Raw genomic sequence first — 57,671 nt, forward strand, 5'->3', positions numbered from 1 at the left:
AAATGCCAACTTCTCGAATAGCACTAGCAGTGATCCAGTTAATACCCATAATATCCTTACCAGCTCTTCTATGCCAAATGGCTATAGCTTTCTTACCACCCGAGTATAAATATCTCCACAAAGGCAACTGAAATGGATAGGGTGACCAATCCACCGGAAATTTAAGACTTTTAGAAGCAGAGCTAGAAAGCTCTTTGCTGGCTTTAGCTTTACTAATAGTTTTCATCACTTTGGTCTTACTGTCCTTTGGCAAGTGCATATTCTGCTTCATACGATTCTATTTCAAAATTAGTTACATCTATCATCTTTGCTATTTCTCGGGCTTTTGCTGCCTGCTCAGCTTCATCACTATTTTTCCTATGGTAACTAGCATCATGCTTCCTTGTTTGATATTTTTGCGAATTGGCTTTAAGATATTCCAGCAAAGACTTAGAGCAATATTTTTTCTTAGTAGCTATTGCCTGATTATCCTTGTTATAAGTCACTTCCTCATAACCGTTAATTGCCCTATCATATAACACCCCTTCTGCTCTATCTACCGCAATGGCTAAAGCTAAATTGACGCATTTGGTTAAATATTTATCGCTATTAATAACTCGGTGCAACCTAAGTGGTGAAATACAATCAGCCTTCTTAGCTGCAATAACGATGTTACCATGTTCACAAAGATATAATAGGAAATTAGAGATATCATCTATTGAACCAAACTTACTAATGGTACTAGATGATATCTTTGCTAAATATTTTTCAAACAAACCATAATTTTTGATCATGTACATCTCTTTAAAAATTCCTTATAATTCCCTTTATTATACCTGATTTTCAGGTTTTTTGCCAATTAATTAATTGAAAATATCCCCCTTATATTTTGCAGTGTATCACAACTAAAAATTGCTGTCAACATTTTATTTTCTATTTTTTATATTGTTATTAAATTTTTTTTTTAAGATATAAAAAATTGACAAAAGTGGAAATTTTTTATAACAAGTGATTAATTACCTAAAAAAAATTTTTCGCGTGACGCCCCCTATACCCCATTTTGCATAGCTACCACCCCCCGGGTGATTCCGCGAACAATTTTTGCCAAAAAATGTAAAAAAGTGACAAAATTTGCTAAAAATCTTGGCAAAATAGCTATAGATGGTGAATTTAGTGTAACCCCATCTTCTTCATAAGAAGATAGTGATGTATCCACAAGGTGCATTACTCTCATCTTCTCTAAGTTCAAATAACCTTCTGTAGTGTTTTTATAGTGTTTTCAACCCTAATTAAATAATTCTTGATTATTATTAACTTATTTGTAATCATTTTTTTCTCGCTTAATACAATTAGTTTCATCAACTTAACTACCAATTCAAACTTTCGTTTGTTATTGCAATAATACCTTAAAATTTCGCAAATACAGACTCGTACAATAGTGTTATTTGTTTTTAACATACCCACCTTTAGCTAAAAATTAAAATCCTCTTATAAACATATTTAAAATAGCTTTAAGTGCTATTTGCTATAGCTTACAGTCTAGCCATGCTATCAACTTTCATTAACTCAAAAGTATAATTTTGGCTATGGCACGCATCTTCCAAAGCTCTCCTGTAATTACTCCTAATCCAATGCTCAATAAAGGCAGTAGCTGGTTTGAGAATAAGCTTATTGCAGGTCGTATCTTCTTCAACTGCTTCTAACTTGCTAAACCAAGCTTTGTCCAAGTTCTCACCGTATAACTTTAACAAATATTTCCTTACTTTATACCATACTGACTCTGGATTTAGTCCACTTAGCTCTAAATGATAATCCGATACCTCTCTTTTGTTGGTAATACGCAATTGCTGAACATCTTTGCCATATACCTCTTGCACTGTCTTGAGCAATGTGCATTTGTCAGTTTCTGACAAAGAGATATCCGCTAGATCAATCTTGTATTCATCGTCACATACTCCAAAAAAACTGCACCTCTTCAGTAATTGATAAGCAGTACTAGGCTGATGCTCAAAAGCTTCAACAATCTTGCGTTGCAACTGATTCAGTGGTTTAACGCCCTTACTATCTCTTATTTTTTGCAAATAAGCCTTTCTTGTCTTAGTCTTAGTAGCATTGTTCAGATCGAAGTTAAAGTTTGGGTTATTTACCTTAGCTGGTGGACGCATTTCATGAATCAAAGTTTTTTTCATGTAATTCAGTACTGCTTGCTTGCAGGGAAAGAGACGATTAGGAGAGTCCACGCTATGTTTAATCAACAGCTTGTTGACGTAACTCAATTCGTAATTACGACCTGTTTTCCTTTTTAGCCAATCAGCATCTTCTCCGCTCAATGGGTAAAACATCTCTAGCTTCCTAGGTGAATACCAGCCTTTAGCCTGTTTGGTAATATCACTGAGCCACCTAGGCAATTTCCCACTAGCTTCTTGCTCTTCGCTATTTCCTGAAGATTCCCCTGTTGAATCGGAATCTGAATCGCAGTCTGACTCGTCATCAGTTGGAGCTGCCTCAGAGGAATTGCAGGGTGATGCTTCATTTACTGAGCTTACCGTTACCTCCGTAGGTAAATTAACGCTTTGCTCCTCAGTTGACTCAACTTCTGACAGATTTTGTTCACCTGAACTTACCGTTATCTCCGGCAATGAATCAAAGCTTTGCTCCGTAGTTGACTCAACTTCTGACAAACTTTGTTCACCTCTTTTTGCCGTTACCTCAAGCGGAAAATTAATGTTTTGTTCCTCAGTTGATTCAGGCTCTGACACGGTTTGTCCACAGACTTGCCCACAATTTTCTTGATTTTTTCCATATCTAGATATTATAGATATATTATATATAGATGCGTTTTTTTGAAAATTTTTTACAGTTGGGTGGTAATTTTTTTCCGGTTGAATTGAAATTTTTTGCGGGTTAGGCTGAATATTTTGCCATAAGCTGTAATTTATTTCAGGTTGACCTGAAATTTTTTGTTGATTAGGGTCACAATTATTTTTACGAAGATTTATAAATTTTTTAACTAGTTTGACACATAAAATATTAGGACATTTAACATTATGTTTAACTATTGTAGTTGAATAAATATCAATAAAACCACTGTCTTTTAATTCTACTAGACATTGCCTTACCCGTCTTTGACAAACTCCAAGCTCTTGTTGAAAAAAATGATAGCCTTCTTGTAATTCATCCGAATTTCTATAATTACCAGTTTTTATGCAAGAAACTATCAAAGATAGAAGTTGACGAGAAGTTTTACTTAATTGTTTACCACAATTATTGGTAAGATTTCGCCACTCAGGCGGGACAAAATTACCGACTATATTATAGAAAATAGCGTCAGGATTTTCAATTAAGTTGTCGGAAAAAATTAACGATTCTGTCATATTTCCTCCCCGTGAAAAACGGTTAAAAATAGACTATTTTGTATGTCAAATTTGGGGAGTTTTGCTAAAAAAACACTATAAAAACAGTATAGAAATTTTTTGAGAGAATCATAAGATTGCTGAAACGATAATATATATACGGGTTGGAAGGAAATTTTTAAAACACACCCTACGTTCCTGGCTAGAATATCAGAAAAATGCATTCTTAAAGCAGTTTTGCGACTCAACTTCGAGAGAGAAAAGAGCTTGAAAATGAGTCGCATAAGTGGCAAACTGCTGTATTAAATGCAGCATAAATATGTTGAAATCACTAAATATATTACAGTTTTACAAGTTCTGTACTGTCTGCAGTAGTGCCTTTTAAGGGCAAATCAAACTCCATGGCGAAAGTGGATTTTTCATCATTAGTGAAACAGCCTTCTGAGACTAATGTACGTTTCCAAATTTCAAGAAACATTTCAGGTGAGCAAGCTTCTTTAATATCTTGTAAATAAGTACGTTTTTCAAGAAAATTCAAAACCGGGAAGAAGCTCGAGCTATCTAATAAAACATGTTTAGGCAGACCTCTATAACTATCTACGGTAACCTGCTGCAACTCTTTATCAGAATAAAGATGCCATAATTCAGGCATTAATATGGTTTCTTCTTGATAAAAATGCAGAAGATTGTTAGACAAAAACTTATCATATAAGGAGCAGATATGGCAGCCCTGTATAACCCGTTCTTCATCATTCACTGTTTTTATCGCATTTTCAAAAATCCCCTGAAACTCCATCAGCTCATTTTCTTGGTCGTAATGTACTTGTTCAACATGCTTATGCACGGTTGATCCTTTTTCATTAAACAATGGGGTAAAATATTTTTCTTCTTTTTGTGCATGCATTTTTAGATCAAATGCAATATTATTAAAAGAATCTTTAATACCAATTACAGCTGCTATTTTTCGAAAATCTGTTTTACCTAGCTCCTCTCCGAACTGGTACAGCTTCTTACGAATGAACTTATGTACACTTCTATACAAATCATATCTTAGCATTTGATTATATTCCTTAACTAAATTAGAGGATTAGATTGATCATAGGTTTGAAAAATAACGCGATAGCATTTCTGTATTTGCATATTAATAATTTTTATGAATGTTAATTATCTGCATCATAACATATTATTTAAATGTTATCACTACCTATATTACTGTTTCGCCTATTATTAATTTATTACATCGATAGTTGAGGTTATGTTATAATCTTCTGAAATCATCTAATTCTAATTAGGTATAGCTTGTTTAAGAAAATACTAAAAATAAAATTTGTTTTTGTAACTATTACATTGATTTTGCTGATCAGCGGAATCAATTTTTGTATATTTTACTTATTTGTACCTGGTTTACTTGCAGAAAGTAAAACTCTAATAATTAAGCCTAAATTGTCGATTGATCAAATTACCACGATATTAAATGATAACAAAATCATTAAATATCCTTATTTATTTGCATTTCTTACAAAAATATATTCATTAAAACATCCTATAAAAAGTGGGGAATATACTTTTACTCAAAATATTTCTCCAATGCAAACTTTAAAAATATTGTCCAGTGGCAAATCGATTATTCATAAAATGATTATACCTGAGGGTATGCTTGTACATGAAATAATACAAAAGATTAATAATGAAGAACGCTTAATTGGTAAGATTCTAGGAACAATTCCTGAAGGATTTTTAATGCCATCTACTTATTTTTTTTCATATGGTGATCAAAAAGAGCAGATCATTGATAAAATGCGAAAATTAATGTCCCTGCATCTTGACAAAGTCATGGAAAAATTATCACCCAATTCCCCATTAAAAACCCGTCTTGACGTCTTAATTTTAGCGTCCATTGTGGAGAAGGAAGCTAGCTTAGACGCAGAAAAACCTTTGATTGCTGCTGTATTTCTAAATCGCCTTACCAAACATATGAAATTGCAAGCAGATCCAACGACGATTTATGCTATAACACTTGGGCAATATAAACTAGCAAGGCGATTAACTAAAAAAGACTTAGCTATCCAATCACCCTATAATACATATTATGTCTTTAATTTACCACCTGGAGCTATTTCTTGCCCTGGAATAAAATCTTTAGAAGCTGTAGTAAATCCTGCTAAAATTGATTCATTATATTTTGTTGTTAACATTATGGGAGGGCATAATTTTTCCAATAACCTTAACGATCACAATAAGTACGTTGAGATGTATCGCAAAAGTTTAAAGGAGCATTAAGTATGGACAATACTGAATTTGCCAAATTGGCTGAAAAAACAATATCTTTAATTGCCGATACAATTGAGGCAGAAGATAAGAATTGTCTTATCGATATTGATTTTCAAGGTGATATTCTAACCCTAACTACTAACCAAGGAGTATTTGTTATTAACAAACACTCAGCTGCTAAAGAAATTTGGTTATCTTCACCGATTAGTGGTCCTTACCATTTTTATTATGTTGCTGGTAAATGGAAATCAAAATCCTCTGATGATCTAATTGTTATTTTAGAGCAGGAGTTAAAAATTAATATGCTAAATTATATCTATTAGTTGTAGCTATTAGTTGTTATCTTAGATTTAAGGAATAATGTCTAAGATTCATGATGTTATATTATTGTACTCTTTACTTAATTCTCTAACTGTCCAAATCCATATGATACAGATTATACCAAAGACTACCATTAAATAGATAGAGATGGATTGAAAAGTTGCAGAAGGCATAATAATAAATATTAAAGATTGGAGAAATGCACTTGTTGACTTTCCAAGCTTAGTGCCGATTATGTCGGCAGCTGCCTTACCTTTTGTTTTAAGTTCAGTATCTAAAGGAACATATGACATTTCTTTAGTAGAATCAAATAAAGTATACTTACTTGATTTACTTAACACATTATTGATCAGTCCCATTGTAATAGCAATCAAAGAAGGGTCGGTTAACATAAAGCTAACCACAATTAAGGCAGCAAATCCATCAAAGTCGGATACTGCAAAAAATAACATACCAGTTACAAAAACCATTATTGGCGTTATAATTGCTGCTGTAAACCAACCCAACCTTCTTACAATATTAGAACCAAGAATAACAAATAGAATAGTAAATATGCCAGTAATACTTAGATAGTTGCCAACAAAAGCAGCGAATTCAGTTGGCGTTTTATAAATTTTTGCAGCTGATGCCTTCCAAGGTCCTTCAACTAGATTTATAGCTATGCCATAGCAAATAAGTAGTGTAGCAATTAGTCTAATATATCTTGAAGCGATAATCATTTTAAAACTTTCCACAAGAGTTATTGATTGCTTCTTGACCGAAAATTTCAGTTGTTCTACCTGATCTTTAGCTAATATTTTATGGTTTAACATCCAAAAAGTTGCCACTGCTATTATACCAAGAACAAGTACACAGACTAAGATAATTTGTACTGAAAGTTCTGTATTTGTATGTTTTAAGTCAAAATTTCTAATTAAATATTGATTTAAATAAGCTAAATTTTCTAAAAACTTGCCTGATATGTAAATACCTGTTTGTGCCAAGAGTCCAAATAAAGGATAAAATCTTTTCGATTGTTCTACCGAAGTGACATTATTAACAAACTGCCAAAAGAGTAATGCAAACATCACACCTGGCCATAATTCTGCTATAATATAGAATAGGGAAAAACTCCAATTAGATAAAAGTAATATAAACCACTTCAAATTAGGATAAGACTTTATTAAAATGCTTGCATGCTCACTACTCAAATGAAATATTGTATGATTAGGAAAAATATAAAAAGCAAATAAGGCAAAAAATATTAGAAAAATTGACAGTATAAGGTAGAAGATATTTTCACCTTTCATGTTATTTACTAATTTTACATAGATCATCATGACTAGAAATGAAGAAGGAAGAACACCCCAAAATTTGAGAAATGATACAGTTTCAGTACCAATCATAGTATTAACAAGGCTGTCTTTTAAGGCTCTGATAATGTTTTGTATAAACAAAATACAAAACATCAATAATGTTATATATAGAAATTTGGATAATTCATGTCTTTCAACAGGCCAAATATATTCTAATAATTTATTTGTTAATTTTGAGGGTGAGGATGTATTGTGAGTTATAGAAAAATACGAAAGAATTCTAGAAATGACTGCCATATAAGGCCTAACCTACTTATTTATTGGCTAGGGCTACATATTAAAGCTTATTGTCTTTAGTGTCAAGAAGAATAAGCACGAATTTGAGCAGGGTAATTAAAAATTATAATCAATAGTTGATATAAACATAAGTTTTGCCGCTCATGATATCATTCTTATACTAAAAACGGGAATCCATAATATCTAATAGCCTTTGCAGGTTATTTTTTGGATTCCCGCTTTTAGCTAGGAATGATCGTTTTTGCCTAAAACCTTCTAGAATTAGATATACGTGACTACGGCTCATCCATGCTACTTTCAAGAAATAATTCTTGAAAGCAGCGAAGAATTGATACTAATATTAGACCTCTTGCAGAATTCGCTTCTGCTAGGGAATTTGTAGGAGGACCGGAACGCAGAACCGCAGCGTACTCAACGTACGTGAGGATTCGAGTCTAGTCCCGACGCACAAATTACCAGCAGAAGTAGAATTATGCAAGAGGTCTTTATTTTTATTACTATTCTACCTGCGTTGTTGTATTACCTGCTAAAGATATATCTTGAATCTCTTCTAGTGGCATTGTTATTATTGACAAGTTAGTATCTACTGAGTAATCAACATGTTCGTTCTTACTATCAGAACTTTTACATACTTCTGTTGGGTGATTAACGTTTTTTTTCTTACTGCCAAAACTTTTATATGCTTTGCATGCAGCAATCCCAACAAAACCTATAATAACACAACCAGTAGCTGTGCTACCTATGCTTAACATTATTGTCCCACTATAGTCAATTGATGAGAAGTTGGTGACGTCGTCACTCGTCGCTTGCCTATTACATATAGGCGTCGCTCTATCGCTCCTAGCACCAAATCCTCCTGAATTGACTATATCCTGATTGTGAGAAGTTGATTTTTCAGGAGTATTATGTTTAGGAGTAGTAGTATTTTCTAATGTATAACCAGCATTTGTGTAACCCTCACTTATTGCACGTTTTGCAATATAATGTGCTGACAGATTATCTTTATCATCTATCGAGTTAGGACGAATCATAGAAAGAGTTGTCAATAACAGCATATCTTTATCTGTATATAACTTAAGAGGCTCTACTTCTTTAGAAAGAGGTTTATCTTGTTTTGAAAAATTATATTTTCGGAAATGATTAGCCCAGTCTCCCTGATTATGTTTGTTACGTCCCATATTCTTCCTCCTTGTACATTAACAAATTTGTTGCATTCAACTACTTTACATAAAATATCGATTAATATCAAATGAAATTATTATATTTAATAGCTAATATTCTAAATATAATAATATATTAAAAATTATGATATTATTTGCTGTTAAAAAGATTATTTCAGTATCTTTATGATTGACTAAATAGGATTATTATAGTGTATATTAAATTTTGCTAGATTTCACGTTTAGCAAAAAATATATAAAAACATTTTAGGAGCATATGATGATAAAAAAAAATAGATTAATTACTACTATAATAGGATTACTATTACTAATTTCAAATAGCTTAGCAAGTACAACAACTGCAAAATCAAATGCCAATAAAACTAATATTAGTAGTAGTGGCACTAATGATGAATTACAAAAAATTGAGAATGATTTCAAGTCTTATGCTGCGGGAATTTCAGCAGAACTAAGAGAAGAAATAACAAAATATAGAATAGAAGTGGCTAAAATTAATAGCCAAAAACGTGAATTATATAAAAAAATCTCACAAGAAGCTCAAAATTATCTTGCCAAAGAACGAGACTATAAAAAAAGAATACTATCCTTAAGCAAAAATTCAGATAAAAACCAAGAGGATACTAGCTCTATTGAGAAAAAATCTGACAAAAAAGATTTGCCTAAATAATGCTTTATGAACAATTTCAGCAGAATATTGAAAAGCTAGTTGATAGACCTCACCTTAGGTCTATCGCATTGGCTATTTCAGGTGGTTCTGATTCCATAGCCCTTTTAATGTTAACACATAAATGGGCTAGCACTAATAGTATTAAGCTAGTAGTGATGTTAGTTAATCATCATTTACGAGAGCAGGCTAAGTTGGAGCATGAGTATGTACGAGACTTAAGCCATAAATTGGGACATAGATATCACCAGCTTCATTTCGATCACCAAAATAATTTTTCTAATTTACAAGCAAGGGCTAGAGAAGGTCGTTATAAATTAATGACTGATTTATGTAGCAAATTAGATATATTGACAATTTTAACAGCACATCACTTGGATGATTATATTGAAAATTATTGTCTGAGATTAGAAAAAAAAAGTAGTCTATTTGGACTTAGTGCTAGCAATATTAATTGGTATAATAATGTTAAAATAGTGAGACCATTGTTTAACATTCCGAAACAACAGTTAATTGCATATTTAGTTACCAATAATATAAAATGGTTTGAAGATGAATCTAATAAATCTGATAAATATCAACGAAATATCATTAGAAAAAAGCTATCCCTAGAAGGAGAATATATAAAGAATCAAATAACTTCTCAACAATCTAGAATTAACCAAGTAGTAGAAGAGAAATGGCAACCGGAATTGATTGCTTGCATCGCAGAATCAGTAAAAATTTATGATTTTGGTTTTGCTACTGTAAATTTATTAAAGTTTGCAGAATTTTCTAGTGCAATAACACTACAGGTAATCAGTTTTGTACTTATCATTATTAGCGGTAAAAACCGCACTAGTAGATCAGGCTCAATAAGTATGATAACAGAACTATTACAACAAAAAATAGACTTTATTAAGACACTCCATGGTTGCGTGATTAAAAAAATTAGTAATAATCTAATAATTTACCGAGAATTTGGTAGGAATTTACCTATAGATATTAGGCTTAATAATGTAGATGCATGGGATGGTAGATTTCATTTCTATATCAATAGACCTCTTTTAGAATTCGCTCTAGCTCAGGAATTTGCAGGAGATCCGGAACGCAGAACCACATCATACTCAAACGTATGTGAGGATTCGAGTCTAGCCCCGACGTCCAAATTACCAGCAGGAGTAGAATTATACAAGAGGTCTAATAATTCAGGCTATTTGATCAGTAACCTAACGATCAAGGATTATAGTAAAATAAGGCAAGATTTAGATTTTAAAATACTGAAAGACGCAAGTTTTAACAATCATATAGCTATTTTATTCACCCTACCAGTAGTCAAGATACTTGAAAAAGTTATAGCCATACCCCATATATCGTATTATAATGACCAAGGTTTGAGGAGAAGTCTTAGTGTTTCTTTCTCTCCCAATTTTATATCGCGTTTTACGCATTTCTGTTAGGTGAGTCATAGATGAATAATCAAGGTAAGAATGTTCTAATTTGGGTGTCGGTTTTTGTTTTAATGATACTTGTTTTTCATGCATTTCAAAATGATGGTTTTATTGGAGGAAAAAGTAATATCGCTTTTTCAGATTTTTTAAGCAAAATTGATGAGAAAGCAATTAGTGCTGTTAAAATTCAGGGTAGAATGATTGAGGGGACTCTCAGCGATGGATCTTCTTTTTCAACTTATGCTGCTGACTATCCAGATCTAATAAATCGCCTAAACAGCAATTCGGTTCATATTGAAATAATACCACCTGATACAAAAATGAACTTGTTGTTTAACATATTTGTTTCGTGGTTTCCAATGATTCTTTTGATAGGTGGGTGGGTATTTTTCATGCGTCAAATGCAAGGTGGAGGAAAAGCCATGGGTTTTGGTAAATCTAAAGCTAAACTAGTTTCAGATAAAGGTCCGAAAATTACTTTTAAAGATGTTGCTGGAATTAACGAAGCTAAAGAAGAGTTAACTGAAATTGTTGATTTCCTTAGAGACCCAAGCAAATTCCAAAAACTTGGTGGTAAAATTCCAAAGGGATGTTTACTTATAGGATCACCTGGAACAGGTAAAACTCTCCTAGCAAAAGCTATAGCCGGCGAGGCAAATGTCCCATTCTTTAGTATCTCTGGCTCTGATTTTGTTGAAATGTTCGTTGGAGTTGGTGCTAGCCGTGTCCGTGATATGTTCGAACAAGGTAAACGTAATGCTCCTTGCATAATTTTTATTGACGAAATAGATGCAGTAGGTCGCCACAGAGGTATTGGTATGGGTGGTGGCAACGATGAACGTGAACAAACACTAAATCAAATGCTGGTAGAAATGGATGGGTTTGAGGATAATGAAGGGGTAGTTATCATTGCTGCAACTAACAGACCGGATGTATTGGATTCAGCATTGCTAAGACCTGGAAGATTTGATCGCCAAATTACTGTTCCTAATCCAGATATTGATGGTAGAGAACAAATTTTACAAGTACATTTGAAGAAAATAAAATGTGCCTCAAATATAGTCGCTAGAATCATAGCTAGAGGAACTCCTGGATCTTCAGGAGCAGATCTTGCTAATCTTGTCAATGAATCTGCATTAATTGCTGCTCGCAAGGGCAAAAAAGAAGTAAGTATGGCAGATTTAGAAGAGGCAAAAGATAAAGTGTTAATGGGCGTGGAAAGACGTTCTATGGTTATGTCAGATGAGCAGAAAAAACTAACTGCTTATCATGAGGGAGGGCATGCATTGGTTGGGTTGTATTGTCCTGCTTCTGATCCAATTCACAAAGCAACTATTATTCCAAGGGGTAGGTCACTTGGAATGGTTATGCGGCTTCCTGAAAATGATCGTTTTTCTATGCCACGTGATAAAATGGAAGCTGATATAGCGGTAGCAATGGCTGGCAGGGTAGCTGAGGAGCTTATTTTTGGCAGAGATAAAGTTACTTCTGGGGCTTCTTCAGATATTAAAATGGCAACCCAAATGGCTAGAGCTATGGTAACGGACTGGGGATTAAGTGATGCAATAGGACCAGTATATCATGGTTCGAGTAATGAAGATCTATATACTAGTGGTAGGGGAGCAGGTCATACTTCTGTACATACAGCAGAATTAATTGATACAGAAGTAAGAAAAATTATTGAAAAAGGTTATGATTTTGCCAAAAATATATTAACTACACATATTGATCAACTTCATTTGTTAGCTAAATTATTGATTGAACATGAGACATTGTCTGGTCAGCAGATTAAAAACTTGCTGAGTGATAGATCAATGAATTCAGAAGAGGAAAATTTATTTCCAATAAAAAATGATTATGGTGGTACTGTAAAAGTTAAGAAACTAAATCAGAAAAGGACAGCAGGATAATTGAAAAGTCGTGGCTACGGTAGGCAATGTGCTTGATGTCACCCCTGCGAAAGGAAAGTAGGGGTCTAAAAAAGTCTAAATAGCTTAAAAGGACAGTTTCTTATATCCCGCTACCTACGCAGGGACAACATTGTGAGTAACTACAACTGTAGTATTAGATATTAATGAATTCCCGTCTACGCGGGAATGACATCTTTTCACCATTGATTACAACTTTTAAATTGCTCTGAAATATAGTTAGAATTTTAGATAAGGAATAAACATGGCAGAACTTAGATTACCACCTAATTCTAAAGTCCGTAAAGGTACTACATATAAATATTCTGGAGAAGCGGTTAAGTTACGTAATATCAGAATTTATAGATATGACCCAAATTCTGAAGAAAACCCTAGAATTGATATTTATGAGTTAGATCTATGCAAAACAGGTCCAATGGTTCTAGATGCCTTAATTAAAATAAAAAATGAAATAGATTCTACCTTGACTTTTAGGCGTTCTTGTCGTGAAGGAATTTGTGGTAGCTGTGCGATGAATATAGATGGAACTAACACACTTGCCTGCATTAAGTCTATTGAAGAAATTCGTGGTGATGTCAAGATATATCCTCTACCGCACATGAAGGTAGTAAAAGATTTAGTACCTGATATGTCGCATTTCTATGCTCAATATGAATCGATAGAACCTTGGCTAAAAACTGACAGTCCGCCACCTTCCAATACTGAAAGATTGCAGTCTCTTAAGGATAGAGAAAAACTGGATGGTTTATATGAATGCATATTATGTGCGTGTTGTTCCACCTCTTGCCCAAGTTATTGGTGGAATGGTGATAAATATTTAGGACCTGCGATTTTACTACAAGCCTATCGGTGGATTGCTGATTCTAGGGATGAGTATACAGGAGAGCGTTTAGATGCTTTAGAAGATCCATTTAAATTATATCGTTGTCATACGATTATGAACTGTACAAAAACTTGTCCGAAAGGTTTAAATCCAGCTAAAGCTATTGCAGAGATAAAAAGCCAAATAATAGAACGTCACGGAGTGTAAAGCGAATAGACTTACTTAATTCACCTTACGTATAGCATTTAAAAATTGCAGAAAAGTACAAGACGTCTATTAGCGAGACCACGTGAGTGTAGTAGCAATCCACATTCATTAGATTGCTTCGTCGCCACAAAGTGGCTTCTCGCTAATAGACACTAGGCTGTTTTTCCTATGACTTTTAAATTGCCATGGGGGTTATACGTAAAGGTGAGTTACTTAACCTAAGTTCGATATAGCATTAGTGTATACTCTTCTGCTTTGAAGAATTGTTTTTTGAAAATATCATGGATTCGCATGCGTAACTATACTATATGTACGCCTAGCATGCTCACCATTTATTTTCAAATCCAATTCTTTAAAGCATTTATAGATAAAAATCACTCTACATGATAATTTTTAATAAAATCAAACTTATAATTTTTTTTATGCAAAAGATCAACTAACTGACTTAAATTTTCTTTGCCATTAAATTGGTCTTGAAACATTTCATCATGCATAAGTAAAATTAATTTATTAGGTAAGGCAGTATCATTTCTGTTAAATTTATCTTCTATCTCTTGCACTAATTCATCTAAAGATTGAATTGGCTTGCCATGTTGATTATGCACCCATTCTAAATCCCAGCCATATAGATAGAAGCCGTTTTTATATATTCCATCATCATCTATTCTTTCTACTTTATCTTCTTCTTTTGAAATATATGGATCATCTTTACTTAGGTTGGGGAGACGGAATACATCTCTACCTGGTAGTCTAGTATTGATATGTGAACCAGTAAAACCAAAAACAGTATTATTTTTTTTAAGATCCTTAATTACATCCGGAAGCTGATGATAAAAATTCCTATAGTGGTTATTAGCGTGAGTATAGCTGTGATTTCCTATTTCAATAAAAGGGTTTTTTTTAGCTAGATCAACAGCTTTCTTTAGGCTAGGACTCGAATTATCATAATGTAATCCTACCATGAACATGGTAATAGGAGTCTTTTTTTGGGTCATGACATTAATAACATTTTCGGTTCCTCCAAGAGGCCCATCATCTGATGTTATATAAATTGTTTTATTTGTATCTGCACATAATGCATAAGGTAGATTTACTATAGCTACGAAACAATAGATTAGGAAGATTTTGGTTATTCTCATAAAAATATACCTGAGATTATATGGTTAAGTAGGTTGCTTTTACCGTAACATATAATTGTATCATTACATTACCAAGTATACCAAAGTAAAAAATTGACAATTAACAATAAATATTTACTGGTAGTGATATTAATAGCGATGTATACTCGATGAAAATCAAGAATTGCGTCGTCATTATCCAAGATCTGCGGTGCTCACGTACTATATGTACGCTCCGCTCCTCGACTTGGTAATTCCTAGCATTTCATGATTTTGATCTTCGTCTATCAACTCTTCATTTACAAGCAGTATAGTGGTTCATTTGAGTATAATTTTGCTAAAGACAAATAATCTTGTGGTGATAAATTTTCAGATCGAGAAGAATTATCAATCTTTAATCGAGATAACAAATCTTCTATATACGGGGTTAGTTTCTTCAAAGATGATTTAATCATTTTACGACGTTCACTAAAGGCTAGTTTGGTAATTAGTTCAACTTTCCCAATTAGTTCAAGTGTTAATGGATTATCAAAAGGCACGAGTCTAACTATTGCAGAGTGGACTTTTGGTGCAGGGTAAAAAGCTTGCGGATTAACATCAAAACATTTTTCGACTGAACAAAGTAACTGACATATTATTGATAATCTGCCATAAGATTTTGTTCCAACTTTACCACATATTCGCTCTACAACCTCTCTTTGCAGCATTAAAGTCATACTACTTATTAAGTATGATTTTTTTAACCATTTTATAACTAACTCTGTACCTATTTGGTAAGGTAAATTTGAAATAATAGTTATTTTATCATGTGTTTTGTCATGACTTAAGGTTGATAGATCAAATTTAGAAGCATCTGAATGAATAATATGCAGATTAGGGTATAACTCTCTTATTTCCGTCAGTAACGGTATGCATCTAGCGTCAGTTTCAACCACAGTTAAAGATTTAGGGTTGTGGGAAAGGATAGCTCTAGTGAGTCCAGCTGTACCAGGGCCAACTTCTAATACAGAGTCATTTTCTCGGAGACCGCTTACGCGAACTATTTTATCACATAGACTACTATCAAAAATGAAATTCTGACCATATCTCTTAATAGGAACAATACCATGTTGGCTGGCATGCTTGGCGATTGAAGGTAGTGTACTCGGATCATTCGAGTATATCACAAAGGTAGCATTATTTTGATATATGCTTTCTTACGCATATCCTCAAAGTATTTTTGGGCTTTTTGTGACATTTTTTTATTAGTCAGAAGATTTATTACATAATCATTTTCATCTAGAGTAACATTAACTATCTTTTTATTACACATTAAGATTAACTTAAACCCATCTTGCATCTCGAAAACACTACTTTTCTCTCCTGTATTTAAATCCTTGAGAATTGTTTGTAACGTAGAATCTAGAGTGCTTAAATTTTGATTGACTATTTCTAACGTAGAAAAATCTTTATATAAAGATTCTTTGATATCGTGACAATTTGTAAGGCGTTTTTGTAACCCATACATCTTTTGCAAAGTTTTATCCTGTTTATCTTTTGAAGTAAAGATTTGGACCGATATTTCTGCATCTTTTGAATTAGTCGCTAATATTATAGCATCAACTTCTTTTGCACTAATAGCAACTGATCTAGAAATACTAGATAAAATATTCATTTTGATAATTTCAGCACCAATCTGAGATTTAAAACTATTAATATCTACAGATTTACTCTTCAAAAGTTGCATTAATTGTCCTTTTGCCATTTTATTACGTTGCTCAATAGTCTCTATAGACTCATTTAACTCACTATCAGAACTTTTTTTACCGTTTACAGACTGATAAAGCAATAAATCATCAATCACGCTGTTAATTGCCATCTTGTCAAGTTGCTTATCTGTTTGAGAATCAGGATTGTTAATATTGTTAAGTGCCATGATCATGTGTTTTCTGGCTAGAAATTCATGTAATGTAATTGGCTCATTATTAACTAATGCAACTATATTGGATAATTCTGCTTTCGCTATAGCTAGGTTAAAAACGATAGCAACTAAACAAAATAACTTCTTCATAATTTTAGACTCACATATTTAATATTTTTAAACCTATAGAAATAGTAGGTACAGCAGAATTCTTTTTTATTCCCCTACTACCATCTTCCATGTAATTGTCTGAAAGTTTTCCGGCTATTCTAACACAATCATTCAAGTATGTCACCTGGATACTCTTAGAAAGAACATTTAGTTTGCTTTTTGGCCAATCTACTCTCATATCATAGGCAACTGACCAATTTTCGGTTAATTGATAAGTGAAATTATAGTAAAATTGCCTTATTTTGTTATCAGTTAATTTATTTGTAAAATAATATTTCTGTAAATTTGAAATCTGAACCAATCCAGCAGTTAACTGAATTTTCTTAGAGTTAAGGCTTCCACCTAATTCATCTCTAATTGGATCAAAATTTTTACTTTTTCTAAATCTATAGAACAGCTCTATCTTATCAGCAAAACTACTAGCAATTCTACCAACATTTTCGATATTATTAATAGAGTTAGTATTAATAGTAGTGTTATAGGTTTGTCCTAGAAATAAACTTGTATAATTCTCCTCCGATAGTATAGAAGAATTAACCCCATAACTTAATCTATTGCCAAATTCATGATAATCTATACCACTATAACGATTCGAATTGAATATATTATTTTCTGATAGTTCATATTTTGATGGATCAATAAAGGAAAATTTCTTATTATAATTATGTCTACGTCCAATAGTCACGGATATAATTGGTTCTACAAACAAGCTAGTTTTATCAAAAATTGATCCAGATAATGGATAACGCCAAATATTTTGGATTTCAGGTATATTTCTAGTTAGAACATGATTAGTCCTAGAATCATTTAGATATAGGTGATTAATAAAATATACATCTGATCTATTCCGTAAGGTAACATTAAATAAATGACCTGCCTCAGTTAAAAAATTATTATCCACTGCTAGTTGCAATGCAACTCGACCTAGTTCTTTTCCACTTCTTTCCTTATAGATTAATGCATCATTCTCTACAACTAAATTACTAGTTTCTTCGTCATTTAGAGGTATAACATTCTTGGTTCTGACCTTGGGAAAAATTAATGGATTCGTACTACTAGAATCATTTGTTCCCAATCCCTCAAAATATATTCCTTCCGTTAATAAATAATTATAATTATTGACATGTTCTAAATATAACTTAGACATTAAATACGGAGTATAATTGTTATAGTAATTTTTTAAATAAGCCTTATCAGAAGTACGTTGTAACCTAAATCCGTATCTATAATCGTTTTTGGTAAAATTACCATTGCTTAATAGATAATATGAGTTCACCTTACGATTTTTTATCGTTACATCACCATCTTTTATAGAATATGGTACTTTACCATAATTAGCGTCTAAAGATATATAATCAGTTTTATTCGGTTTGTAACGAGCTTCTAGTTCAAAAATTTTATATATAATATTATGCTTTTGCCAAAAAATCCTAGGGGTTAGAGTAAAGTCTAGATTAGGTTTAGCTCTATAATATAGCGGTATTCCCAAAGCATTATCCCGCACTCCAGGTATCAATACTCCCGATTCTGCGGACGCCTTAGGTGTTGGATGAGAAAAATATGGTATATACAAGATTGGTACACCATATACCTCAAAAAATAGGTGATTATAAACCATTTTATTCTTATTAAGATCTATCTCAGTATTTTTTGCAGAAACTTGCCAAATAGGTTTTTGGTTACATAGTATTTTGCATGGAGTAAAGGTACTATTATGCAGACGAAAAATATCTTCATTTACTCTTTCTGCTAATTTTGATACTAATAGTGTATTATCACCAAAATATAAAATAAAATCTGAGATTATCCCTGCCTTTAGTTTGTCTTTTAATATAACAAGATCTCCTAGAATAACTCTATTGTGCTGATCTTTAATTCTAATATCACCTTCAGCCCAAAGTTTATCTTGCCCTATATCATAAATCAAAGAATTAGCTGTTAGGAAGTAATTATCCAATATAACTTGAACATCACCTTTAGCATAAATAAACTGTTCTTTTTGGTTATATTCAATATAATCCGCTGACATAAAGCTAAATTGTTTGCCTATCTTTTGTTTATCAGTCCCTTGCTTGTCAGCTATTGCAAAGCCAAAAACCGATAACAAAGTAATAATAATTAATATATTGCAGAAAATTCGCATTAAAGATAACTTTTGAAGTAAGATGATATATCATGTATACATCAAATTTGATATATTTATACGATAATCCGAGGTTAAAGTAATAGTAAATTTAGAATTAGGTTTTCTATAGCTAATTCGATTAGCTATAGGTAATCAAGTAAGGTTATCGAGGGCAATGTGCTACAAGGATATACTGCTCGTAAATGAAGAGTTGGTAGACGATAGTATAACTTCAAGAAGAGCTAGGCAGTAGCAAAGTCGAGCTGCTAGGCGTATATTAGTACGTGAGCAGCTTCGATCTTTAGACACGCCAATTCTTGAAGTTTACCGAGTATACAGCCTAGGTCTATTTATGCCATTCATTTAAGCTAAATCATCATCACCCAAATTACTAGAACCAGTTGTAGGTACTTGAAAAACATCTGCACCTTGCAAGTGGTGTTCTAGTGCCTTCGCCTCTTCTGTGAAACGGTCAATATTATGACTAGCTTGCAATAAAGCCACTTCTAATCCTAGCTCTTCTTCACTAGCAGCAATAGCAATTTTATCTTCTTCAGTAAGATTTGCAACGGCATCCTTACTTGCAATAATCCTTTCTCGAACCATCAAGGGTTCTTGGAGGGACGTATTATCTAATAATTGTTTTAAACCAACAAAAATATCCTGCATCGTCTCGTCGTTGATCATATTTTCAGGATCTAGCTTTTGCAACTTATTTAAGGAACTTGTTATAGGTGTTGTCCATATATTGAATGGTGTCTTTTGATCGCATTGTTGCAATTGTAAGATATTAGTTTTTAGTGTGTCAAAGACTGTTATGAACTTGCCTATATCAGGTTTAGTGTGTTCCTCTAGATAGATATACGCGTTGTGCTTTAGCCCCTCACTAGTAATGGAGGAATCAGAATAAGTTTGGTTGTATTCTTGATAGTATTTAATGAGCAGATGAACATCACAAAAATACTTAGCCAATTCCAATGTACTTAATTTTTTGATTTCCTCTACTGACTTTCCCTCAAGTTCTGTTCGGGACTTTTCTAAAGAATCTAAAAATTTTTTACGATTGTCTATTGTTTCTTCACTTGTAGAGGTGGCATTATCTTCTTGGTTCTTAGACATAATTACTCTCCATTTTAAAATTTATAATATTAACTCAATTTTAATAGTAGTAATAAATAAAGTTTAGTTAACAATTTTTTTGCTGTCAATGAGTTTTTTTATGATCAAATAATACTTGACTAAATTAGTAGGGTATTATATAGTAATGTTATTATAGTGGAGTTGTTTGTATGCAATTAACTACAAAGGGGCGATATGCTGTAATGGCTATCTTAGAAATCGCATCACAAATGTCGGATATACCTGTTACCTTGGCTGAGATTTCGGCAAAGCAAAATATACCGGTTAACTATTTGGAGCAAATTTTTGCAAAACTTAAGAAAGCTAATATAGTTAGATCAGCGAAAGGTCCAAAAGGTGGTTATATCATTAATGAAAAATTAAATAATATCAAGATTACTGATATTATTGATGCGGTAGATGAGAATATTGAAATGACAAGATGTTTAAGAAAATCTCAGAATAGTTGCGTACCTAATAAAGTAAAATGTAACGCTCATCATTTATGGTTAGGTTTAAGTAAGCATATAAGGAACTATTTTGACACCATCTCTGTAGCTGACATGCTAGCTGATACACTAGATTAGCTCTAAAAGTTTTTGAAAATTATTTTAACTTATGTATTAGTGGACGAATAAATTATGTTATATTTAGACCATAATTCCACTACTAACGTTCATCCTAAGGTTAAGGAACTTATGAAGAATTTGCTCGAAGAAGCATATAATCCGTCTTCTATTCATACCAAAGGGCGTTATGCTAGGAGTTTAGTAGAAACAGCTAGGGAGCAAGTCGCAAGATCTGTGGGCGTTGACATAAATTCTAGAGAATATCAGGTTATTTTTACTTCCTCTGGCACAGAAAGTAATAATTTGTTGATGAATAGTTATTATGACGGAGAAATTTTTGTTTCTAGCATAGAACATTTATCGATCTTTGATCATGCTAAATATAGAAATAATATTAAAATTATTAGGGTAGATAGCGATGGTGTTGTTGATGCTCAGCATTTAGGAGAACTATTATCGGTTAGTCATAGTAGTAAAAAGCTCGTGTCTGTAATGTTAGCTAATAATGAAAGTGGTGTTGTGCAAAATGTACAAGAGCTGGTTAAAATTGCCCAAGAATATGGGGCAGTATTTCATAGTGATTGTGTCCAAGCAGTTGGCAAAATATCGGTCAATATTAAAGAATTAGGAGTTGATTTTGCTACTATATCAAGTCATAAATTAGGAGGAGTACAGGGAAGTAGTGCGTTGATTGCTAAAGCAGAGCATACGCTTAAAGCAATGATGATTGGTGGAGGGCAAGAGAGAAACATCCGCTCAGGTACAGAAAATGTACTAGCGATTGCTTCGTTCGGGCTTGTGTCATCAATAGCGACTACAGAGATAGAAGATAGATACAAAAAAATGAAGAAATTACAGACATATTTGGAGCAAAATTTGTGCAACTATAAAAATGTTAAAATAGTGTCGAAAGATGTTGAAAGATTACCAAATACCACGTTGATAATCGTACCTAACACTGATGCACAAACCAAATTGATAGCTTTCGATTTACGGGGTATAGCAGTTAGTTCCGGTTCTGCTTGTTCATCAGGGAAAGTTGGTAAGTCACATGTTTTATCGAATATGGGGTTTAGTGAGGATGACACTAGGTCTTCGATTAGAGTCAGCTTTGATTATCAACAAACTACCCAAGATGTTGTGACGTTTATTAAAGCATTTGAAGAAGTATACGTTTCTAACTTAAACGTCATTGCGAGGGGTGCGTAAGCATAACTGTTGAAAGTTAGTAAATATAGCTTCCCTATACGTCATGAGCTACGGAGGCTGTAAGACCGACGAAGCAATCCAGTAACATCATTTATCTATAGATTGTTTCCTAGATTGCTTCGCTTACGCTTGCAATGACACTGTGGTATAGGTATTTGTAAACTTTCAACAGTTGTGACTAAAATAGATCCTCGCAATGACGGATAACCCTTCTAGGTACAGGGATGATCTTAAAAATCGCAGGAAAGCTAAAAGAGTAACTAGTATGGATGAATTAGAAAAATTAAGACAAAAAGTAAAATTAAGTGGTAAATCGCTGCCAATTTATATGGATTACCAGTCTACAACTCCTATAGATCCAAGGGTCTTGGAATGTATGCTGCCATATTTTACCACTAAATTTGGTAATCCGCATTCTAGGAGTCATGCCTTTGGTTGGGAAGCTGAAGAAGCTGTGGAGCTATCGAGAAAAAAAGTAGCTAGGCTTATTGGAGCAGATCCTAAAGAGATTATTTTTACTTCTGGTGCTACTGAATCTAATAATTTAGCTATTAAAGGAATTGCTAAATTCTATGGTAATAAAAAAAATCACATAGTAACTGTGGTAAGTGAACATAAATGCGTTTTAGATGCTTGTAGACATTTAGAAGATGAAGGATTTAAGGTAACATATTTGCCAATTCAGCTAAGTGGTTTGATTGATTTAGAAATATTGAAAAATGCCATAACAGATCAAACTATACTGGTATCGGTGATGGCTGTAAATAATGAGATTGGTGTTATCCAACCAATTAAAGAAATTGGCAAAATTTGTCGTGAACGAGGAGTATTCTTTCACTCAGATATTGCTCAAGGATACGGCAAAATTCCAATAGATGTTAATGATTGTAATATTGATCTTGCAAGTATTTCTGGGCATAAAATTTATGCTCCTAAAGGTATTGGTGCTTTATATGTAAGGAAAAAACCTAGGGTACGACTAGTGCCGATTTTAAATGGTGGAGGGCAGGAAAGAGGAATGCGTTCTGGAACTCTACCAACTCCTTTAATTGTTGGGCTTGGCAAGGCTGCTGAAATAGCTCTGCTTGAGATGCAAAAAGATGCTAAGCATGTAGAAGAGCTTTTTGATAGGTTTTATGATAATATTACTAAAGAAATTGCCGACGTTTATCTAAACGGTGCTAGGCATAATAGATATAAGGGCAATCTAAATCTAAGTTTTGCTTATGTGGAAGGTGAGTCTATGATACTGGCTATTAAAGACCTAGCCGTTTCATCCGGCTCTGCTTGTACATCATCTTCGCTTGAACCATCATATGTGCTAAAAGCTATGGGTGTTGATGAAGAAATGGCACATACCTCCATTAGGTTTGGTATTGGTAGATTTACTACTAGAGAAGAAATCGATTATGCTGCAGAGTTAATAGCGTCAAAAATTAATAAATTAAGAGAACTAAGCCCTCTTTGGGAGATGGTGCAAGAGGGAGTTGATTTAAAGCAGATCAAATGGGCAATGCATTGATACCCCAGCATCGGGATAAGAATTTGTCAATTCTGATCCTAAATTCGCTTAGGTTGCTTAGATGCTTATCACTTAATTATTATAATATAGATAGGAAATAAAATGGCATATAGTCTAAAAGTGCTGGATCACTATGAAAATCCTCGTAATGTAGGGTCATTAGATAAAAATGATGCATATGTTGGAACAGGTCTTGTCGGAGCTCCTGCATGCGGTGATGTAATGAAGCTACAAATTAAAGTTAGTGAGGATGGAATTATTACAGATGCCAAATTTAAAACCTTTGGTTGTGGTTCTGCTATTGCTTCAAGTTCTTTAGTAACAGAATGGGTTAAGGGTAAATCTATTGATGAGGCTGGTAGTATAAAAAATACTGAAATAGCCAAAGAACTATCTTTACCACCAGTAAAACTCCATTGCTCTTTATTAGCAGAAGATGCAATAAAAGCTGCAATAGCTGATTATAAAACTAAAAAATTGCAGTAAATTTATGAAAAATATTATGTCATTGACTGATGCAGCAGCTAGGCAAATAAAGCTATTGATAGACAAACGTAATAAACCATCTTTTGGTATTAGGGTTGGGGTAAAATCTGGTGGCTGTTTTGGTCTATCTTATTACGTAGAATATGCGGATAACAAGAATAATTTTGATGAGGTGATAGAAGATAAAGGTGTACGAATATTAATCGACCCAAAAGCTCTGATGTATATCCTAGCAAGTGAAATGGATTATGTAGAAGACAAGTTTAAATCCGGGTTTACTTTTAATAATCCAAACGAAAAAGGTAGTTGTGGGTGTGGAAAATCGTTTAATATATAAAAAAATATTTCTGTTTTTATAAAAAATGCCGTAAAACCCATATGTCTTTAGCGTGTAGAATGTAAGACGTTACTCACCTTGAGTTTCAATATATCCCAAATTTGCGTAATTTAATTCTAAGTGGCAGCAAAACAGCTCATTCTTAACACTGGTTCTTATATGAAACATAAACACTCTACAAAAGCGTCTACAAGTGTTAGCTTATTAGCTAGTAGTTCAGTACATGACTCTAGTATTAAACAACAACAATTTGATGATAAATTGCAAACAATTTTAAATAGCCCTTTAGGTGATAGTAAAATAGGAAATTTTATAGTCAATCGTATTTTATGTTCCCTTGATGCAACTAATATAACTAATGAAGAAAAAATAAAATATATAAAGATTATAGAGCGATTTTTGTCAAAGTTTGTTCAAGAAATGGATAAGGATGCAATAGAAAAATTAAAATTTTGGATACAATTATATAATCTTGTATTAATTCGTGAGCATTTAAAGAAAGGTGAGGAAAGTGTTATCAAATATTTATTGAATAGTAAAGTTTTTGATGAGAATTTATTTAATCCTAATAGATTAAATGATGATAATAACTTAACATTATTAGATTTGCTCGAATCTTTAAACGATGTATTAATAGATAGATCAGAAATCAAGAAAAACCGCGAATTAATTCAATGGTTAAAAGAGAAAAAAGGAGCTAAGAAATCTTCAGAAATACTACAAGGCAAATTTAATCAAGAGGATTACGATAAAAATATAGAAAAATTCAAGGAAGAGTTAAAAAAATGTTCAACACAGGAGAAATCTGTGGGAGAGTTCAAAGTGGTAACTAAATTCGAGAACAATAGGTCAAAAGAGTTTTTGGAATGTCTTGATGTTATCTTAAATAACAAAAGAGGTGAGATTTCTCAACGTATAAAATTACTTCTTGACAAACAAAATACAGATCATTATGAGGATTATGTGTCTGTGTTGGATACGCTTCTATCTGAATATTATAAATATATAGATCATAATGAATATATAAAAATAATACACTCTATTGTAGCAAAGATACAATCCGATTCATTAAGGATGATTCACTATGAAGAGTTAATAGGACTATATTTTGATAAAATAAAGCTAAAGTCATTCTTAACAAAGGAAGAGGAAGGGTTATTAGATGAGTATACTAATCAACTGGTTACATTAATAAGCATTAATAATAATGCAGATAACAGTGCAAAACATTATGCTTATAAGCAGCGCTTTAATTACTATAAGTATAAAGAAAGTAAAGAAAAAACAATTTTGCAAGAAACAATTGAAGTATCACTAGAATTAATAAAATATGCTGATAGTACTCAAATACAGGAAGATTTATATCGTTTATTAATAGCTTTGTATAATATAAAAAATAGTCCATTTAAAACGTTAACCCTTGATAAATTAGTTATTGATTATTTTAATTTATCTGGTGAAGTTAAAGAGAAATTTATAAAATTATTTTCATATCATGTTTTTAATACAGCATTTGTTAAAAAAATAGGGGAAGATATAGAAAAAATTAAACAAGCTCTTTCAGCAAACAATCAGGAAATCCGCACAACTATTATAAAATTTTTACAGGCATTTCTCATGCAAACAGGGGAGTGTAGTATTAATACTATAAAGGAGGTAATTGATGATCTTGATTTTGGTGATTCTGAGTGTATCTTGAGGATTTTAGCTTGTTTGCAATGTTGGTCTAAAAATGATATAGAAAAAGTAAATTATCAAAAAGTTTTAGACGCCCTAAAAGGTGATTCTATAAAGAGAGATCCTATAATTAACATAAAAATGGCGGAATTTTATTTAGCCATAGAAGAGTTAAGTGAAGCTAAATGTTGTTTAGATATAGCAGAAAAGCTGTTAAAAACTCATAAATCCTTTCAATATGAAATAGACCCTAAAATAAACCTTAACGCAGCTAAATTAAACTTAATGTTTAATGCATTTGCAGATAAGAATACAGAATTTCTAAACAAAAATTGGAATTATATTAAACAAATATACGACATGTGTAATGCCAAAAGGAAAGAGTTTTCAGAGGAGTTTCACAGTATAATTGATATATGTCAATATCATATATTGACCAAAGATCCTAATCGTAACACAAGTCCAAACTCACAAGATGCAATTAAAAACATTGTTAATAAAATCACGGAAGATGATGAAGTTACTTTTTCTTTAGGAATTATAGACAAAACTATTAGTGAAAAAACACATCATGAGATTCCCGCAGGTAGTCATGTTGGTGCATCTAGTTGTGGCACAGAAGAATATAGCTCTGAAGAAAGATCCAATACTGAGGTAAGTGATATTGCTACTCAAGAAGACTCCTTAGCCAAAGAAAGTTTTGTGGAAAAATGTTTAAACCACTGGAAAATTATACATCAATATTATCAAAATATTAAAAAAATTGCTTGCTTTTCTCATGATAAAAATTCTGACCATCCTCAAGAAAATCATCAAATTTGGCACATTTCTGACGAAGTATCATATACAACAAAGAATAAAGATGTTGTAGTACGTCTTAGTAAGAAACATAATAATTATGCTAGCATTGACCCTGAACTGTTAGGATCATTAGAGATATCCGAGCAGCAACAATTTACCACTGCTTTAAAGAAAGATATAGTAAAAAATCCTAACCTTAACGGGGTTAAAATATTAGGATCATGTTTTCTAGAACTTAAAATAAATGCAGATGCTCGGTTATACGCAAGCAAAATTTATGAAAATGATAATGGTGCTGTTTTAGTGATTTTTGATAAAAAAACTGATCATGATGGCATAAAAAGGGCATTGCGTGCTGAGAATATTGAGTGTATAAAAGTTTTTGGGGGTGTAGATCATAGTACACAGATAGAAGATTATCCTTTAAAGTGTGATGTTTTTCCGGAAGATTATTCCATGTATGATGTAAGCTGCATGGGAGATATTTAAATGCCTTACTAATTAAATCGATTTGTTGTATGAATTATTTACTAAATTAAATTCGGGAATTGGTATTACATACTATTGAGCTTAAATTGCTTTCCATAATACTTATAAAATGTTATTAAATCATGAACAAAAAAAACAAAAATGTTTATTAAAAGGGAGAACATTTGAAAAGCAAGTGCAATATCTATGATATTTGTGATTAGCTTTGTTGTATTAACAAATATATTGGTACGTCGTTGTATCAATCATGAATATCATCAGCAAAACCTAATAAAATTAGAAGAATATCATAATATAATTAGATCGCTTTTAGTTGATAAATTTAATATTAATTATATATTAAGTAGTAATGATATATCTGATCAAATCTCTATTTTAAAAGAACATATTAGGAATCATGTTTTCATTTCGAAGTATCATATACCAAATAGCGTGTATGGCAAAAACGATCTACCTTATATCACTCTACAAGAACTACTAGATATACTATCAAACCAAGTATTTAAATACAATATTACTATTAATAATCATTCAATTATATCTAATGGTGTGGTAGAATTTCAGGAGAGTTTGAACAAGCAGTATCACATTAATAAAGACCTCACTTATAATATCTCAATACAAATTTCTCCTAATTCTTATTATACACAACAAGCTATCTCTAGGGTTAAGCAGCAAATTTTATTATTAAATATAGGTTCTATATTTACAATTTTAGTACTATTTACAATAATATTGTATCTATCTTATAGAGATAAAAAAATTAAAATTAAACTTAACAAGTTAGAGGCAGATTTAACTAACAGTGTGAAACATAGTAAAAATATTCTATTGTTTCACAAAATAAACGAAGAATTTACTCTAAAATGTTATCACTATTCTAAAAGTAGTAATAATAAAAAATCATTTAATATCTCTAATACTGTTAATATAGAAGAAGAACTAGGATATAATAGTGAATATTTTCCATTACCAATAACAACATTAGAGTCCCACAATGAAATTAATTACCATACAATAAAACTAACTCCGATAATTTTATATCTACAAAGTTATTATACAGGATACACAGCTTGCTATAATTCTAATATTAAACTAGATATAGTCAGTAATATAGAGACACTTGAAGTGCCTTTTGAATCGGAAATATTTAACCAAATTATGGTTAGTGTATTATCTAATATCTTGTACTTTAATAAAAATACAGAAAGATCGAGATGTGTAAAGTTAATATTTCAAAACAACTTGATTACCTTTATCGGTGAAGGGTTTAGTTTAGACCAAAATTTAGCAGTAAGATATTCTGAAAAAATATTTAATGATACAGCTAATTTATACATATTAAATTTGGGACAAATATTTATTTTGTTAAAAAGTTTTAAAATAAATTGTCAAGTAACTAAAAATAAGTACTCTACAACAATAGAAATAAAATTAGATAATGTACCAACAGAGTTAAATACCGACACTACCCAAAAGGCACAGATAATTAAAATGAATAAGTATAGAAAACTTAACGACTTAAAATGAGAAATTTTATACTATTACTATTTATAGTAGTAATTTCTACTTGTGAAGCATATGCAGTACTTCTTTTTAATAAAGAAGAGCCAGTATACTATTTCGTTAATCATGAGGAACAAATTAACAACATAAGGAAGTTATTAATAAGAGACAGAATAGTAGGTATTACAGGTATCAGTGGTATAGGAAAAAGTGAAATAGCTAGAAAATATGCACAAAAATATCAACAAGATTACGATATTATTGCGTTTTTAGATGCAAGTATAGATTTAATCCCACAATTTGTTTTATTGGCCAAAGAAATAAATCAAAAAATATGTTCAAAAACGGGGTGTTTCATTTCAGAAAGTACCGGAAGCGTTAAACAAAACCTTATGACATATCTTAAACCTTAGGGGAGGTGGTTATTAATATTCGATAATTTACATATTAATGAAAATAACAAAATTAAGGATATTATTGATTGGCATCATAATGGACATATTATAATTTGTTCGCAAGATAGTCAATATTTGCTACCAAGAATCTCAGTTCCTTATTTACAAGAAAAAGACATTTTTATGGCAATTAATAAGCTTATAGACGAGCGATCAGAGGAATTTAAAAAAGATTTGGCATGTAATTTAAAAGGTTATCCCACTAATATAATTGGACATAGTGCTATTTTTTTACAAAGCAACAACCACATGACAATCAAAGAGTATATAAATTATATACGAAAACATGATAACAAATTAAATGCACATTTATCAATAGTATTAAATGAAATTACATCAGAAGCCAAAACACTATTATACTATATGGCGTTATTAAATAATCAAAAAATAGGTAATAATTTACTAGAACATCTAGTAGATGATAAGGAGAAATTATCCGATTTAATTGATGAGATAGTAAGATTTGGTTTAATTGAACAAATTAGTAACAATAGAAATAAAAAAGTATTTCGAATGCATAATGCAGTAAAATATGAGATATTAAATATATACGATTTAGCTACTAATAAGAAAACTATTGATAAACTACTTATTAAAATACAACATTTAATGTCAGGGGAGATGGTAAATCAATTTTATTTAATTATGCAGGATAATACCTTTGAAAGTAATGTAGAAGTACTGCTAGCTAATGCGGATAAGTATAATAGTAATATTTATGCAAGCATGGTCTTGCATAATAGCCTACTTGGCTACTACTTACGTTCTAGAGAACCATATAATGCCAAAAAAATGGTAAGTTGGTTTAAAGAACACGAACATAAGTTGATTTGGCAAAATATGACAGAATTAGAGCAAGTAGCGTATAGTAGGTATTTAGGACGTATAGGACGATATGAATACTTTGTTGTTAATCACCATTCAGATATAGCCATGCAATATTTAGTGAAGGCTAAAAACGCCATAAATAGTTTACCAAACAATGAGGTAGCAAAATCATCAATTTATTATGAAATGTTTCAAGTTCAGGTATTCACAGGGCAAATAAAAGAGGCAGAAGATAACTTACATATTATACAAAATATAATGCTTAATAATAAAAACTTTATACATAAAGCAAGCATGATAGATTATGGTATGGCTAGAATATTATTAACTCAAGGAAAGTATCAGCAGGCTTTATTAGCAATTATAGATACGATAAGTAAAGAAAAAACTCAGCTAAATAAATCTAGGACATTGGCACAAATAGGTGATGTAGAATTAAGACAAGAAAATGTATGGCTTGCACCCATTTATATTTTGCAAGCAGAAATACTAAATAATATGCAAAAATTTGAAGAGGCTTACGCTATAACTAACGATGTATATACTAAGATAATGAGTAGTGATCTAAATGAAATTAAAGATATCACATCTACAACAATAGCATATTGTTTAACAGAGTTGTCAAAATCTGAATTAGGGCTAAAGAGGCAGAATGATGCTTGGAAACATATAGTAAAAGTAGTTGATATACTGATACAAGACCAAGATAGAAGCAATAGGGAAAATGAGTTAGAGAATTCCATAGATATATTTTTAGCTAATGCTTTAGTAGTAAAAGCAAATATATTAAGTACTTTAGGGAAAGCAGAAGAGGCTATGATTAATTATAGATTAGCTAAAAATATTTATTGGAACATATACAATATCAAAAACATTGGCAATATGGATAATGTAAGTTATGCCTTCTTTCAGGCAGCAAAAACTGCTACGAAATTAGCTAATAAAAGTGATAGACATATACAATGCACTTATTTTTACTCACTTCTTTTGACATATTTTGGTTCTGATCATCCTAGGAGTAAAGAATTATATGGAGTATGCCCATAAAAGCATATTGTCTGAAGTGAATAATGCTCTAGAACCTAGTGTTAATCTAAATATTAGAGTTATTTTTTATAATGTTTTTGAATAAGCCATTTAGTAAAATTTTCATCAGCTTTATCTAAACTCAACTGTGAAGAGTATTCGTATACTTCTTTAATAAGAGCAAATACGTTACTATACCTTACAGCAATAGGATAGTGAATTAGCTCAAGTTCATTAATGATTTTATCACAAGTATCACGAAGCAAAGAAATATTAAGTATAGAATCTTGGTTATCGTGATCTAATAATAATTCTTGAATTTCAATATTAAAAGCACCTGCTATAGATTGCAATACTTCTATAGTAGGATTTTTGGAAGTACCTCTGAATATATTTGTAACGCTTCTACCTTGTCCAATCTTATTTTCAAAATCAACAACACGCCAATTTTTTTCTTTTAATAGCCTTTCAATATTTTTCTTAATAATTAAGTGTGACATTTTTATAAATAAATGAATTTAGTTAGACATTTTAGTTGACAATATTATGTATTTATATACACTAAAAATAAATGTATATTATTATGCATAATATTATAAGTATTAACTGTATTGATATACTAAAATTTGTACAAGGTAAAGTAGTTTATCAAAGTATTTATTTAAATAAGAATGATTAATATTCATGTAAATGGATTTAAGGATGCATTTTTCCTTATATTAAAGCCAATTCGTGATAAGAATTAACTAATTCTTATTACGAATGGGGGTAGTATGTATGGAACAGCAAGATACAACTCAAGATTAATTCACAAAAAACATGTTGAAGTAGCATTGATATCATAACAAAACAATAAGAAGTTAGAATGTGGCAGCAATACTTAGCAATAATATTAATTATTATTGAAGGTTTATTAATCTTAATATCTTTGAAATATTTGCATCAGATAAATATAACTAGTAAAGATTTCTCCAATATATTTGGCAAAGCTAAGACAGATACATCTCGTTTATTTAAAGAACTACAACAGTTAAGTGCTGTAACCAGTAAAAGAGATGATAACATTTTAAGCGTAGTGTATCACTTAGAGGATATCGAACTGTATATCAAAAGTATTTTGAGCATACTTGAACAACAAGAAAAGTGTAAGACAACTGAAGAGTCAACAAATAAATCCAAAATAAGTAATAGTAAAACCAAAATAAAATTATAGCATAGAAGACAGAATGTGTAGTTGTGATAAGGCAAGCAACTATCGCTGTTATACTCAAATGATTTGAAGAATTGGATTTGAAAATGAATGGTGAGCATGCGAATCCATGATATTTTCAAAAAACAATTCGTAGGAGCAGAAGAGTATACTAATCATGTCAACAATACAAGGTCAATAATAATGATTAGAAACTGTATTATTATAAATAATACGGGCTATCTTTTATTTATAGCATTATCTATTTAATTACGAATTGCTATTGACTAAAATAGTTGCTGGTAATATAATGCCGATTTAATTTGTTTAAATTTTAGTTAGGATATTTTTCATGTTCGCAATCGTCAAATCAGGCGGGAAACAGTATAAAGTCGGCAAAAACAGTGTCATCAAAGTAGAAAAAATTGACGGTGAAAGAGGTGCAAAAATCCAATTTGACCAAATATTGATGATTGGTGAAGATTCAAAGCCATCTTTTATAGGTACGCCAATGGTTAAAGGAGCTCTTGTTACTGCTGAAATTACTAACCAGTTTAAAGATAATAAGGTTATTGTCTTTAAGAAAAAACGTCGTCAGAATTATCGTCGCAAGACTGGTCATAGGCAGGAATTGACCGAATTGAAAATATTAGACATTACTAAACTATAATAGGATTTATTTAAGGATATATAAATGGCAACTAAAAAAGCTGGTGGTAGTTCTAGAAACGGCAGAGATTCGGTCGGTCGTAGGTTGGGTGTTAAAAAATATGATGGACAATATGTGATACCAGGTAACATTATTGTTAGACAACGTGGTACTAAATTTCACCCAGGTAAAAATGTTGGACTTGGTAGAGATCATACGTTATTTGCATTGATTGCAGGCAAAGTAGAATTTTCTAGTAAGAGAGACTATAAAATAGTCAATATTGTGCAGTGATGATGCTATTTCTGCCTGCAGATGTCATCCCTATTAACCACACAATGTTACCCCTGCGTAGACAGGAGTCTAAAAAAGTCTAACAAACCCTCTTGGTCTATTTTTTTAGATTCTGCTACCTACGTAGGAATGACATCGAAAATTACGCTTGCAGATTTATGTCAGTAATAGTTCAAAAATTTGGTGGAACTTCCGTTGCTAACATTGCAAGAATAAAAGAAATTATTCCAATAATTAAGCTTGAAAAGCAGCATGGCAATCAAGTAATAATTGTCGTTTCAGCTATGGCCGGGGTTACCAACCAACTAGTTACTCTATGTAATGAAGTTTCTAGTCTTAAGACCAATTCAGAACTCGCAGAATATGATGCCGCTCTTTGTAGCGGGGAGATGGTAACAGCATCTTTACTAGCCCTTAAACTACAAGAACAAGGCATGAGTGCAAGATCTGTGCTGGCATGGCAATTACCGATCTTAACCAATGATAATTATAGCAAAGCTTTGGTTGAACAACTCTCTACTAGTTTGTTAATAGAATGTATTAAGCAAAACATCATTCCAATAGTTGCTGGATTCCAAGGTGTTACCAATAATAATAGGTTGACAACGCTTGGTCGAGGAGGATCAGATACTACCGCCTCTTTAATTGCAGCTGCTATGAAAGCTGATAGATGTGATATATACACTGATGTGGAAGGAGTGTTTACTGCCGATCCTCGCATTGTCCCGGGAGCAACAAAATTATCACAGATTAGTTTTGAAGAAATGCTGGAATTTACATCTTGTGGAGCTAAAGTGCTGCATCCACGTTCCTTAGAGGTTGCTATTAGATATAATGTACCCATACGCGTTTTATCGTCGTTTTTACTCCCATTATACCACGAAAAAAATGGTACACTAATAACATCTAGAGATAAAATTATGGAAAATAGGCAAATTACTGGTATTACTTCCAACAAGAATTTATTACAATTAGTGGTATCCTCCCAATTGAGTTTTTCTAAGATATGCAAACTCATCGCTGACCATAATATTCACCTAGAATTAATGGAAAATATTAAGACAAATATACAATATAGTTTCATTATCCAACTATCCGATAAAAATAAATTACAACATTTACTAGATGATCTAAAAAATACTAATCAAATAAATAATTTTATCATTGACAGTCAAATTTCTATAGTATCAATTATTGGTTATGGTATTAAAAATGATCAAACCCTACTTGGTACGGTATTAAATGAACTAGAAAAAGAAAATATACCAGTGAAAAAGATACAAATCTCAGAAATTAAAATTTCTATCCTAATAAAAGACCTAGATACTGAAAAAACAATACGTTGCTTGCATCAATTATTTGAATTATCAGAAAATTAAGCAGAATTATGTCTAAAAGAAAAAAATTTGTAGAACTTTTTGTAACTTTTTTCTATATAGGTAGAATAAAATATTGTCCTGGTACATTTGGGTCTTTAGCTGCTTTCCCTTTGTGCTACTTGATCGTATATCTTTCTCTAACTAATCAACTAATTTTTTCATTTACTAATTTCACAACTTTACAAGCACAACTTATTACTCTCTTTATTATTACTCTTTTGATTTGCCTATTGTTATTTATGTTAGGCACATACTTCTCTTCAATATACATACAATATGCTACACAGGACGATCCAAAAGAAGTGGTGATTGATGAGGTAGTTGGTCAAATGCTAACAATAATACTAAGTTGTTTTTCTGTGGTTTTCGTAAACTACTCAGGACTTACAAAATATTTAAGTTCACAACTAATAAATTTTATCTTTTTATTTGCTTTGCCCTTAGTGTTGTTTAGATTTTTTGATATAATAAAACCATGGCCAATAAATTGGCTCGATGCTAATATCAAAGGGGGTGTTGGTATTATGGTAGATGACATTGCAGCAGCAATCTTTGCTTCAGTCATGCATTATGCTATCACTTTTACTTTAATAAATTGGTTTGGCTAAATAATATTTTAATTAGGCTGTTCTAGGTTCAGGGCAGTTTAAAAATCCTAACTTTAAGTTGAGAATAATTTAAATAACCAACCTATGTCTATAATTGTTAAAATTTTCTCTAGTTTCAGTAATTTTGTTTGAAAATAGAGCTATTATCCCCAATAATGACATTATTAACGGATTTTCTCCAGTACTAATAGTTGACTTATCTTCTTCAAAAACCTTATCTTTTATCCAGTTTAAATTATTTTCGCATGACCAATGACTTCTGTTAAATTTTAATAATTCTTTTGGGCTTTGTTGCATAAATAGGATTTGAGATAAATTACCCCTAACCCCAAAATAGAGGGTTAGCAAACGGCAACAGAAATTGGTTTGCCAATCTAAAACATTTTGTTTAGAAGGTGGCATTTAATCGATATTTCATTTGTCATATTCTGATTATCTCTTGATAAAAACTTGCTACCAAAAGAAGTTTTAAAACGAAAAAGCGTATTTTCTACGCTCTCCCTTCGGTCATTTACTCTCCATGCTTGATATCCCCTCTTTCGTTGATATTTTACAGCTTTATCTCTCTCTGTTTTAGGCTTGTGTAATTTAACTGATAATGAATGGTTGGGAGGTCTGATAACTGGCTACTCATCTTCTAGACGAAAAAGTGCTTAAAACACCTAAAGAATAAGGTTTATAAGGATTTTGCTATAAAATTTGTAGTCATGTAAATGATATTTTTTATTTGACAATGCTGGAATTTAGAGATATAATCTCTTTCATGTATATTACAACTGTTCCAAATAGAAATTCTCGTCCTGCAATATTGCTTCGTACCTCTTATCGCGAAGACAGGAAAGTATTAAATAAAACCCTAGCTAACTTAACTAACTGGGATGATTTACGCATTGAGGCTTTTAAGAAGATGCTGAAAGGTGAATTTGATGGTTTAGATGGTGTTCCTGAGGTTGGTGAAAGTTTTGGGACTATTTTTCTACTAAAAAGAATTGCTGATGAAATTGGTATTACTAAGGCTCTTGGTACTAGAAGCAAAGAAGCTTTATTGAGTCTATTTTTGGTTTTAGCACGCTTTGCTCACCAAGGGTCTAGACTTTCCAGCGTGAAATGGGCGAAATCGCATGCGATATCTGATGTATTATCTGTCGATTCATTTGATGAAAACCATTTATATCAGGCTCTAGAATGGTTAGAAGAGAACCAAGAAAAGATCGAATTAAAATTATTTAAAACTTATCAAAAGAAAAATAACAAGCCGCCTGTTATGCTTTTATATGACGTCACTTCCAGCTATTTCGAAGGAACAGAGAATGAACTTGCGGAATATGGGTACAATCGGGATAAAAAGAAGGGTAAAAAGCAAATAGTGATTGGTCTATTAACTGATGATCATGGCGAACCTTTGGCTGTTAGAGTTTTTAAGGGTAATAGTGCTGATCCTTCTACCATTTATGAGCAGATTGAGCTAGTAAAATCTAATTTTGGTATTAAGAATATCGTCTTTGTTGGTGATAAAGGAATGATTAAGAGGACAGGCAAAGAAGCCCTGAGCAAAGAAGGATGGGACTATATTACAACCTTAAGTAAAGTTGAGATTGAAAGCTTAAAGAAAAGCGGAGTTTTGCAATATAGTTTTTTTGAAGAACAGCTATGCGAAGTAACCAATAATGGCAAAAGATATATTTTAAGGAAGAATGGTTCTATAGCCCGAAAAGTTGAGTTTGATAGGAATAACCGAGTTGAAAAATTGGTTGCAAAGATTGAAGAGCGTAATATATATGTATCAACCCATAAGAAAGCAAAGCTAGAACTTGGTTTAAATAATATTCAAAAAATTGCCAAAGAATGGCGGATAGATAAATTTATCAACCTAAAATTAGATGGCAACCAAATAGTGGTTGAAATTGATCAAGATAAGAAAAAAGAGTTGTTTGCTCTTGATGGTTGTTATGCGATTGAAACACAGATTGAAATTAAACTGATGAGTAAAGAATTGGTTGATAAAGCTTACCATAATTTACATGAAGTAGAATCGAATTTTAGCAGTATGAAGACAGGATTACTCGAAGTAAGACCGATCTTTTTAAGGAAAAGCAACAGAACGAAGGGACATGTATTTGTTTGTATGTTGGCATTAAAAATATGGCACTATATGAAAAATAAGTTGAAACAAGGTTGCGGCGTAACCAAGGATGGTAAATATAATGTGACCATTGAGGAAGCATTAAGAGAGCTGGATAAAGTATGTTTTTTATATTACACAATCAAGGGTTGCAAAGTTATAAGATTACCAAAATTAAGCGAGTTTCAACAAAATTTATTCAATTTATTTGATTTAACGATGCCCCAAATGACAAAATCTGCAAAATGATAAAATAATGGTATGGACCTCCTGATATACAGAATGAAAAGCAGTTGCTAATCTTCTAAAGTTAATATTAAATATTAAAATAACAATCAGGAGGCTAAGATGGAAGTTACCACAATTGGTATAGATATTGCAAAAAGAATTTTCCAAATTCATGGTGTAGATAAAAATGGTAAGACGGTATTAAAGAAAAAATTAATGAGAGATCAAGTTTTAACATTTATGGCTAATTTACCAAAATGTTTGGTAGAGATGGAAGCTTGCGGCGGAGCTAGTTACTGGGCAAGAGAAATAACTAAATTGGGGCATATAGTAAAACTAATGGCTCCACAATTTGTCAAACCGTATGTTAAAACTAATAAAAACGATCAAGCTGACGCTGAAGCTATATGTGAAGCAGTAACAAGACCAAATATGAGGTTTGTACCAATTAAAACTGTAGAACAACAAGATATTTTGTCAATTCATCGGGTAAGAGAGAGATTGGTAAAAAACCGTACGGCACTTGCGAATGAAATTAGAGGATTATTACATGAATTTGGTTTTATTATTCCTCAAGGGATCAATAAGGTTGTAACAAAATTAACTGAGATTTTAGATGAAGGAAATTTGAGTCAGCTAGGTTACCAAACATTTAGTGAACTGAAAGAGGAATTTTTGGATAATGACAAAAAAATAAAAGAGATAGAAAAAAGATTAAAAATAATAGCTAGCAACTTAACTCAATATCAACGATTAACAGCTATACCTGGTCTTGGTTTAATTACTGCTACTGCTTTAATAGCATCAATAGGTAATGCTACAAGTTTTGAGAATGGTAGGCAATTATCGGCATGGCTTGGATTAGTGCCAAGGCAGCATTCCAGTGGAGGGAAAGATAAGTTGCTTGGAATTAGCAAGCGAGGTGATGTTTACTTGCGTACTCTATTGATCCAAGGAGCTAGAGCTGTACTAAATGCCAAGATAAGATTTACATCGGAAGAACAAAAATCTAAAAAAGATTTTAGCAAATTTACGCAGTGGATGTTTAATTTATCTGAGCGAAATGGACATAATAAAACAGTAGTTGCTGTAGCTAATAAACTGGCAAGAGTGGTGTTTGCAGTACTAAGGTCAGGGGATGATTATGTAGAGAGTAAAGTTTGTAGCACAGAGCTATTATAATTAACATAAAATAAAATAAATAGTGGTTTATTAATTAATAGGTAAACAAAGAATATGTAAGAGATTCCAACCCGGAATATGCGTGAGATAATAATATTGATGGTAAATAAGACAAACCTTAGCTTACAAAGAAACTGATGACTACAATGGCTCTTTGAAGCCGATAAAATGATAAGTATATAGTAAATTTGTAAGCCAGCGAATTCCATCAGGGCTGTAGGATAAATTACACATAATTTATTAACTATAAGCCGGATACATGTATGCATTTGCATTTTTGCTATTAGATGTTATTTTTTTCTTGCATTTTACAGGAGATCCATACATGTAGTCAGTAACGAGAATTTAATTCTACACTCCACTCGTCGCATAATACTCACGTTCTATAGCATAATTTCTGCTCATATTTATCTCGAAGATGAGTCGCACCACTCGAGAAAAAGTTTAGAAAATCAAACATAGCTTTTTCTTTTTTATTACTTACTAAATCATTCTATCATTAATTATGCTATCACTAAGTTATTTTATCATTACCTAGGTTCTTATATCTTTAAATTATGATATAAGTAATTGTAAGAGGGTGACTTGATAGGTTCTTGATTGAAATAATCGTGCACAGAATAAGTACCCTCTTACAAGGTTTGCTTTGAACAAATTGCAGAAGGTGCTGGAAGCAGCAGCCTTGCACAATAAGATGAAGGAGATTATATCATGAGTAAAATAATAGGTCTAGATGTAAGTAAAAAATGGTTAGATATATGTTTATATGAGTCTAACAATAAACCGATATATAATCGTTTTTCCAATGATAAGTTAGGGCATGAAGAACTGATAAAATTAATAAAAGAGCAAGAAATTAAGATAATAGTATGTGAGCCTACTGGAGGTTATGAAGCAGAGATTTGCCAAGAATTGTATAATAATAAGCAACAGATACATAAGGTCAATACCTATAGTTTTAATTCTATTTAGTAAATCGGTGAATTTGTGTAAAACTGATAAGAAGGACGCATTTAAATTAGCATATTATGGCGATAAGATGCAACTTACAGCTAATTATTTATATCAAGTTGAATCAGAGACTTTGAAGAGATGTCAGCAAAGGCGAGAAGATTTAGTATTAATGCTTAGCAATGAAAAGAAGAGGCTACATCATAGTATTGATGGCATTGATAAAGAGAGTATAGAAAAACTCATTAAATTTTTACAGAATGAAATAGCTGAGCTTGATAAGAAATTAAATGAGGTAATAGATGAATCAGAAGAGTTGAAAGAGAAGGTAAAAATATTAGAGAGTGTGCCTGGTATTGGTAAATGCGTAGCTAAAAAACTAATTAGTTTTTTACCTGAATTAGGAAATAAAAATTATAGTAGTAACGAATTGTCAGCAATTGTGGGGATAGCTCCTTATGCTCGTGATAGTGGTAATAAGCAAGGACGAAGATTTATTAGAGGTGGCAGGAAAATACCACGAGATGCTTTATACATGGCGGTATTGGCGGGGAAAAATGGTGTCAAAAATAGTTTTCAATATTTAAAAGCTTTATATGATAGGCTTGTTAACAATTTTAAACCTAAAAAGGTTGCTATAGTTGCGTGCATGCGTAAACTACTTGAAGTGTGCCATAAACTTATTCAACAAAAACGTTGTTTTGTTATTTAGATAAATATTTTTTATTTTTTTGAAAATTTAGATAAAAGATAATTGCTGTTGACAAAAATTTTAACGTAACCATATTAAAGTTCCAACGAAATTTAGAAAAGCTAAAAAAGTGGCTGGGGCTTTATCAAATCTAGAAAATATACGCCTAAAATGTTTGATTTTACCAAATAAGCACTCAATTAAATGTCGTTCCTTATAAGTATGTTTATCATATTCACGTTGTACTTTACGGTTAGATTTTGGTGGTATAACAATCTCACACCCCTTATTTTCTAAACTTTCTACAAATGCACTACTATCGTATCCTTTATCGGCTATCACTGTCGTATTCTGAACATCTTGAGTAAGATTTCCCGCTTGAGTTATATCATTTCTTTGCCCAGCAGTTAGTATAAACTTTAATGGATTACCAAGGGCATCAACAAGGGCATGAATTTTAGTACTAAAACCACCTCTGCTTCTAACTAAAGCTGCTTCTTCTTGATTACCTTTGATATATCCAAATGAGCAAGCATGTACTCTTATAATAGTTGCATCAATCATAATCAATTCCATATCTGCATCTACTTTAACATAATCCATTAAAGCATCCCATATACCTTTATCAACCCATCTCTTAAATCTGCGATAAATACTGTACCAACAACCATAATCGTCAGGTAGAAGACGCCATTGACAACCTGTTCTAACAATAAACCATATTGCTTCAATAAACTGTCTCATTTTTTCTTCATTCTTGTTGTGTATACCATTTCTTTCCTTAAAAAATGATAAAATTACTTCCCATGCTTGTTCTTCTATGTAATACTTCATATTGATAGTTCCTTTTTTTGATAACTAGAAACTACCATTTCTTCTTACTATGACAACTTTTTATTCCTTTTTCCTAACTACAATTTTTGTCAACAGAACCTAGAACACATGGATTTAAACAGGAGATTATTTTTTATCGACGCTAGACGAGTAGATGAAGTTGCTTGGTCAAAGGAGCAGTTAAATAGTCCGCTATCGAGGCAAGATATCCCACACACCACATATTAATCCCATTCCGGACCATAATTCTTGCCATTTTATATCTCGAAGATAAGAGTAGAGTTCATCTCTAAACAGTCAGAAACATTTGCTACATAAAGGCTATATGTGATTTAACAAATACGTACTAAGACTTGCTCATGAAACTTATTATAAGCTATGTATTCAAAAGATAAATTAGTATGCTGTATAAATTCTATAAATGACTTATGCTCATGTTCTTCCCAGCCATCGTAATTAAAATATTCATCAAATAATAAAAATGTGCCAACTACTATATTTGTAGATAGATATTTAAATATACTTTTAGTTGAGGAATATAAATCACAATCTATATGTATTAAAGATATGGGTGTGTCTTTTATTTCATTTTTAAACTGGGGGATAGTGTCTTCAAACATACCTTTATATATTGATACATTTGCCAATAAAGGTGGGACAATATCATCGCTTAATTTAAATGTACCTTTATTTGCTCCAGTACGCCAGTCTTCTGGAAGACCATCAAATGAATCAAATCCATAAACAACATTTTTAGAATTCAGTGCTGCAATAATGTTAATAGTTTTGCCAGTGCATACTCCAAATTCAATAATAAGACTATTAGTAACTGTTTTAACACTTTCTAGTGTAAATTTTAATATATCCGCATCGCAATCAAAAATTATGCAACCACGCATGTGCTTTTTTATGTAGTTTATAGTAGACAAATGATCTGTTAAAGGTCTATTGGCTGTACAAAAATGAAGTATTTGATTATTGCCATAATTATGCTTTAATTTTACATCCGGGAATATAATTGCATTATTTTGAAAATAATTGTAATTTTTAAAAGGTATTTTATGCATAACAAAAACAATTTTATATGTATATATCAAAATTATCTTATTTGGACATTAGCATCATTGTTTTATATTTACTAATTACTATTGTAGTAGGAGTATACTATAGAGCAGAAAACGTTAATATAATAGATTATGCAATTGCTAAAAAACAACTTAGTTACCCTATATTATTGTTCAGCTCACTTGCCACTATAATTGGTGCAGGTTCTACTGTAGGAACAATATCTGAAATATATAAACTAGGTGTTATATTTATAATACCTAATTTTGGATATGTTTTAGGTAGCTTTTTATTTGCAAAATTCATAGCCATAAAAATTGATAATAGATTTAATAACAATATATCAGCTAGTGATATAATTAAAATCTTTTATGGTAAAAACGCGTCCATTGTAACAGCTATAATTGGATTTTCTTATTGTACAGGAATAGCTGGAGTACAAATTACTGCCTTAGGTCATATATTTAACTCTTTACTTGGTATGCAATATGAAATGGGAGTGATAATAGGTGGATTAATTATAGTAGTCTATTCATGTACTAGGTGGATTTAGATCAGTAGCAATAACAGATGTAATACAATTTACATTGTTAATTGTAGTTATACCAATACTAGCAAGTGTAATGCTGAATAAGGCTGGAGGTATGACAGCTATACTACTACAATCTAAAAGTAATAAACTATCATTTTTCAATCAGGCTGATTACTTAAATTATATTATACTATTTTTTGCCTTATCTATGCCTACGCATCATTTAAATCCCTCATTAATACAAAGATATCTAGCCGCAATTAATCCAAAAGACATACAGTCAATAATGTATACTTATTGTTTTATAAAGTCTGCACTTATATTTACTTTAGCAATTATCGCATTATCTGGGTTAATTATATATCCTAATATTTTACCACATCACCTATTAAATATAGCAATAATAAACTTATTACCTAGTATAGTCAAAGGTTTAACTATTGCTGGTATTTTTGCGGTAATTATGTCAACTGCTGATTCAAATATCAACTCAGCAGCTATCCTACTATCACATAATTGTATATTTAAAATACATTCTAGCTTCAATGAATTAAAGTTAGCTAAAATTGCAACATTTATTAGCGGAATTATAGGCATAAGTATTGGTTTGTTAAACTTAAATATTATTAGAGTTATTATGGACTTAGAATTAATATGGGGCATAATGGTTGGTATACCTATGATCATAGGTATTTTAAGACTAAGTAGACCACTTAATTTTTTTTGGTACTGCTGTGTTATAACATGTATTACAATGTTTTTAAATTATTACCTTAAAGTTGAGATTTGTATAAGTACACTTATAGTATCGTTACTAATATCACTCATGATATTAGTTTATAATTTATGGTGCAATAGTGGATTTAGATTAAGGTTAAATAAAAATATTACAAGCAAAAAGCAACATATTATTAAGTCTCAGTATAATATCACCCAATTTATACACTTTATTAAAAATAAAATGGAAGAAAATTCTATCAATGTAAAAGTATATGGTACATTTTGTTGTATAAATTATATAGTACCATGGTTCATGTAGGACTCTGATAAGGTTGATAACTTTAATGTAATCCTAGCATTACGTTTTATAGCAGGTCTTATTTGTGTAATATTATTAACGCATGATTATTGGCATAAAAAATATATCAAATATTTCCCATTATATTGGTATTTTACTTTAATATACACTTTACCTCTATTCACAACATTTATGGCATTGAATAACCCTACTTCTCAGTTTTGGTTAATTAATATTTCTCTTGCTATATTTCTGCTAGCTATGCTAGTTGATTGGCTTAGCTTTTGTATTATTTCATTTATTGGAATTATACTGGGAATAACATTACATTATGTTATTATACCGCATTCTATTCAAGCAATACACTGTGAAGCAATGTATAATTTTATATATATAGTAATATATAGTACAACCATAGGATTCATTTTTAATAAAAGAAAAGAACTAGTAAGTACAGCAAGATTTAATACTGCAAAAAATATAGCTGGAACGATGATGCATGAAATTAAGTCACCATTACTTACACTTGCCTTAATTAATAATAATATTAAAAGAAAAATAAACAATCAAGACGATATAGGCACATTAAAAAAAATCTTGCCTAGAATAGATCAAGTCATTACAGAAACAGAATATTTAGTAGATAATATTTTAGCAAAATTAAAAAAAGATAGTAGCGATATAAAATTAGAGCTATTATCTATCAAGCATGAAATAAATGTAATAATAGATTCTTATCCATTCATAAAGGACGAGCAAAATAAAGTGATACTATCAATAAACTATAATTTTAGTTTTTTAGGTGACAGTAGTTTATTTAAGCATGTCATACATAATTTACTTAAAAATAGTTTGTATTATACTAGGTCAAATAGTAATGCAAAAATATATATAACGTCAGAACGAATTAATGAATACAATTATCTTTTTTTAAAGATACAGGTGAAGGTATAAAGCAAGAAGATTGAGGGAATATTTTTATACCATTTTATACTAGACGTGCAAATGGTATAGGTTTAGGGTTATCTTTTTGTAAAAAAATAATGCTTTCTTTTGGTGGTGATATATCTTGTATATCTGAAGAGGGGCAATATACAGAGTTTCAATTAAATTTCCCTAATTATAATACATAGCAAACATATGTCATTATTACCATTTTTTTGACCGACTCAAACTTTAATATTAGATGATGATGAATTGTTTATCGTAGAACTAAAAGAGATATACAAAGATAAAAAGAATATTATTTTTTCTACTAGTCCAATTGACTCATTAAACTATTTATCAAATTTACAATTTGATAATCAATGGTATAAACATTTGTTAGATTACGGTTATTACGAAAAAAAACTATACGATATAGACTATAAAAAAATTTGTAATAATATTTATTCGCCCGAGAGATTTAAGCAAGTTACTACTATTATAGTAGATCACAATATGCCAAGTATGTCAGGTATTGAGTTTTGTACAAAGGTTGCCCAATATTCCAATGCGAATAAAATATTATTAACAGCTAATATGGACTACAAACAAGCAGTAAACCATTTAAATCAGTCTATAATTAATGAATTTTATATAAAACAAGATATAATATATAATATAAGTGCATTTTTAGAGAAAATACACCGTTAGTAGCCATGAATTTTTTCACAATATATCCAAAGATCTGAGTGTATTAATAAGATATAAAGCATTTCATTCTAAGGAATATAGAAATTATATCCATCAATTAATACAAGACTTAAATATAGCGGAATACTATTTATTAAATGATTTGGGTTGGTATTTACTATTAGATAATAATGGTCAAAGCTATGGAGTATTTATATTTAGCCAAGAAAGTGCAGATGAAATCATAGAAGAAGCAAAACTACGTTTTGTAGATGCAGAAGCAATACAGTCATTAGCTAATTATCAAAATATTTTATGCTTTTATAGTACTTCAACAACCGATTGGCCAAAATCTCATGTATGGAAAAAGTATATTCATAGAGCAGACAAAATACTTATATCAGGAGATAATTATTACATTGCCTGTGTTAAAGATAGTATAGATATAGACTATAATAATCTATATTTCTATAATCAAATGTTAACTAATGCATCTAGCACTATTTAGCATTTATTAGTCCGAATTTTAAGTGTCCTTCAATCATACCTTTAATGTAAACTTTAGCATACTCAGGCTTTGTATTTGTTTCTAAGTATTGGTATAATGATTCTATATATTCATGCAGAATATTAATACTTATTTCTTGAATTTTTAATGTATCAATAACATCAATAATTATTTGCAAAGCATTTAAATATGTCTTGATATTTACAATAAATTGCTTTTTATTTTTAACTAATGTGTCAATTGGGACATTCAATACATTTGCCACTTTATTATAATATTCAGGTTTCGTAGTTCTGTTGTAAATTATATTTGTAATAGTACTTTCTTTTATTTCTGTTAGCTCAGCAAGTTTGGTTACAGTAATCCCCTTTTCACTCATTAATATTCTTATAATTTCACCTGTAGTCAACATAAAGTAAATTTGATATATCGAATAATTGTAACTATTACAATATTTGCTCAAGTCAATACAATAACCTCTAGCTTATGTGTTTACAAGTAATACCAATTCCCTAATTTAAATTAGTATAAATAGTAGAAAAAAGATGAGATTATGTTATAATATTCCAAGTTTATGAATAAATTAAGGAAAGGAATATAATGGGATGTCATCAAAGATTAATAACAGAAGAGTTATACCAACGTGCTATTGAGCAGCTTGCAAGCATGAACCGAGATAATAGAGTTGCTATTAGACTTATGGCTATAATTGCTGCTAAAGAAAATGGTGTTGGTATAGTATGTAAGGTATTTAATATAACAACCAATACGCTTAGGAACTGGGTAAAAAGCTTTGCTCAAGGTAATGATAAAAGCCTTGAATATAAACAAGGTAGAGGACGAAAAAGTAAATTAACAAAAAATTGTTGTGAAGCAATAAATAAATGGTTACAAGACGATTGTAACATGACAATAAAAAATATCATCATAAAACTTAAAGAAAATTTGGAGATTGATTCTAGTAAATCGGCTGTACATAGAGTATTACAGAAACTTAAATTTGCATACATTACCCCAAGACCAGTGCATTACAAACAGAATAAAGAAACTCATGAAGGGTTTAAAAAAAACTTCAAGAAACAATAACAAATAACCCTAGCAGTTACTTGTATTTCTTTGATGAATCACGTTTTGGGACTCATTCTAAATTAGGTTATGGTTGGTTTCGTAAAGGTAGCAGAACTCAAGTTAAAGCCAAAATGGGCTTTCAAAATTTCTATGTTTATAGTGCGGTTAACCCAATCACAGGTGATGATTTTACTTTAATGATGCCAAATGTCAATACCGTTTGTTTAAATATATTTTTGGCAGAGATGTCTAAACAGATAGGAGAACAAAAAGCGATTATTGTTATGGATTGTGCTGGATGGCACAAAGCTAAAGAGCTAATTATTGCAACAAATATAGAAATTCTTTATTTACCCCCATATTCTCCTGAATTGAATCCGACAGAGAAATTGTGGCAATATTTAAAGTCTAATACTATAAAGAATAAAGTATATGACACAATCGAACAACTAGAAATAGTAGTATGTTCCTGCCTTAAAAATTTAAATGCCTCACTAATTAAATCGATTTGTTGTATGAATTATTTGCTAAATTAAATTAGGGAATTAGTATAAAATTATAACAGTCAAAAATACTAATGTAGAATATTTTACAATTTTTATACAAAATTATACAAATATGTATACATGAATAATATTGTATAATACAATATCTACTTGTAGCACAAACTTATTAGGGTATTGATAATATGTACCTCAGTACAGGACAAAGAGATTAAGGAGAGAATAAAAAATAGTAGATAACGCGTAGACAAAGCTCTATTAGTTAGGTTGTTAAAGACTTAAGAGGCAAGAGAATGATTACAGCGTTATCACAATTAATAGGAGACTACTTTTTTAATAGTTTTGCAAGTATAAAATTAATAGAACAAATAATATTAGGATTACTGCAAGTGAGAGATGTAAATCTTACACAACTTGCCTTAACGATAAAAGGAGACAAGCAAGAATCACGCTATAAGAAATTACAGAGATTTTTTGCCAAATGTGAATTATCTACACATCCTTAGCCAAGTTACTGGTTAGGTTGGCTGGAATTGATGCTGAACAATGGTTATTAGTGCTTGATCGGACAAATTGGAAATTTGGTAAGCTTGACATCAATATTTTAGTATTATCTATTTGCCATAAAGGCATTGCTATACCAATTATGTGGGATATGTTGCCAAAAGCAGGAACTTCTAATAACGTTGAACGTCAGCAATTAATGGAAAGGTTTATTACTGTATTTGGCCTCAGTACAGGACAAAGAGATTAACAAGGTGATAATCGAAGTAAAGATGGTGTTATGGGCTTAATAAATTTTGTTATAACTTCCATCATTTCTTCAATATTCAAAAATATTCTCTGCAAGTAATCTAAGCCATACCTGAATAAGGAGATAGACTTTCTACCGTGTTTTTTAAGCTTTATGGGTCTGATAGAATTTTGCCATTGACCCACAACATAAGCAAAAGTAAATGCTATAGCAAGTAAACCAAGCAATTTACTAATTCTATCTAAATGTATTATATGGGTGTTTTCAAAGTTAAATCCTCGTGTTTTAAGGCAAGCAAAAAGATTTTCTATTTCCCATCTTTTTTTATATATATTTAGTGCTATATTAGGGTTATCATTGGTAGCTATGATTACTAATTCTCCCTTGATCATTACGCAATGCCGCTACAGATACTTCCCAAATATCTTTTTCCTTTAAACAACATATATTCACCATTCTGTAACCTCTTAATTAAATGATTAGCAGTAGCTAATTCATCTTCTGTTCTACCAATGGTAAGATTGGCTGTGATTCTAATATAAAATGGTATCATTTTATCAGCTAAAAACTTTAGCCATAAATCACCAATCAACTCCCGATCCCCAAGCAATGCTGACATCTTCTCTATGCCAAATACAGTAATAAACCTTTCCATTAATTGCTGACGTTCAACGTTATTAGAAGTTCCTGCTTTTGGCAACATATCCCACATAATTGGTATAGCAATGCCTTTATGGCAAATAGATAATACTAAAATATTGATGTCAAGCTTACCAAATTTCCAATTTGTCCGATCAAGCACTAATAACCATTGTTCAGCATCAATTCCAGCCAACCTAACCAGTAACTTGGCTAAGGATGTGTATGATAATTCACATTTGGCAAAAAATCTCTGTAATTTCTTATAGCGTGATTCTTGCTTGTCTCCTTTTATCGTTAAGGCAAGTTGTGTAAGATTTACATCTCTCACTTGCAGTAATCCTAATATTATTTGTTCTATTAATTTTATACTTGCAAAACTATTAAAATAAGTAGTCTCCTATTAATTGGAAAGTCATGCGGCATATATCTCCACTGACACCCAGTACGTAATACATAAAAAATTGCATTCAAAATCTCTCTTTTGCTATGTTTTAAAGGTCTACCTCCCTTTACATACGATACTTGAAACAACCCCTCTATCCTTAACCATTCTTCATCTGTTAAATCTGTTGGATAATTTTTTCTGCTCATTCTTCTATACTTCTTACTAATAATACTTTGTTCACTTCATCATACCTTAATTTTAGTTTGAGGACAAGCTCTTACACCACTACCAATATTAATTAAGTTGCCTATGCTTATTGGCAATATGCAACTCCAACAAATATCAGTAATTGGATTGACAAAATGTCCCTTACATGTAATACTTGCAGATACTGAAAATGGCATAAAAATAGCCACTAACAGTAGGATACTTAACCGTGTCTTTGTGCCTTGAGCTGGGTCGCCAAACTTTTTGCTCAAGACCGTGTTATTGATATTTGTCAACGTTTTTACCTCTTACATTATTCACATTTCTCAAAAGGATTTAGTAATTTTACTGCAAATTTAGTAAAATGTTTGGTATTACGAGTAACTAAAACCATATCATGAACTATTGCTTGGGCAGCAATTAGGCTATCCACCTGATTTGTAGAATCAATAGCAAGTAATTCACCCCAACATTTACATACATTATTATCTATACCAATGGTTCTAGCGGTATATTTTTTAATTAAAATATCTTGCCACCTTTCTAAACTTAATGAGGCTATTAAATCTGTTTGTCTCTTTTTAGCAATCCCTTTTTGAATCTCACCAATTGTTAAGTAACTTATATATAATGATTCTATAGGTACTTGATATAACCAAGATATTACTTGGCTATTTGGACTTTTCTTACGAAACTCTGACAATATATTAGTATCAAGTAAATATCTCATATATCAATATCTTCCCTAGCTTTACTTGGTTTTCTTTCAAATAAATCCTCTTCATCATCATTATCAACTTTTGGTATGGATAATAAAAATTCTTTAAATGACATAGGGGGATTTATTTTATCACCCATATAATCTTCCACTGAGATAATATAGACTGCTTTATGTCTCTTCTTATCATTTACTAATTGAGGTTGCCCGTTTTCAGCAAGTTCAATAATTTCTTCAAAATGTTCCTTTGCCTCTTGTAATTGCCATTTTTGCATAAATTACCTCTAATGTTGTTTATTTGTATATTATAACTGTTTTTTTACGACCACTAATCAATTTCTACTTCTTTTATTCTTAAAACTTTTCCTTCCTGCTGAATTATTGCTAGTACTTGCTTAATTTTATTTGTCAATGTTTTTACCTCTTACATTATTCACATTCCTCAAAAGGATTTAGTAATTTTACTGCAAATTTAGTAAAATGCTTGGTATTACGAGTAACTAAAACCATATCATGAACTATTGCTTGGGCAGCCAATTGGCTATCTATATCATTTGTTCCATCTATTACTAATAACTCAGCCCATTTTTGACAGACAGCTAAATCAACATTTAATATTTTATTGGAATAGGTTATTAGTATTTCTTCTAGCCAATTCTCTAAATTTAACGCTGTTGATTTATCAGTTTTAGCTTTCTTTAGTATCCCCTTTTTTATCTCCCCAACACTAATGCAGCTAATATATAATAACTTCGTAGGAATTTTATCAATCCATGCAAGCACTTTAGGATTTGGTATCTTTCTGTTTAATTCTGAAAGTATATTGGTATCAAGCATATATCTCATAATTCAACATCTCTAGCTTTGCCTTGAGCTCTTTCAAATAAATCTTCTTCGTCATCAACAGTTTTAGGTATTGATAAAAGCATTTCTTTAAAACTTTTCTTTGGAACTCTTGCTTTGTATTTTTCAGCAGAAACTATATATACTACGTCTCTAGATGACTTTACTATCTTTTGCATTTCACCATGCAATGCACTATCAACTAATTCTTCAAAATGTTCCTTTGCTTCTTGTAACTGCCATTTTTGCATAATTCACCTCTAATTTTATTAATTTACTTATAATAGCATTTTATTAGTTATGACTCAAATTTTACCTAAAATAGTCCATTGTGCATTATAACTGTTTTTTTACGACCACTAATCAATTTCTACTTCTTTTATTCTTAAAACTTTTCCTTCCTGCTGAATTATTGCTGGTACTTGCTTAATTTTAAATTTTGTTGTTAAAACTCCTGCTTGATCAAAATATACTTCTCTATCAAGTTCTTTCTGTAAATCAAGTGGTCTACCAGCTACTAATATCAATTTGTCTTCTGCCTTTATTACTGAGCTGCTTTTTTGTTGCTTAAACCACTCAACCTGCTCTTTATCTCTGCTATCAATAAATATCAACTTCTTGTCCAAGTTTATATAATCTAGTGGATTAACTTTTGTACCTATCTTGTGAAGTAGCTTGCCATCTGGCAAAATAATATCCTCTTTTATTATGTAGCTTGGATCATAAGTAAAATCTTGTGCTTTTTGAGTACGTTTGATATTGCTAACTGCTACCGGCTGCTCTATTCGAGTTTTAGCGATTTCTAACATCTTGCTTTTCTCCTGTTCTATATCAACTAATTTTAGTTTTCTTTCGATCATTGCTAAAAATCCTTCTTCTTTAACCTCAAAAATTGTTCCATATATGCCAAAATCCTTAGCAATAGTTATTTGTGGTAGTAGAATTACTAAAATCATTGTAAGAGCTTGTCCTCAAACTAAAATTAAGGTATGATGAAGTGAACAAAGTATTATTAGTAAGAAGTATAGAAGAATGAGCAGAAAAAATTATCCAACAGATTTAACAGATGAAGAATGGTTAAGGATAGAGGGGTTGTTTCAAGTATCGTATGTAAAGGGAGGTAGACCTTTAAAACATAGCAAAAGAGAGATTTTGAATGCAATTTTTTATGTATTACGTACTGGGTGTCAGTGGAGATATATGCCGCATGACTTTCCAATTTGGAAGACAGTATATGAACAATTTAGAAGATGGAAGAAGCAAGGTGTATTTGAACGTATGAACCATGAACTTATCAAGGATGTTAGAAGAAAATTAGGTAGAAATGAGTATCCTAGTGCTTGCATAATAGATAGTCAGTCTGTCAAGACAACAGAAAAAGTGGAGCTAAAGGTTATGATGGAGCTAAGAAAATTAAGGGCAGAAAGAGGCATATTATTACCGATACACAAGGCTTTGTGTTAGGTTGTTATGTCGGTTCTGCGAATGAGAATGATCGATACGGAGCTACAGTGCTACTCAGTAACATACAAAAAGAGTACACTACTATTAAACAAATGTGGGCTGATATGGGGTATCAGTCTAAAGATTTAAAGGGTCTCATTAAGGAAAAGTATAACATAGATTTAGAAATTGTTAAACGACCAGTGTGCAGATTTTGGATACCAAAAAATACACCACTAGAACTATTGCCAACAAGGGAAGTTGGGTTTAAAGTACAGCCAAGGCGATGGGTTGTTGAGAGAACCTTTGCTTGGATAAATAGAAATAGAAGGCTCTCCAAGGAGTATGATTTTCTTACTGATTCTAGTGAAAATATAATTTTTTTGGCTATGAGTCGATTACTTCTTCGTAGGATTACTTCTATACTTAGTTTGCGGACAAGCTCTAAGACATCGGTTTAATAGCCTAGGGTGTCAATCCCTGCGTAAGCAGCTTACTATTACCCATAAGTTTTCTTGACATTTATGGTAATAGGAAGACTAATAGCTAGGGAGATAAGTTAAAATCGTCCCTTTAAAGGAAAGAAATAACCCGTCTATTAGCGAGAAGACCGTAGGTCGACGAAGCAATTGACAAGCTTCATGGATTGCCACGCTCACATACGTTCGCTCGCTAATAGACGGCTTAAGCCTTATAACAACACTTCGCTAATAGACGATTTTTTAACTTTCAACAGTTGTGACCTTACGACCTCCTCGCAATGACGTTAATTTAGATATATATGATAAAAATACTGTTTCATCTTCCTATTGTTAGAATTTACCTAATATTTCAGTTTATTACTCGTATTCTATTAAGCTCATATGCTTTATGGCAACAACAAATAACCATATCTGATCTAGTGTCAATTTTTGTTATTGGTACATTTAATGATCTAATATCTCTTTGTTATTTTTTACCAGTAATTTCGCTTGTTATCATTGGCTTCTACAAGTTATTGGCTCGGTATAAATTTTTGTATGTAAGCTGCTCTTTTATCGCTTATTTTTGTACTATTGCACTACTAATATTTATTGCCATCGCAGAGATTACTTTTTGGGATGAGTTCGGTGTTAGATTTAATTTTATTGCTGTAGATTATCTAATTTACACTCATGAAATCATTGGTACTGTAAAAGAGTCTTTGCCCTATATAGAAATATTACTAGGCATTATAATTATTACACTATTAATTGTTTTTTTCTTGAGAAAATATATAATTAATCAAGCAAGTACTCTAAATGGCAAGAAACATATTTTTTGTGTGATAATGCTATTTTTGTTTAGCCTAGTTGCTTTTTATTTCTATAACCCTAATAAAATTGCTTTTAATTCTAATAAATATGCTATCGAACTTGCTAAAAACGGTCCATATGAGTTTTTCTCTGCCTATTTTAATAATAGCTTAGATTATAATAAATTTTATCCAGTAGTTGATAAAAAACAAGCTTTAGATACTGTTCGCACTAGTTTATCAAAAAACAAAGAACTATACTTAGATGATTCTACTATAGCACGTTATATCAAAGCTAATTCTTCTAATAATAAAAAATATAATATTATTTTTATTACTGTGGAGAGTCTTAGTAGTGAATTCATGGGTAAATTTGGCAATCAACAAAATATTACTCCAAATTTAGATAGATTAGCTGATGAAAGCATATTTTTTACCAATCTATATGCAGTAGGAACTAGAACAGTAAGAGGTTTGGAAGCTATTACTTTATCAGTACCACCAACTCCTGGTTCTTCCATTATCCGTAGACCTGATAACCAATCGCTATTTAATATAGCTACTATTTTTAAGAATGCAGGTTATGTTATTAACTTCATAAACGGTGGCTATAGTTACATTGATAATTTGCAAAATTATTTTCATGGTAATGGTTATAATATAGTTGATCGAGGTAATCTAAAATCAAATGAAATAAGTTTCTCTAATATTTGGGGAGTAGCTGACGAGGATATATTAATAAAATCACTAGAGTTAGCTGATCAAAATTATAAGGAAGGCAAAACTTTTTTCTCATTAATTATGACTACCTCTAACCATCGTCCTTATACTTTCACCGAAGGTAGAATTGATCTAGCGTCTGGTAGTGGACGTAATGCAGCTGTTAAATATACGGACTATGCTATTGGTAAGTTTCTTGAATTAGCAAAAACTCGCCCTTGGTTTAATAATACTATCTTTGTTATCACTGCTGATCATTGTGCATCAAGTGCTGGCAAAACTGATTTACCGATTAATAAATATCACATACCTCTATTAATATACGCTCCTAATATATTAAAACCACAGATAATTGATAGTTTAGCAAGTCAAATTGACATTGCTCCTACTATTTTGGGATTATTAAACTTTTCCTATAATAGTAAGTTTTTCGGTCAAGATATGTTAAACATACCGGCAAAAAGAGCATTTATCAGCACTTACCAATTGCTTGGTTTTATGAAAGATAATCACTTAGTTATCTTAAGCCCACAGGGACAGCCAAAAACTTATAAATTAGTTGGTAAAGATAAAATAGAGACTGAGAATATTCCTAACTTAGTAGAAGAAGCTATTAGTTTTTATCAGATAGCTTATGATTTATATATTCAGGGTGAAATGAGGGAATAACGCGAATTTGGGATAAGAATTTGTCAATTCTTATCCCAAATTGGGGTAAATAGATTTCTTGAATTACATCTAATAGTAGCTTATTTTAAATAAAAACCTACTGTTAGATGAATGACCCTAAGAGATTATAAATTAATTTTTAAGCTTGCCAAAAGCATTTTAGAACAGGAATATCACAATCTCAGCCTTTGGTATTTCGTTAGTTTCATTTATGGTATCGTTATTTATTTTACTTTAAGTAACGAACCTTCCTTTATATCTATTCTGGCTATTTTCACAATTTCTTTATCACTAATAATCTTAAGAAATAACATATTTGGGCGATTTATTTCGGGCATAATTATTGCTTTTTCATGCGGTATGTTAGTGGGCAAATATCGTATATCAAATTTACATGTTGTTGGTATTAAAAAGCCGATAATTTCACAAATAGGTGGCACTATAGAATCGATGAAACCGACCACTCATGGTATGCAAATTATCTTACATCAGGTCAAAATTCAAAAACTTAATAGGTCTAATCAGGTTTTAGAGAAAGTTAGGATAAGCATGCCAGCAAAATATGCTCAAGAAATTAATATTAACGATAGCATTAACCTAGTGGCTCAGCTTTATAAGCCTCAAAGTAGTATTCTACCAGGTGGCTATGACTTTGGCTTTTATGCATATTTGGCAGATATCAACGCCACTGGCTATGCACTATCACCCCCCCAAATTATAGCACATAGTAATCTCTACACTAATAGTTTTATCTATAAAATTAAAAAAAATATTTACAACCGCCTAATCCAAATACTTGGTTCTATTAAAGGTAATTTCGCCGCAGCAATATTACTAGGAGAAACAAAAGCCATCGATAGAAAATTAATGAAAGAAATGAGGCAAAGCGGTATATCTCACATACTTTGCGTCTCCGGTTTACATTTGTCATTGGTAGCTATGCTGTTTTTCATATCAGCAAGATTCTTATTAAATCTATCAAATTATATTGCTTATAATACCAATTCCCTAATTTAAATTAGTATAAATAGTAGAAAAAAGATGAGATTATGTTATAATATTCCAAGTTTATGAATAAATTAAGGAAAGGAATATAATGGGATGTCATCAAAGATTAATAACAGAAGAGTTATACCAACGTGCTATTGAGCAGCTTGCAAGCATGAACCGAGATAATAGAGTTGCTATTAGACTTATGGCTATAATTGCTGCTAAAGAAAATGGTGTTGGTATAGTATGTAAGGTATTTAATATAACAACCAATACGCTTAGGAACTGGGTAAAAAGCTTTGCTCAAGGTAATGATAAAAGCCTTGAATATAAACAAGGTAGAGGACGAAAAAGTAAATTAACAAAAAATTGTTGTGAAGCAATAAATAAATGGTTACAAGACGATTGTAACATGACAATAAAAAATATCATCATAAAACTTAAAGAAAATTTGGAGATTGATGCTAGTAAATCGGCTGTACATAGAGTATTACAGAAACTTAAATTTGCATACATTACCCCAAGACCAGTGCATTACAAACAGAATAAAGAAACTCATGAAGGGTTTAAAAAAAACTTCAAGAAACAATAACAAATAACCCTAGCAGTTACTTGTATTTCTTTGATGAATCACGTTTTGGGACTCATTCTAAATTAGGTTATGGTTGGTTTCGTAAAGGTAGCAGAACTCAAGTTAAAGCCAAAATGGGCTTTCAAAATTTCTATGTTTATAGTGCGGTTAACCCAATCACAGGTGATGATTTTACTTTAATGATGCCAAATGTCAATACCGTTTGTTTAAATATATTTTTGGCAGAGATGTCTAAACAGATAGGAGAACAAAAAGCGATTATTGTTATGGATTGTGCTGGATGGCACAAAGCTAAAGAGCTAATTATTGCAACAAATATAGAAATTCTTTATTTACCCCCATATTCTCCTGAATTGAATCCGACAGAGAAATTGTGGCAATATTTAAAGTCTAATACTATAAAGAATAAAGTATATGACACAATCGAACAACTAGAAATAGTAGTATGTTCCTGCCTTAAAAATTTAAATGCCTCACTAATTAAATCGATTTGTTGTATGAATTATTTGCTAAATTAAATTAGGGAATTAGTATAATTACAACATAAAGTCAATTGCAGCAATTTGTTCTTTAATAGGCAGTTATGGTTATTTGGAGCTAAGTGGCATGCAAATTGCTGCCACAAGGGCATTCATTATGACGGCAATTTTTATTTATGCAGTTATGATAGGACGGAAGCCCTATCCCCTAAGATCGCTCGCGATTGCAGCTTTCATAATATTATCGGTAAATCCCGAATATATATTTCATCCAAGCTTCCAATTATCTTTTGTGGCAGTATTATCGCTAACTGCTGGTTACGAATTTTATATAAGAAATCAATGGATTTTAGGTAAAAGCAAGGGGATATTTTCTTCCATAAAATTTTATATTGCCTCTAATATTTATTCAAGCTTCCTTGCAAGCATAGTAA

65 protein-coding genes and 1 pseudogene (2 of these 66 cut by a window edge) are annotated in these 57,671 nt (G+C 31.3%); 40 read left to right on the top strand and 26 right to left on the bottom strand.

The genetic code is table 11. The annotated features are described in order from the left end of the window. The 5 genes from ACFEL1_RS05575 to ACFEL1_RS05595 all read right to left on the bottom strand — a co-directional run. A protein-coding gene (locus tag ACFEL1_RS05575; RefSeq protein ID WP_375330766.1) for a hypothetical protein crosses the window boundary here: on the bottom strand, window positions 1-271 show its 5' portion. It extends 1,172 nt beyond the left edge of the window; the window shows 271 of its 1,443 coding nt (coding positions 1-271); its start codon is at window positions 269-271; the stop codon falls past the left edge of the window. Continuing rightward, window positions 237-773, bottom strand: a complete 537-nt coding sequence (locus tag ACFEL1_RS05580; RefSeq protein WP_375330767.1) for a hypothetical protein — start codon at window positions 771-773, stop codon at window positions 237-239. The genes ACFEL1_RS05575 and ACFEL1_RS05580 overlap by 35 nt, the downstream gene beginning before the upstream one ends. Before the next feature lie 254 nt (window positions 774-1,027). Beyond that, complete coding sequence (locus ACFEL1_RS05585; protein ID WP_375330768.1) at window positions 1,028-1,228, bottom strand: hypothetical protein; 201 nt, start codon at window positions 1,226-1,228, stop codon at window positions 1,028-1,030. A gap of 283 nt (window positions 1,229-1,511) precedes the next feature. Next, window positions 1,512-3,353, bottom strand: coding sequence for a DnaA N-terminal domain-containing protein (locus ACFEL1_RS05590; protein ID WP_375330769.1), 1,842 nt, complete (start codon window positions 3,351-3,353; stop codon window positions 1,512-1,514). Window positions 3,354-3,672: 319 nt separating this feature from the next. Beyond that, window positions 3,673-4,389 (bottom strand): hemerythrin domain-containing protein, encoded by a 717-nt coding sequence (locus tag ACFEL1_RS05595; protein ID WP_375330770.1) that lies wholly within the window; start codon window positions 4,387-4,389, stop codon window positions 3,673-3,675. A gap of 254 nt (window positions 4,390-4,643) precedes the next feature. Here ACFEL1_RS05595 and mltG point away from each other — a divergent pair, with 254 nt between their 5' ends. Both mltG and cyaY read left to right on the top strand, forming a co-directional pair. Continuing rightward, window positions 4,644-5,612 (top strand): endolytic transglycosylase MltG, encoded by a 969-nt coding sequence (gene mltG / locus ACFEL1_RS05600; protein ID WP_375331559.1) that lies wholly within the window; start codon window positions 4,644-4,646, stop codon window positions 5,610-5,612. 2 nt (window positions 5,613-5,614) lie between these two features. Next, window positions 5,615-5,926 carry an iron donor protein CyaY gene (cyaY, locus tag ACFEL1_RS05605; protein ID WP_341761779.1) on the top strand — a complete coding sequence of 104 codons (312 nt, stop codon included), beginning with the start codon at window positions 5,615-5,617 and terminating at the stop codon, window positions 5,924-5,926. 48 nt (window positions 5,927-5,974) lie between these two features. Here cyaY and ACFEL1_RS05610 read toward each other — a convergent pair whose 3' ends face one another. Together ACFEL1_RS05610 and ACFEL1_RS05615 are read right to left on the bottom strand one after the other, a co-directional pair. Further along, window positions 5,975-7,516, bottom strand: coding sequence for an Npt1/Npt2 family nucleotide transporter (locus tag ACFEL1_RS05610; RefSeq protein ID WP_375330771.1), 1,542 nt, complete (start codon window positions 7,514-7,516; stop codon window positions 5,975-5,977). A 497-nt stretch (window positions 7,517-8,013) separates the two neighbouring features. Next, window positions 8,014-8,694 carry a palindromic element RPE2 domain-containing protein gene (locus tag ACFEL1_RS05615; RefSeq protein ID WP_375330772.1) on the bottom strand — a complete coding sequence of 227 codons (681 nt, stop codon included), beginning with the start codon at window positions 8,692-8,694 and terminating at the stop codon, window positions 8,014-8,016. 262 nt (window positions 8,695-8,956) lie between these two features. Here ACFEL1_RS05615 and ACFEL1_RS05620 point away from each other — a divergent pair, with 262 nt between their 5' ends. The 4 genes from ACFEL1_RS05620 to ACFEL1_RS05635 all read left to right on the top strand — a co-directional run bounded on the left by ACFEL1_RS05620 (window position 8,957) and on the right by ACFEL1_RS05635 (window position 13,749). After that, window positions 8,957-9,364: a hypothetical protein gene (locus tag ACFEL1_RS05620; RefSeq protein WP_375330773.1), complete on the top strand. Its 408-nt coding sequence runs from the start codon at window positions 8,957-8,959 to the stop codon at window positions 9,362-9,364. After that, window positions 9,364-10,800, top strand: coding sequence for a tRNA lysidine(34) synthetase TilS (tilS, locus tag ACFEL1_RS05625; protein WP_375330774.1), 1,437 nt, complete (start codon window positions 9,364-9,366; stop codon window positions 10,798-10,800). Before ACFEL1_RS05620 ends, tilS begins: the two co-directional genes overlap by 1 nt. 11 nt (window positions 10,801-10,811) lie before the next feature. Next, window positions 10,812-12,701 carry an ATP-dependent zinc metalloprotease FtsH gene (gene ftsH, locus ACFEL1_RS05630; RefSeq protein ID WP_341761775.1) on the top strand — a complete coding sequence of 630 codons (1,890 nt, stop codon included), beginning with the start codon at window positions 10,812-10,814 and terminating at the stop codon, window positions 12,699-12,701. A gap of 262 nt (window positions 12,702-12,963) precedes the next feature. After that, window positions 12,964-13,749: a succinate dehydrogenase iron-sulfur subunit gene (locus ACFEL1_RS05635; RefSeq protein WP_342279025.1), complete on the top strand. Its 786-nt coding sequence runs from the start codon at window positions 12,964-12,966 to the stop codon at window positions 13,747-13,749. 374 nt (window positions 13,750-14,123) lie between these two features. On the opposite strand, the gene ACFEL1_RS05640 is transcribed toward ACFEL1_RS05635, so the two are convergent. The 5 genes from ACFEL1_RS05640 to ACFEL1_RS05660 all read right to left on the bottom strand — a co-directional run bounded on the left by ACFEL1_RS05640 (window position 14,124) and on the right by ACFEL1_RS05660 (window position 20,182). Further along, the gene (locus tag ACFEL1_RS05640) at window positions 14,124-14,888 is read right to left on the bottom strand and encodes a polysaccharide deacetylase family protein (RefSeq protein WP_341761773.1); all 765 of its coding nucleotides are present in this window, start codon (window positions 14,886-14,888) and stop codon (window positions 14,124-14,126) included. 278 nt (window positions 14,889-15,166) lie between these two features. Beyond that, window positions 15,167-16,030 (bottom strand): 16S rRNA (adenine(1518)-N(6)/adenine(1519)-N(6))-dimethyltransferase RsmA, encoded by an 864-nt coding sequence (gene rsmA / locus ACFEL1_RS05645; protein WP_342279161.1) that lies wholly within the window; start codon window positions 16,028-16,030, stop codon window positions 15,167-15,169. Then, window positions 16,030-16,917 carry a SurA N-terminal domain-containing protein gene (locus ACFEL1_RS05650; protein WP_375330775.1) on the bottom strand — a complete coding sequence of 296 codons (888 nt, stop codon included), beginning with the start codon at window positions 16,915-16,917 and terminating at the stop codon, window positions 16,030-16,032. Before ACFEL1_RS05650 ends, rsmA begins: the two co-directional genes overlap by 1 nt. 10 nt (window positions 16,918-16,927) lie before the next feature. Continuing rightward, window positions 16,928-19,081, bottom strand: a complete 2,154-nt coding sequence (locus ACFEL1_RS05655) for an LPS-assembly protein LptD (RefSeq protein WP_375330776.1) — start codon at window positions 19,079-19,081, stop codon at window positions 16,928-16,930. Window positions 19,082-19,426: 345 nt separating this feature from the next. Continuing rightward, the gene (locus ACFEL1_RS05660; RefSeq protein ID WP_375330777.1) at window positions 19,427-20,182 is read right to left on the bottom strand and encodes a hypothetical protein; all 756 of its coding nucleotides are present in this window, start codon (window positions 20,180-20,182) and stop codon (window positions 19,427-19,429) included. Window positions 20,183-20,352: 170 nt separating this feature from the next. Here ACFEL1_RS05660 and ACFEL1_RS05665 point away from each other — a divergent pair, with 170 nt between their 5' ends. From ACFEL1_RS05665 to ACFEL1_RS05705, 9 genes are all read left to right on the top strand, one after another. After that, on the top strand, window positions 20,353-20,769 hold the full coding sequence (locus tag ACFEL1_RS05665; RefSeq protein ID WP_375330778.1) for an Rrf2 family transcriptional regulator: 417 nt from the start codon (window positions 20,353-20,355) through the stop codon (window positions 20,767-20,769). 54 nt (window positions 20,770-20,823) lie between these two features. Beyond that, a complete protein-coding gene (locus ACFEL1_RS05670) occupies window positions 20,824-21,960 on the top strand; it encodes a cysteine desulfurase family protein (protein WP_375330779.1) in 1,137 nt (378 codons plus the stop codon). A gap of 265 nt (window positions 21,961-22,225) precedes the next feature. Next, window positions 22,226-23,482 carry an IscS subfamily cysteine desulfurase gene (locus tag ACFEL1_RS05675; RefSeq protein ID WP_375331560.1) on the top strand — a complete coding sequence of 419 codons (1,257 nt, stop codon included), beginning with the start codon at window positions 22,226-22,228 and terminating at the stop codon, window positions 23,480-23,482. A gap of 102 nt (window positions 23,483-23,584) precedes the next feature. Next, a complete protein-coding gene (iscU, locus tag ACFEL1_RS05680; RefSeq protein WP_341753738.1) occupies window positions 23,585-23,968 on the top strand; it encodes a Fe-S cluster assembly scaffold IscU in 384 nt (127 codons plus the stop codon). A gap of 4 nt (window positions 23,969-23,972) precedes the next feature. Next, window positions 23,973-24,305 carry a HesB/IscA family protein gene (locus ACFEL1_RS05685; protein WP_375330780.1) on the top strand — a complete coding sequence of 111 codons (333 nt, stop codon included), beginning with the start codon at window positions 23,973-23,975 and terminating at the stop codon, window positions 24,303-24,305. Between the two features lie 159 nt (window positions 24,306-24,464). Then, window positions 24,465-27,272 (top strand): hypothetical protein, encoded by a 2,808-nt coding sequence (locus ACFEL1_RS05690; protein WP_375330781.1) that lies wholly within the window; start codon window positions 24,465-24,467, stop codon window positions 27,270-27,272. A gap of 186 nt (window positions 27,273-27,458) precedes the next feature. Further along, complete coding sequence (locus tag ACFEL1_RS05695; RefSeq protein WP_375330782.1) at window positions 27,459-28,802, top strand: hypothetical protein; 1,344 nt, start codon at window positions 27,459-27,461, stop codon at window positions 28,800-28,802. Beyond that, entirely contained in the window at window positions 28,799-29,191 is a 393-nt protein-coding gene (locus tag ACFEL1_RS05700) for a hypothetical protein (protein ID WP_375330783.1), read from the top strand. The genes ACFEL1_RS05695 and ACFEL1_RS05700 overlap by 4 nt, the downstream gene beginning before the upstream one ends. Window positions 29,192-29,356: 165 nt before the next feature. Then, window positions 29,357-31,108 carry a hypothetical protein gene (locus tag ACFEL1_RS05705; protein ID WP_375330784.1) on the top strand — a complete coding sequence of 584 codons (1,752 nt, stop codon included), beginning with the start codon at window positions 29,357-29,359 and terminating at the stop codon, window positions 31,106-31,108. 59 nt (window positions 31,109-31,167) lie between these two features. Here ACFEL1_RS05705 and ACFEL1_RS05710 read toward each other — a convergent pair whose 3' ends face one another. Continuing rightward, the gene (locus ACFEL1_RS05710) at window positions 31,168-31,587 is read right to left on the bottom strand and encodes a helix-turn-helix domain-containing protein (protein ID WP_375330785.1); all 420 of its coding nucleotides are present in this window, start codon (window positions 31,585-31,587) and stop codon (window positions 31,168-31,170) included. 365 nt (window positions 31,588-31,952) lie between these two features. Between ACFEL1_RS05710 and ACFEL1_RS05715 the strand changes: the two genes are divergently transcribed. The 5 genes from ACFEL1_RS05715 (at window position 31,953) to ACFEL1_RS05735 (ending at window position 35,206) form a co-directional block, all read left to right on the top strand. Further along, on the top strand, window positions 31,953-32,300 hold the full coding sequence (locus tag ACFEL1_RS05715) for a hypothetical protein (RefSeq protein WP_341762890.1): 348 nt from the start codon (window positions 31,953-31,955) through the stop codon (window positions 32,298-32,300). Window positions 32,301-32,628: 328 nt separating this feature from the next. Continuing rightward, entirely contained in the window at window positions 32,629-32,946 is a 318-nt protein-coding gene (rplU, locus tag ACFEL1_RS05720) for a 50S ribosomal protein L21 (RefSeq protein ID WP_341748347.1), read from the top strand. Window positions 32,947-32,970: 24 nt separating this feature from the next. After that, window positions 32,971-33,219, top strand: a complete 249-nt coding sequence (gene rpmA, locus ACFEL1_RS05725) for a 50S ribosomal protein L27 (RefSeq protein WP_341761761.1) — start codon at window positions 32,971-32,973, stop codon at window positions 33,217-33,219. A gap of 158 nt (window positions 33,220-33,377) precedes the next feature. After that, window positions 33,378-34,598: an aspartate kinase gene (locus ACFEL1_RS05730; protein ID WP_341761760.1), complete on the top strand. Its 1,221-nt coding sequence runs from the start codon at window positions 33,378-33,380 to the stop codon at window positions 34,596-34,598. Between the two features lie 8 nt (window positions 34,599-34,606). Next, window positions 34,607-35,206 carry a phosphatidylglycerophosphatase A gene (locus ACFEL1_RS05735; RefSeq protein ID WP_341761759.1) on the top strand — a complete coding sequence of 200 codons (600 nt, stop codon included), beginning with the start codon at window positions 34,607-34,609 and terminating at the stop codon, window positions 35,204-35,206. Between the two features lie 69 nt (window positions 35,207-35,275). Here the strand turns inward: ACFEL1_RS05735 and ACFEL1_RS05740 are convergent, their stop codons facing one another. Continuing rightward, window positions 35,276-35,503, bottom strand: coding sequence for a hypothetical protein (locus tag ACFEL1_RS05740; protein ID WP_342279013.1), 228 nt, complete (start codon window positions 35,501-35,503; stop codon window positions 35,276-35,278). Window positions 35,504-35,969: 466 nt separating this feature from the next. Between ACFEL1_RS05740 and ACFEL1_RS05745 the strand changes: the two genes are divergently transcribed. From ACFEL1_RS05745 to ACFEL1_RS05760, 4 genes are all read left to right on the top strand, one after another. Further along, window positions 35,970-37,577: an IS1634 family transposase gene (locus ACFEL1_RS05745; RefSeq protein WP_375330786.1), complete on the top strand. Its 1,608-nt coding sequence runs from the start codon at window positions 35,970-35,972 to the stop codon at window positions 37,575-37,577. Window positions 37,578-37,676: 99 nt separating this feature from the next. Next, a complete protein-coding gene (locus ACFEL1_RS05750) occupies window positions 37,677-38,738 on the top strand; it encodes an IS110 family transposase (protein WP_375330787.1) in 1,062 nt (353 codons plus the stop codon). Window positions 38,739-39,449: 711 nt separating this feature from the next. Further along, window positions 39,450-39,710, top strand: a complete 261-nt coding sequence (locus ACFEL1_RS05755; protein WP_342278983.1) for an IS110 family transposase — start codon at window positions 39,450-39,452, stop codon at window positions 39,708-39,710. A gap of 7 nt (window positions 39,711-39,717) precedes the next feature. After that, window positions 39,718-40,401 carry a transposase gene (locus tag ACFEL1_RS05760; RefSeq protein ID WP_342278982.1) on the top strand — a complete coding sequence of 228 codons (684 nt, stop codon included), beginning with the start codon at window positions 39,718-39,720 and terminating at the stop codon, window positions 40,399-40,401. A 60-nt stretch (window positions 40,402-40,461) separates the two neighbouring features. Here the strand turns inward: ACFEL1_RS05760 and ACFEL1_RS05765 are convergent, their stop codons facing one another. Continuing rightward, the gene (locus ACFEL1_RS05765; protein ID WP_375330788.1) at window positions 40,462-41,214 is read right to left on the bottom strand and encodes an IS5 family transposase; all 753 of its coding nucleotides are present in this window, start codon (window positions 41,212-41,214) and stop codon (window positions 40,462-40,464) included. A gap of 332 nt (window positions 41,215-41,546) precedes the next feature. Next, window positions 41,547-42,281 (bottom strand): TylF/MycF/NovP-related O-methyltransferase, encoded by a 735-nt coding sequence (locus tag ACFEL1_RS05770; RefSeq protein WP_375330789.1) that lies wholly within the window; start codon window positions 42,279-42,281, stop codon window positions 41,547-41,549. A gap of 17 nt (window positions 42,282-42,298) precedes the next feature. On the opposite strand from ACFEL1_RS05770, the gene ACFEL1_RS05775 reads away from it, so the two are divergent. The 6 genes from ACFEL1_RS05775 to ACFEL1_RS05800 all read left to right on the top strand — a co-directional run bounded on the left by ACFEL1_RS05775 (window position 42,299) and on the right by ACFEL1_RS05800 (window position 45,951). Continuing rightward, on the top strand, window positions 42,299-42,832 hold the full coding sequence (locus tag ACFEL1_RS05775) for a sodium:solute symporter family transporter (protein ID WP_342278979.1): 534 nt from the start codon (window positions 42,299-42,301) through the stop codon (window positions 42,830-42,832). A 34-nt stretch (window positions 42,833-42,866) separates the two neighbouring features. Beyond that, window positions 42,867-43,850 (top strand): hypothetical protein, encoded by a 984-nt coding sequence (locus ACFEL1_RS05780; protein ID WP_342278978.1) that lies wholly within the window; start codon window positions 42,867-42,869, stop codon window positions 43,848-43,850. Window positions 43,851-44,021: 171 nt separating this feature from the next. Then, window positions 44,022-44,783 carry a hypothetical protein gene (locus ACFEL1_RS05785; protein ID WP_375330790.1) on the top strand — a complete coding sequence of 254 codons (762 nt, stop codon included), beginning with the start codon at window positions 44,022-44,024 and terminating at the stop codon, window positions 44,781-44,783. A 26-nt stretch (window positions 44,784-44,809) separates the two neighbouring features. Further along, complete coding sequence (locus ACFEL1_RS05790) at window positions 44,810-44,962, top strand: ATP-binding protein (protein ID WP_410521703.1); 153 nt, start codon at window positions 44,810-44,812, stop codon at window positions 44,960-44,962. 64 nt (window positions 44,963-45,026) lie between these two features. Continuing rightward, window positions 45,027-45,464: a hypothetical protein gene (locus ACFEL1_RS05795; RefSeq protein WP_342278976.1), complete on the top strand. Its 438-nt coding sequence runs from the start codon at window positions 45,027-45,029 to the stop codon at window positions 45,462-45,464. A gap of 142 nt (window positions 45,465-45,606) precedes the next feature. Further along, complete coding sequence (locus tag ACFEL1_RS05800; protein ID WP_342278975.1) at window positions 45,607-45,951, top strand: hypothetical protein; 345 nt, start codon at window positions 45,607-45,609, stop codon at window positions 45,949-45,951. Here ACFEL1_RS05800 and ACFEL1_RS05805 read toward each other — a convergent pair. Continuing rightward, window positions 45,944-46,363: a helix-turn-helix domain-containing protein gene (locus ACFEL1_RS05805; protein WP_341761837.1), complete on the bottom strand. Its 420-nt coding sequence runs from the start codon at window positions 46,361-46,363 to the stop codon at window positions 45,944-45,946. The two genes, ACFEL1_RS05800 and ACFEL1_RS05805, sit on opposite strands and share 8 nt — an antisense overlap. Window positions 46,364-46,551: 188 nt before the next feature. On the opposite strand from ACFEL1_RS05805, the gene ACFEL1_RS05810 reads away from it, so the two are divergent. The 4 genes from ACFEL1_RS05810 to ACFEL1_RS05825 all read left to right on the top strand — a co-directional run bounded on the left by ACFEL1_RS05810 (window position 46,552) and on the right by ACFEL1_RS05825 (window position 48,276). Beyond that, on the top strand, window positions 46,552-47,037 hold the full coding sequence (locus ACFEL1_RS05810) for a helix-turn-helix domain-containing protein (RefSeq protein ID WP_375330732.1): 486 nt from the start codon (window positions 46,552-46,554) through the stop codon (window positions 47,035-47,037). A 20-nt stretch (window positions 47,038-47,057) separates the two neighbouring features. Then, complete coding sequence (locus ACFEL1_RS05815) at window positions 47,058-47,555, top strand: IS630 family transposase (protein WP_375330791.1); 498 nt, start codon at window positions 47,058-47,060, stop codon at window positions 47,553-47,555. Window positions 47,556-47,815: 260 nt separating this feature from the next. After that, window positions 47,816-48,028 carry a hypothetical protein gene (locus ACFEL1_RS05820; protein ID WP_342279063.1) on the top strand — a complete coding sequence of 71 codons (213 nt, stop codon included), beginning with the start codon at window positions 47,816-47,818 and terminating at the stop codon, window positions 48,026-48,028. Between the two features lie 17 nt (window positions 48,029-48,045). Beyond that, entirely contained in the window at window positions 48,046-48,276 is a 231-nt protein-coding gene (locus tag ACFEL1_RS05825) for a hypothetical protein (protein ID WP_375330792.1), read from the top strand. Here the strand turns inward: ACFEL1_RS05825 and ACFEL1_RS05830 are convergent. The 9 genes and pseudogenes from ACFEL1_RS05830 to traW all read right to left on the bottom strand — a co-directional run bounded on the left by ACFEL1_RS05830 (window position 48,273) and on the right by traW (window position 52,027). Next, on the bottom strand, window positions 48,273-48,668 hold the full coding sequence (locus ACFEL1_RS05830) for a transposase (protein ID WP_342278972.1): 396 nt from the start codon (window positions 48,666-48,668) through the stop codon (window positions 48,273-48,275). The genes ACFEL1_RS05825 and ACFEL1_RS05830 overlap by 4 nt on opposite strands. Continuing rightward, the gene (locus ACFEL1_RS05835; protein ID WP_375330793.1) at window positions 48,668-49,246 is read right to left on the bottom strand and encodes a hypothetical protein; all 579 of its coding nucleotides are present in this window, start codon (window positions 49,244-49,246) and stop codon (window positions 48,668-48,670) included. The genes ACFEL1_RS05830 and ACFEL1_RS05835 overlap by 1 nt, the downstream gene beginning before the upstream one ends. A 74-nt stretch (window positions 49,247-49,320) precedes the next feature. Continuing rightward, window positions 49,321-49,509: pseudogene (locus tag ACFEL1_RS05840) on the bottom strand (transposase); the annotation flags it as partial. 39 nt (window positions 49,510-49,548) lie between these two features. Then, the gene (locus ACFEL1_RS05845; RefSeq protein ID WP_375330794.1) at window positions 49,549-49,707 is read right to left on the bottom strand and encodes a TraU family protein; all 159 of its coding nucleotides are present in this window, start codon (window positions 49,705-49,707) and stop codon (window positions 49,549-49,551) included. 116 nt (window positions 49,708-49,823) lie between these two features. After that, window positions 49,824-50,240 (bottom strand): type II toxin-antitoxin system VapC family toxin, encoded by a 417-nt coding sequence (locus ACFEL1_RS05850; protein ID WP_342278969.1) that lies wholly within the window; start codon window positions 50,238-50,240, stop codon window positions 49,824-49,826. After that, window positions 50,237-50,503: a type II toxin-antitoxin system prevent-host-death family antitoxin gene (locus ACFEL1_RS05855; RefSeq protein ID WP_342278968.1), complete on the bottom strand. Its 267-nt coding sequence runs from the start codon at window positions 50,501-50,503 to the stop codon at window positions 50,237-50,239. Before ACFEL1_RS05855 ends, ACFEL1_RS05850 begins: the two co-directional genes overlap by 4 nt. Before the next feature lie 154 nt (window positions 50,504-50,657). After that, window positions 50,658-51,065, bottom strand: a complete 408-nt coding sequence (locus tag ACFEL1_RS05860; protein ID WP_341761895.1) for a type II toxin-antitoxin system VapC family toxin — start codon at window positions 51,063-51,065, stop codon at window positions 50,658-50,660. Between the two features lie 5 nt (window positions 51,066-51,070). Then, the gene (locus ACFEL1_RS05865; protein WP_341761896.1) at window positions 51,071-51,322 is read right to left on the bottom strand and encodes a type II toxin-antitoxin system prevent-host-death family antitoxin; all 252 of its coding nucleotides are present in this window, start codon (window positions 51,320-51,322) and stop codon (window positions 51,071-51,073) included. Between the two features lie 108 nt (window positions 51,323-51,430). Continuing rightward, entirely contained in the window at window positions 51,431-52,027 is a 597-nt protein-coding gene (gene traW / locus ACFEL1_RS05870) for a type-F conjugative transfer system protein TraW (RefSeq protein ID WP_342278966.1), read from the bottom strand. A 76-nt stretch (window positions 52,028-52,103) separates the two neighbouring features. Between traW and ACFEL1_RS05875 the strand changes: the two genes are divergently transcribed. From ACFEL1_RS05875 to ACFEL1_RS05900, 6 genes are all read left to right on the top strand, one after another. Beyond that, window positions 52,104-52,975 (top strand): IS5 family transposase gene (locus ACFEL1_RS05875; RefSeq protein ID WP_375330795.1). Its coding sequence is split into 2 segments (ribosomal slippage): window positions 52,104-52,476 and window positions 52,476-52,975, totalling 873 coding nucleotides; the frame shifts between segments, so codons are not numbered across the junction. Between the two features lie 320 nt (window positions 52,976-53,295). Beyond that, window positions 53,296-55,176 (top strand): LTA synthase family protein, encoded by a 1,881-nt coding sequence (locus tag ACFEL1_RS05880; RefSeq protein WP_342278964.1) that lies wholly within the window; start codon window positions 53,296-53,298, stop codon window positions 55,174-55,176. A 111-nt stretch (window positions 55,177-55,287) separates the two neighbouring features. Continuing rightward, window positions 55,288-56,193, top strand: coding sequence for a ComEC/Rec2 family competence protein (locus ACFEL1_RS05885; protein WP_375330796.1), 906 nt, complete (start codon window positions 55,288-55,290; stop codon window positions 56,191-56,193). A 79-nt stretch (window positions 56,194-56,272) separates the two neighbouring features. Further along, the gene (locus ACFEL1_RS05890) at window positions 56,273-56,758 is read left to right on the top strand and encodes a helix-turn-helix domain-containing protein (RefSeq protein WP_375330797.1); all 486 of its coding nucleotides are present in this window, start codon (window positions 56,273-56,275) and stop codon (window positions 56,756-56,758) included. 20 nt (window positions 56,759-56,778) lie between these two features. After that, window positions 56,779-57,276 carry an IS630 family transposase gene (locus ACFEL1_RS05895; RefSeq protein WP_375330791.1) on the top strand — a complete coding sequence of 166 codons (498 nt, stop codon included), beginning with the start codon at window positions 56,779-56,781 and terminating at the stop codon, window positions 57,274-57,276. A gap of 73 nt (window positions 57,277-57,349) precedes the next feature. Beyond that, window positions 57,350-57,671: the 5' end (the start) of a ComEC/Rec2 family competence protein gene (locus tag ACFEL1_RS05900; RefSeq protein ID WP_375330798.1), read on the top strand. The gene runs 773 nt beyond the window's last position; only the first 322 of its 1,095 coding nucleotides appear in the window; its start codon is at window positions 57,350-57,352; its stop codon lies off the right edge, out of view.

It is taken from the genome of Candidatus Tisiphia endosymbiont of Oplodontha viridula (genome assembly GCF_964264865.1).
Taxonomy (GTDB): Bacteria; Pseudomonadota; Alphaproteobacteria; order Rickettsiales; family Rickettsiaceae; genus Tisiphia.

Coding starts and splice junctions, on each gene's coding strand:
- ACFEL1_RS05580 (WP_375330767.1), bottom strand. CDS start 773: ATGATCAAAAATTATGGTTTGTTTGAAAAATATTTAGCAAAGATATCA.
- ACFEL1_RS05590 (WP_375330769.1), bottom strand. CDS start 3,353: ATGACAGAATCGTTAATTTTTTCCGACAACTTAATTGAAAATCCTGAC.
- ACFEL1_RS05595 (WP_375330770.1), bottom strand. CDS start 4,389: ATGCTAAGATATGATTTGTATAGAAGTGTACATAAGTTCATTCGTAAG.
- cyaY (WP_341761779.1), top strand. CDS start 5,615: ATGGACAATACTGAATTTGCCAAATTGGCTGAAAAAACAATATCTTTA.
- ACFEL1_RS05610 (WP_375330771.1), bottom strand. CDS start 7,516: ATGGCAGTCATTTCTAGAATTCTTTCGTATTTTTCTATAACTCACAAT.
- ACFEL1_RS05615 (WP_375330772.1), bottom strand. CDS start 8,694: ATGGGACGTAACAAACATAATCAGGGAGACTGGGCTAATCATTTCCGA.
- ACFEL1_RS05620 (WP_375330773.1), top strand. CDS start 8,957: ATGATAAAAAAAAATAGATTAATTACTACTATAATAGGATTACTATTA.
- tilS (WP_375330774.1), top strand. CDS start 9,364: ATGCTTTATGAACAATTTCAGCAGAATATTGAAAAGCTAGTTGATAGA.
- ftsH (WP_341761775.1), top strand. CDS start 10,812: ATGAATAATCAAGGTAAGAATGTTCTAATTTGGGTGTCGGTTTTTGTT.
- ACFEL1_RS05635 (WP_342279025.1), top strand. CDS start 12,964: ATGGCAGAACTTAGATTACCACCTAATTCTAAAGTCCGTAAAGGTACT.
- ACFEL1_RS05640 (WP_341761773.1), bottom strand. CDS start 14,888: ATGAGAATAACCAAAATCTTCCTAATCTATTGTTTCGTAGCTATAGTA.
- ACFEL1_RS05650 (WP_375330775.1), bottom strand. CDS start 16,917: ATGAAGAAGTTATTTTGTTTAGTTGCTATCGTTTTTAACCTAGCTATA.
- ACFEL1_RS05655 (WP_375330776.1), bottom strand. CDS start 19,081: ATGCGAATTTTCTGCAATATATTAATTATTATTACTTTGTTATCGGTT.
- ACFEL1_RS05660 (WP_375330777.1), bottom strand. CDS start 20,182: ATGTCTAAGAACCAAGAAGATAATGCCACCTCTACAAGTGAAGAAACA.
- ACFEL1_RS05665 (WP_375330778.1), top strand. CDS start 20,353: ATGCAATTAACTACAAAGGGGCGATATGCTGTAATGGCTATCTTAGAA.
- ACFEL1_RS05670 (WP_375330779.1), top strand. CDS start 20,824: ATGTTATATTTAGACCATAATTCCACTACTAACGTTCATCCTAAGGTT.
- ACFEL1_RS05675 (WP_375331560.1), top strand. CDS start 22,226: ATGGATGAATTAGAAAAATTAAGACAAAAAGTAAAATTAAGTGGTAAA.
- iscU (WP_341753738.1), top strand. CDS start 23,585: ATGGCATATAGTCTAAAAGTGCTGGATCACTATGAAAATCCTCGTAAT.
- ACFEL1_RS05685 (WP_375330780.1), top strand. CDS start 23,973: ATGAAAAATATTATGTCATTGACTGATGCAGCAGCTAGGCAAATAAAG.
- ACFEL1_RS05690 (WP_375330781.1), top strand. CDS start 24,465: ATGAAACATAAACACTCTACAAAAGCGTCTACAAGTGTTAGCTTATTA.
- ACFEL1_RS05695 (WP_375330782.1), top strand. CDS start 27,459: ATGATATTTGTGATTAGCTTTGTTGTATTAACAAATATATTGGTACGT.
- ACFEL1_RS05700 (WP_375330783.1), top strand. CDS start 28,799: ATGAGAAATTTTATACTATTACTATTTATAGTAGTAATTTCTACTTGT.
- ACFEL1_RS05705 (WP_375330784.1), top strand. CDS start 29,357: ATGGCAATTAATAAGCTTATAGACGAGCGATCAGAGGAATTTAAAAAA.
- ACFEL1_RS05710 (WP_375330785.1), bottom strand. CDS start 31,587: ATGTCACACTTAATTATTAAGAAAAATATTGAAAGGCTATTAAAAGAA.
- ACFEL1_RS05715 (WP_341762890.1), top strand. CDS start 31,953: ATGTGGCAGCAATACTTAGCAATAATATTAATTATTATTGAAGGTTTA.
- rplU (WP_341748347.1), top strand. CDS start 32,629: ATGTTCGCAATCGTCAAATCAGGCGGGAAACAGTATAAAGTCGGCAAA.
- rpmA (WP_341761761.1), top strand. CDS start 32,971: ATGGCAACTAAAAAAGCTGGTGGTAGTTCTAGAAACGGCAGAGATTCG.
- ACFEL1_RS05730 (WP_341761760.1), top strand. CDS start 33,378: ATGTCAGTAATAGTTCAAAAATTTGGTGGAACTTCCGTTGCTAACATT.
- ACFEL1_RS05735 (WP_341761759.1), top strand. CDS start 34,607: ATGTCTAAAAGAAAAAAATTTGTAGAACTTTTTGTAACTTTTTTCTAT.
- ACFEL1_RS05740 (WP_342279013.1), bottom strand. CDS start 35,503: ATGCAACAAAGCCCAAAAGAATTATTAAAATTTAACAGAAGTCATTGG.
- ACFEL1_RS05745 (WP_375330786.1), top strand. CDS start 35,970: ATGTATATTACAACTGTTCCAAATAGAAATTCTCGTCCTGCAATATTG.
- ACFEL1_RS05750 (WP_375330787.1), top strand. CDS start 37,677: ATGGAAGTTACCACAATTGGTATAGATATTGCAAAAAGAATTTTCCAA.
- ACFEL1_RS05755 (WP_342278983.1), top strand. CDS start 39,450: ATGAGTAAAATAATAGGTCTAGATGTAAGTAAAAAATGGTTAGATATA.
- ACFEL1_RS05765 (WP_375330788.1), bottom strand. CDS start 41,214: ATGAAGTATTACATAGAAGAACAAGCATGGGAAGTAATTTTATCATTT.
- ACFEL1_RS05770 (WP_375330789.1), bottom strand. CDS start 42,281: ATGCATAAAATACCTTTTAAAAATTACAATTATTTTCAAAATAATGCA.
- ACFEL1_RS05775 (WP_342278979.1), top strand. CDS start 42,299: ATGTATATATCAAAATTATCTTATTTGGACATTAGCATCATTGTTTTA.
- ACFEL1_RS05785 (WP_375330790.1), top strand. CDS start 44,022: ATGGCATTGAATAACCCTACTTCTCAGTTTTGGTTAATTAATATTTCT.
- ACFEL1_RS05805 (WP_341761837.1), bottom strand. CDS start 46,363: ATGTTGACTACAGGTGAAATTATAAGAATATTAATGAGTGAAAAGGGG.
- ACFEL1_RS05810 (WP_375330732.1), top strand. CDS start 46,552: ATGGGATGTCATCAAAGATTAATAACAGAAGAGTTATACCAACGTGCT.
- ACFEL1_RS05820 (WP_342279063.1), top strand. CDS start 47,816: ATGATTACAGCGTTATCACAATTAATAGGAGACTACTTTTTTAATAGT.
- ACFEL1_RS05830 (WP_342278972.1), bottom strand. CDS start 48,668: ATGATCAAGGGAGAATTAGTAATCATAGCTACCAATGATAACCCTAAT.
- ACFEL1_RS05845 (WP_375330794.1), bottom strand. CDS start 49,707: ATGCCATTTTCAGTATCTGCAAGTATTACATGTAAGGGACATTTTGTC.
- ACFEL1_RS05850 (WP_342278969.1), bottom strand. CDS start 50,240: ATGAGATATTTACTTGATACTAATATATTGTCAGAGTTTCGTAAGAAA.
- ACFEL1_RS05855 (WP_342278968.1), bottom strand. CDS start 50,503: ATGCAAAAATGGCAATTACAAGAGGCAAAGGAACATTTTGAAGAAATT.
- ACFEL1_RS05860 (WP_341761895.1), bottom strand. CDS start 51,065: ATGCTTGATACCAATATACTTTCAGAATTAAACAGAAAGATACCAAAT.
- ACFEL1_RS05865 (WP_341761896.1), bottom strand. CDS start 51,322: ATGCAAAAATGGCAGTTACAAGAAGCAAAGGAACATTTTGAAGAATTA.
- traW (WP_342278966.1), bottom strand. CDS start 52,027: ATGATTTTAGTAATTCTACTACCACAAATAACTATTGCTAAGGATTTT.
- ACFEL1_RS05880 (WP_342278964.1), top strand. CDS start 53,296: ATGATAAAAATACTGTTTCATCTTCCTATTGTTAGAATTTACCTAATA.
- ACFEL1_RS05885 (WP_375330796.1), top strand. CDS start 55,288: ATGACCCTAAGAGATTATAAATTAATTTTTAAGCTTGCCAAAAGCATT.
- ACFEL1_RS05890 (WP_375330797.1), top strand. CDS start 56,273: ATGGGATGTCATCAAAGATTAATAACAGAAGAGTTATACCAACGTGCT.